Origin of the sequence: Amycolatopsis rifamycinica (genome assembly GCF_000695625.1) — a bacterium.
Classification (GTDB): Bacteria; Actinomycetota; Actinomycetes; order Mycobacteriales; family Pseudonocardiaceae; genus Amycolatopsis; species Amycolatopsis rifamycinica.
The window spans coordinates 1-54,424 of sequence record NZ_JMQI01000070.1; the positions used below are offsets into that span (position 1 = coordinate 1).

Sequence of the window (54,424 nt, forward strand, 5' to 3'; positions counted from 1 at the left end):
GGGAGCCGGGAGCCGGGAGCCGGGAGCCGGGAGCCGGGAGCCGGGAGCCGGGAGCCGGGAGCCGGGGAGCCGGGAGCCGGGAGCCGGGAGCCGGGAGCCGGGAGCCGGGGAGCCGGGGGCCGGGGGCCGGGCCAGGCGGGGCCGGGCCAGGCGGGGGCCGGGCTGGGGCCGGGGGACCAGGCCGCCCGCAGGGGCGGAGGCCGGGGGCTCGGGCGCGGCAGCCGCCGCCCCGGTCCGCGCGGTCGTGCCCCGGTCCGCGAGGCAGCCTGCCGATGAGCCCGGCTGTGCCCGGCATCGCTTCCGGCAAGCGCCCGTGTCCGCCCCAGCCCCTGGTGGCGGGCGGTCTACCGGTGACCCATCGCAGCAGGTGACCGGCGTCACAGCCCAGTCACCCGCCAGACCCGGGAACAAGAACCCGAACCGGCTCGTTAGGCTGGGTACAAAGGTTGAGCGCATCCGGCTCAAGTTCGGCTTGACGGAGTGCGCGAAGGCCGGATAGAACTTGCCAGAGCCCCGCTCAACATGGGGGCGAACGTGCAGGTCAAGAACCATAGCAGGCGAGCTGCTTACACAGGAGGAAAGCACCATGGCGCGAGCGGTCGGCATCGACCTCGGCACGACCAACTCGGTCGTCGCCGTCCTTGAGGGCGGCGAGCCGACGGTCATCGCCAACTCGGAAGGCTCCCGGACCACCCCTTCGATCGTCGCCTTCGCCAAGAACGGTGAAGTGCTGACCGGTCAGCCGGCGAAGAACCAGGCCGTCACGAACGTCGACCGGACGATCCGGTCCGTGAAGCGGCACATCGGCACCGACTGGAAGACCGAGATCGACGGGAAGAACTACACCTCCCAGGAAATCAGCGCCCGCGTGCTGATGAAGCTCAAGCGCGACGCCGAGGCGTACCTGGGCGAGACGATCACCGACGCGGTCATCACCGTCCCGGCGTACTTCGAGGACGCCCAGCGGCAGGCCACCAAGGAAGCCGGGCAGATCGCCGGCCTGAACGTGCTCCGCATCGTCAACGAGCCGACCGCCGCCGCGCTGGCGTACGGCCTGGACAAGGGCGAAAAAGAGCAGACCATCCTGGTCTTCGACCTCGGTGGTGGCACCTTCGACGTCTCGCTGCTGGAGATCGGCGAGGGCGTCGTCGAGGTCCGCGCCACCTCCGGTGACAACCACCTCGGTGGTGACGACTGGGACGAGCGCATCGTCAAGTGGCTGGTCGACAAGTTCAAGGCCACGAACGGCATCGACCTGACCAAGGACAAGATGGCGCTGCAGCGCATCCGCGAGGCGGCCGAAAAGGCGAAGATCGAGCTGTCGAGCTCGAACTCGGCCAGCATCAACCTGCCGTACATCACCGTCGACGCGGACAAGAACCCGCTGTTCCTCGACGAGACGCTGTCGCGCGCCGAGTTCCAGAAGATCACCGCGGACCTGCTCGAGCGCACCCGCAACCCGTTCAACAACGTGATCCGGGACGCGGGCATCGCCGTCGGCGACATCGACCACGTCGTGCTCGTCGGTGGTTCCACCCGCATGCCGGCCGTGTCTGACCTGGTCAAGGAGCTGACCGGCGGCCGCGAGCCGAACAAGGGCGTGAACCCGGACGAGGTCGTCGCGGTCGGCGCGGCGCTGCAGGCCGGTGTCCTCAAGGGCGAGGTCAAGGACGTCCTGCTGCTGGACGTCACGCCGCTGTCGCTCGGCATCGAGACCAAGGGTGGCGTCTTCACCAAGCTCATCGAGCGCAACACCACGATCCCGACCAAGCGTTCGGAGATCTTCTCCACCGCGGACGACAACCAGCCGTCGGTGCAGATCCAGGTGTTCCAGGGTGAGCGCGAGATCGCCGCGCACAACAAGAAGCTCGGCATGTTCGAGCTGACCGGTCTCCCGCCGGCCCCGCGTGGCGTGCCGCAGATCGAGGTCACTTTCGACATCGACGCCAACGGCATCGTGCACGTGACCGCGAAGGACCTGGGCACGAACAAGGAACAGTCGATGACGATCACCGGTGGCTCCGCGCTGCCGAAGGACGACATCGAGCGCATGGTCAAGGACGCCGAGGCCCACGCCGAGGAAGACAAGAAGCGCCGCGAGGAAGCGGAGACCCGCAACCAGGCGGAGACGCTGGTCTACCAGACCGAGAAGTTCGTCAAGGACAACGACGACAAGCTGCCCGAAGACCTCAAGGGCAAGGTCAAGTCCGCGATCGACGAGGCCAACGAGTCGCTGAAGGGCACGGACTCGACCAAGATCCGCGAGGCGATCGAGAAGCTGAACGCCGCTTCGCAGGAGCTGGGCACCGCCCTGTACGCCAACGCGAACGCCGACGCGGCGGCCGGTGCCGCCGGCGGTGCGGGTGCGGGTGCGGCCGGGGACGCCGGTGCGGCCGGCGGCCAGGCCAAGGCCGATGACGTGGTGGACGCCGAGATCGTCGAAGAGGACCCGAAGAAGTGACCCACAGCTACGACGAATCCGAGAACCAGGGCCGCGGCCCCGAGGAGCCGGTGGTCGTGCGGGACCGTCGTCGGGTGGACCCCCAGACCGGGCAGGTCCGCCCGCCCGGTCCGGCCCACGCCGCGCCGGAGCCGGAGGAGGCGCCCGTGGAGCACGCGGGCCCCTCGCTCGGCGAGACGATCATGGAGGACTCGGTGTCGGTCGTCTCCGACGTCGAGAAGGAGCTGGCCGAGCGCACCGCCGACCTCCAGCGCCTGCAGGCCGAGTACGCCAACTACCGCAAGCGGGTCGAGCGTGACCGCGAAGCGGTCGTGATCGGCGCGAAGGCGACCGTGGTGAACGACCTGCTGCCGCTGCTCGACGACCTCGAGCGGGCCGAGCAGCACGGCGACCTCACCGGCGCGTTCAAGGCCGTCGGCGACAAGCTGATCAGCGGCCTGCAGCGCGCGGGCCTCGAGTCGTTCGGCGCCGAGGGCGAGCCCTTCGACCCGAGCGTGCACGAGGCCGTGCAGCACAACACCTCGCCGGACGTGGCGGGCCCGACGGTCACCGTGGTCATGCGCCGCGGGTACCGCTTCGGGGACCGCGTACTGCGGGCGGCGCTGGTCGGCGTGACCGACCACGAGCCCGGTGCGGCCCCGGTGGACCCGTCCGTCGGTGGCGAGCTGCCACTCGGCGGCGGAGTCGATGAGCAACAGCAGTAGCGGAAACCAAGTGGGAGGAGGAGACGCCCGATGAGTGCACGGGAATGGATCGGTAAGGACTTCTACCGTGAGCTGGGCGTCTCCTCCGACGCCACCGCTGACGAGATCAAGAAGGCCTACCGGAAGCTGGCCAAGGAGAACCACCCGGACGCGAACGCCGGCAACGCGCAGGCGGAGCAGAAGTTCAAGGCGGTCTCCGAGGCCTACGGCGTGCTCTCCGACGCGAGCAAGCGCAAGGAGTACGACGAGGCGCGGCGGCTGTTCGGCGGCGGGGGCGGCTTCAACTTCCCCGGTGGCGGCGGCTCCGGCAGCTTCGACATGGGCGACATCTTCGGCCAGGCCGGCGCCGGCCAGCAGGGCGGTTTCGGCGGGCTCGGCGACATCCTCGGCGGGATCTTCGGCCGCGGCCGGTCGTCGGCGGGCGCGACGGCGAACCGGCCGCAGCGCGGTGCCGACGTCGAGACGGACGTCCGGATCGACTTCACCGAGGCGGTCAAGGGCGCGACCCTGCCGCTGCGGCTGTCGAGCCCGGCGACCTGTGCGACCTGCGGCGGCAACGGTGCCCGGCCGGGCACGTCGCCGCGGACCTGCCCGACCTGTTCCGGTGCGGGGCTGGTCAGCCGCAGCCAGGGCGCGTTCGCGTTCTCGGAGCCGTGCCGCGACTGCCGCGGCCGCGGGACGATCATCGACGACCCGTGCCCCGAGTGCGGCGGCGAAGGCATCAGCACGCGGACGCGGACGCTGACCGTCCGGATCCCGCCGGGCGTCGACGACGACCAGCGCATCCGGCTGGCCGGCCAGGGCGAGCCGGGCCGGGGCGGGGCGCAGGCCGGCGACCTGTACGTCCGGGTGCACGTGGCGCCGCACGCGCTGTTCGGGCGCAAGGCGCTCGACCTGACGATCACCGTGCCGGTGGACTTCACCGAACTGGCGCTCGGCACCACGATCACGGTGCCGACGCTGGACGGCAAGGTCTCGCTCAAGGTGCCGCCGGGCACCGCGAGCGGACGGGTGCTGCGGGTGCGCGGCAAGGGCATCGCCAAACGCGACGGCTCGCAAGGTGACCTGCTCGTCACCCTCCAGGCGGCGATTCCCGCCAAACTGGACGACAAGGCGCGCGAAGCACTGCAGGCGTACGCCGAGGCGATGGCCGGGCACGACCCCCGGCCCGAGATCACCGAGCTGCTGCAAGGTAGGTGAGAGTGGTGTTCGGCGGGATTCCCCAGGAAGGGGACGAGGAGACCCCGGTGTTCGTCATCTCGGTGGCGGCCCAGCTCGCCGGGATGCACGCGCAGACGTTGCGCACGTACGACCGGCAGGGCCTGGTGTCACCGGGCCGCACCCCCGGCGGCGGGCGGCGCTACTCGATGCGGGACATCGCGCTGCTGCGCGAGGTCCAGCGCCTGTCGCAGGAGGACGGCGTCAACCTGGCCGGCATCAAGCGCATCATCGAGCTGGAGAACCAGGTCGACGCGCTGCGGGCCCGGATCTCCGAGCTCACCGAGGAACTGACCGCGGCGTACGTGGCGGCGGAACAGGCGACGGCGGCGGCGCACGCGTCCTACCGCCGGGACCTGGTGCCGCTCAACCAGCAGACGGCGTTGGTGGTCTGGCGCCCCAAGCGCCGCTGACCACCGGATCACCGGACCACCGGACCACCGAAGGCCTCCCCGGGCGACCGGGGAGGCCTTCGTGCGCCGCGGGTCACGTCTTGGTGTTCAGCAGCTGCTTCACCTCGGCCGTCCGGGACTCGATCACCCGGCGAGCCAGGTCCCGGGCCTGGGCGTTGACTCCGCCGCCGGCGCCGTTCTCCGCCTGGGCCAGCTCGACCGCTCCTTGCTGCTGTCCCGTGAGGACGTCCAGGAAGCGGCGGGTGAACTCGCTGTCCGGCGCCGTCCGCAGCGCGCCCACCAGGTCCGGCGAGGCCGTCTTCATGCCGCCGTGGCCCGCGTGCGCCTGCGGGTTCGCGTCCATCGCCTCCGGCTGGTTCCACTCGCGCAGCCAGCGCCGCATGTCCTCGACCTCGGTCCGCTGCGTCGCCTCGATCGCCGCCGCCAGCTCCTTCAGCGATGCCGGGAGCGGGCGGCCCGAAGCCAGCCGGACGATCTCGATCCCCTGCTGGTTCTGGGGGATGAGCATCTGCAGGAACATCACGTCGGCCGCGTTGTGCGGTGAGGCGGCCGCCGTCGCGCAGCCGGTCAGCAGCAGCGCGACGACGGCCAGGACCACTCTCACTGGCGCTGCCAGAGGGCCGGGGTGTTCGGCGGCTCCCAGCCCGCGATCGCCGTGTGCGGCTGGATGCAGCGGTAGCTCGCGCCGCCGTAGGTCACGACGTCGCCGGCCTTGTACGCCGTGCCCGCCGCCCAGGTGCCACTCGTGGGCGGCGCGGTGGTCGTCGTGGTGGGCGGCGGGGTCGTGGTCGGGGGCGGCGTGGTCGTCGGCGGCGGGGTGCCGCCCCCGCCGACCTGCAGGTCGACGCAGCTGTAGAACGCGTTGGCCGTGTCCGAGATGTTCCAGATCGCCAGCACCTTGATCCGGCCTGAATAGCCGGCCAGGTTCACCGTGTGCGACAACGTCGACGGCGGCTGCTGGTTGTTGCCGTTGAACACCGCGACGCGGGTGCCGCCGACGTAGTACTCGTAGTTCGACGTCGCGTGCCGGGCGGTGAACACCCAGTTGAACGTCACCGTGCTGCCCACCGACTTGGCCGGCCACGGCTTCGACTCGTCGGTCAGCTCGGCGAACTGCGACAACCCGGCGTTGCAGCTGCGCAGGCCCTTCGGACCTTCGACGCTCTGCGGCTCGTAGACGATCTGGCCGCAGCCGGAGACCTTCCCGGCCGCGCAGTTGGCTTGTCGGCTGGGCGGATCGGACACGTAACCGTGGGCGCTCGCGGAGGTGGCGGGGAGGACGACGACCAGCACCGGCGCGAACAAGGCGCCGGCCGCGGCCGCGAAGAGCTTTCGTTTCCAGGTCATTTTCGGCTCCTCGAAGGGGAACAGCGTTGTTCCGGAGGGGAGGACGAACGAGCACATCCGGGGAAGATGTGGTCTAGACCATAAGGCGATTCGGGCACAACGGTCAACGAACTACCGCCGTTCGACGAATTCGCTGCGCCAGTCGGATCAGTTCGAAGGTCGGGACGGCTGCTGCAGGTGTTCGCCGAAGAAAGACGTCACTCGGCGCCACGCGTCTTCGGCCGCCTCGTGCTGGTAGGTGAAGCCGACGACCTTGAGCAGCAGGTTCACCGGTGCCGCGGCGTCGATCTTGTTGGCGAACCCGTGGCTCGCGCCCGGGTACTCCTTGACGTCGTGCGGGATGCCACGCTCGGTCAGTGCCGTCTCGAGCTTCGCCGCCGCGCCGCGCAACCCGAAGTCCTTCTTGCCGAAGCTGGCGACGACCGGACAGGCGTCGTCGAGCACCGAGAGGTTCTTCGGCAACTGCCCGTAGTACGGCGCGGACGCCTCGAACCCGCGTGACGCGGCGACGAGCGCGAAGCCGCCGCCCATGCAGAACCCGGCGATGCCGATCCGGCCCGAGCAGTCCGGCCGCGCGGCCAGGAGGGTGCGGGCCGCCTCGATGTCGTCGAACGAGCGCCCCTTGGTGGCGAACATGTCCGAAAACACCCGGCGCACGCAGCGGCGCATGCCCCCGCGCGAATACATGTCGGGGCTGAGCGCGAGATACCCCTCGCGGGCGAAGCGGTCGGTGATGTTCTTCGTGTCCTGGCTCAGTCCGAACGCGTCGTGGACGAGTACCACGCCCGGGTGGGGGCCCGGGCCGTCGGGCTCCGCCAGGTAGCCGCCGATGGTGCCGTCCGAAACCGGAATAGTCATCTCCATATCGGCGACGATAGCGAGAATCCTCAGTCCAGGGTGAAGTGGTCGTACGATATTCGCTCCAGGTCGATCCCCCTGGCCAGCAGCTGTGCCACGGTCGCCTGGATCATCGGCGGCGAGCCGGAAACGAGGACGTCGTGGTTCTGCCACGCGCCGCGCTGGGTGACGGCGTGGGCGAGCGTGCCGCGGTCGCCGCCGGCCAGGGCGCCCTCCTCGGTGACCGGGGTGACCGTCAGCCATTTCGACGTCGCGGCCAGCCGGCGCAGCTCCTCCAGCGCGTACAGGTCTTCCGGTCGCCGTCCGCCGAAGAACAGGTGCACGGGCGGGTTGCGCTTCCAGCGGGACTGGTCGTCGAGGATCGCCAGCAGCGGCGTGATCCCGGTGCCGCCGCCGATCATCAGCAGCGGCCGCTTCGTCGAGGTCGGGCGCACGTCCAGCGCGCCCATCGACGGCCCGAGCCGCCAGACGTCCCCCGGTCTGGTGTGGTTGACGATGCTCCCGCTGACCCAGCCGCCGGGCACCGCGCGCACGTGGAAGGTGAGCTGCCCGTCGCCGCGGGGTGCGTTCGCCGGCGAAAGGTAGCGCCAGAACCGCGGCCGCTGCGGCACCTCGACGCTGACGTACCCGCCGGCGCGGTACGGCAGGAGGCCTTCGGTGCGCACCTTCACCAGGGCGACGTCGCGGCTGAGCTTCCGGTGCTCGAGCACGGTCGCCGCCCAGGCCGCCGGCCCTGTCTCCGCCTGGGCGGCTTCGCGCATCGTTCTGGCGACGAGCCCGTACGCCGTGGTCCACGCCGATGCGACCTCGGTGGTCCACTTCTCCTTGAGGAACCGTTTCAGCGCCGCGATCAGTGCGATGCCCACGGCGTCGTAGTGCCGGGAGACGACGGAAAACTTCCGGTGGTCGCGGCCCAGTTGCCCCAGGAACGTGACCAGCTCGTCGGGCCGGTCGACCATCTGCACCACGTACACCAGCGCGCGCAGCAGCCTGCTCCGCTGCGTCGTCATGGTCACCGGGAACAGATCCCGGCAATCGGGGGCGACCACGAACAACGCGCCGTAGAAGTACTGCGCCAGTTCATCTGCTTCCGGTTCGACCTCCGCGAAACTCTCACGAATCAACCGGGCCAGCTCTCGACCTTCCACGGCCGAAACGGGAAGCGTCTCGGGCATGGTGGAGATCTTCACGGATTCAGCATTCATCGGGAACGGTAATCTCCAGTCGTGCCAATGCTTTTTGCGCCGTGCCTGCGGCGTCACTGTGGCGGTGCCGCCCCCGAGGGTTCCCGACTGTAGGCGAATTCCCGTGCAGATGCGCGTGATTCCGCGCGTTCCGCTCGAACGGAGCAATTCCGGTACGCCTCGTGAACCCCGTCTGCCTGAGCGTAAAAATGATCACGCCGCCGGATTAATCCGTTACCGGTTAGCGATTTCCGAAGCGTAACGAATTCATTCACGGACGGCGGACCGCCGCCCGCGCGGTGGTGACTAGTCGATGGTGAACGGGTCGTACTGGATCTGGTGCAGCGCGCTGCCCGCGACCAGCATGCGCGACACCGTCGCGCGGATCATCGCCGGCGAGCCGGACACGAGGATGTCGTGGCCCGGCCACGAGCCGTACCGCGTGACGGCCTCGGCCAGCGTCCCCTGCTCGTACCCCGGGACGTCGCCGCCGCGCTCGACGACCGGCGTGACGGTCAGCCAGGGGTTCGTGGCGGCGAGCGCGCGCAGCTCTTCGAGGTCGTAGAGGTCCTCGCGGGCCGGGCCGCCGTAGAACAGGTGGGTCTTCGGGTTCTCGCCCCACAGCGCGAGGTGGTCGAGGATCGCCCGCAGCGGCGTGATGCCCGTCCCGCCGGCGACCATCAGCACGCCTCGCGACGACTCCCGGTCGACCGTCATCCGGCCCAGCGGCGGGCCGAGCCGCCAGACGTCCCCGGGCTGGGTGTGGCTGACGATGGCGCGGGAGACCCAGCCGCCGTCGATCGCGCGGACGTGGAACTCGATGCCGCCGTCCTCGCGCGGCGCGTTCGCCGGCGAGAGGTACCGCCACAGCCGCGGTCGCTGCGGGACTTCGACGCTGACGTACTGGCCGGGGTGGTAGGGCACGGGCTGGTCGGGCACCAGCCGTACCAGGGCGAGGTCCCAGGTCAGCCGCCGGTGCTCGACCACGGTGGCCGACCACGACGGCGGGTTCGTGTCCGACGCGGCGGCGTCCTGCATGGCCCGCGCGGCGATGGTGAACGCCTCGGCCCACGCCCGCTCGACCTCGGGCGTCCACTGCGGGCCGAGGTGGTTCTTGAGCGAGGCCAGCAGCGCGGTGCCGACCGCTTCGTAGTGGCGGGGCACCACGCCGAACTTGCGGTGGTCGCGGCCCAGCTGGCGCAGGAACGGCGCGAGGTCGTCGGGCCGGTCGACCATCTGCACGATGTGCACCAGCGCGCGCACCAGCCTGCCGCGCTGGATCTCCATGTTGATCGGGAAGAAGTCGCGCGTGGTCGGGGCGAGGGTGAACAGCATCCCGTAGAAGAACTGCGAGATGTCCGCGATGTACGGCTCCGACTTGGCCCAGCTGTCCCGGATGAGCCGGACCATCGCGGTCACGGCCGCGGGGGCTTCACGCGGGGCCGAGGACCTGGGGAGCGGGCTGACGGAGTCCGCTGTCATGAGAGGTTGTTCACGGGTCGGGGCCCGCCTCCCGGGTCCATCGCCACTGCTCCCACCTCGTCACTCAACGTCACTGGAGTGCGCCGCGCGCAGCACCCGTCCGCAGGGTAGCCGCCGGGCGCCCTTTTGCCCGCATTGTTGCTCCGACCGGGTGTATCCGGCCCGGTCAGGGGTGGGCGACCTCACCGGCGCGATGGTTGTTCCGCGCAAGCGTCCGGCAATATACTTGTATGGCGCAACCAAGGAGGTGCCGATGGGCTTCGACAACACCGACGACGACGTCCGGGTCGAGCTCATGCGCGAGCTGAAGACCGCGTCCCAGCTCCAGCACGCCTGGATCATGCAAGCCTGGCAGCGCGAGCCCGGACTGCACCCGGCGGCCGCGATGCTGCTGTCCGACCTGGCGAAGAACGGCGAGACGCGGCCGTCCGAGCTGGCGAAACGCCGGTTCGTCGACCTTTCGGTGGTCAGCAGGCAGATCACCCAGCTGTCCGCGGCCGGGCTGATCGACCGCCGTCCCGCGCCCGAAGACGGCCGCGCGTCCCTGGTGAGCGTGTCCGAGAAGGGCCGGGCCGAGCTCGCCCGCTGGCGCGCCAACTACATCGAATTCATGGAGAAGGCGCTCGGCGACTGGGACGACGAGCGCGTCACCGACCTCACCGCGCGCCTGGCGGAGATGAACACCGATCTCCGCCGCGCCCTCGGCAGTGACGCCTGCCTGGCTGACACGACCAAGTGACACCAGGGCGGAAAGGCCCACCGCAAGTGTCCTTCGGTCCTGGGGAAAGTGTCCGTTCGGTCCTGACTTGACGGCGTTCGCCCGGGTTAACGTCGGTGGGGTGACGCGTGACCGGGTCGCGCTGCTGAGCGCGCTGGGGATCGACAACTTCGGCTCAGGTCTGTTCCTCCCGTTGGGGCTGGTCTACGTGACGCAGGTGGTCGGCGTGCCGCTGGCCGTGGCCGGCACCGCCGTCACCCTGGGTGCCGTCGGCGGGCTCGTGGTGCCGCCGCTCGCCGGCCGGCTCGTCGACCGCGTCGGGCCGCGGACCGTGGTGATCGGCGCCCAGCTGCTGCAGGCCGGGGGTATCGGGGCGTACCTCGTCGCCACCAGCGCGGGCCCGGTGGTGGTCGCCGCCGTCCTGCTGTCCGCCGGCCAGCAGCTCTTCTACAGCTCCCTGTTCGTGCTCATCGCCGACGTCGCGGGGGACGGCCCGAAGGACCGGCCGTTCGCCGAAGTGGGGATGGTGCGGGCCGCTTCCTTCGGCCTGGGCGGGCTCGCGGCGGCGGCGCTGCTGACGTGGCTCGGGAACGCCGGCTACGTCATCGCGCTCGCCGTGGACGCGCTGACGTTCTTCGCGGCCGCGTCGATCCTCGTCTTCTTCGTCCGGCTCGCCCGGCCGCACCGGCCGGTCCGCGAACGGTCGGTGCGCGTGCTGCGCGACCGGCCGTACCTCGCCCTCATCCTGTTCAGCGGGCTCTTCGGGCTTTCGCTGGACTTCTTCCTGATCGGCACCCCGGTGTTCGTGCTCGACCGGCTGCACGGCCCGGTCTGGCTGCCGGGGGCGATCCTCGCCCTGCTGACCGTGCTCACCAGTCTCGGCGGCACGCTCGCGCTGCGGCTCACCGCCCGGCTGACGCGGATCGCGGCGATGCGCGTCGGCTCGGCGCTGTTCTGCGCGTGGTGCCTGGTCAGCCTGGGCGTGCTGCTCGTGCCCGAGGACTGGCGGGTGGTGTACCTGCTGGTGTCGACGCTGGTGTTCGCCGCCGGCGACCTGGTCTTCGGGCCGAGGTCGGGGGCGCTCGCCGAGGCCGCGGCACCACCGGTCGCCCGCGGTCGTTATCTCGCTGCCTACCAGTACGCGTTCACTGTGGCGCAGGTGATTTCGCCGGCCGTGGTGGCCCTGTTCTCGGTCGCGGACTGGTTACCCTGGGTGCTGGTCGGGGCGTGCGCGGGCCTCGCCGTGGCCGGGCTCGGCATGCTCGGCTCGCGGTTGCCGGCGAACGCGGTCGCACCCGGACGAAGTTGAGCGGAACAGACTCAAGTTTCCGTGCGTTAGAGAGGGTGACGGGTCACGTTCAGGCCTGTCACCAGTACTTCGCAGTACCGAGCATGAGGTGAGGGATGGACGCTTTCAACCCGACCACGAAGACTCAGCAGGCGATCTCGTCGGCGGCGCAGGCGGCCACCATGGCCGGCAACCCGCACGTTTCGGCGCCGCACCTGCTGGGCGCCCTGCTGGCGCAGGGTGAGGGGCTCACCGCGCCGCTGCTGACCGCGGTCGGGGCCGACCCGGAGGTGGTGCACAAGGACCTCGAGCCGCTCATCGCGGCGCTGCCGTCCGCGACCGGCGCCACCGTGTCGAGCCCGCAGTTCGACACCTACGCGGTCAAGTCGCTGACGCGCGCCCAGAAGCTCGCCACCGAGCTGGGCGACGAGTACGTCTCGACCGAGCACCTGCTCGTCGGGCTCGCCACCGAGGGCGGTCAGGTCGCCGACCTGCTCAAGCGCCACGGGGCGACGCCGGACGCGCTGCAGGAGGCGTTCGCCAAGGTCCGCGGCTCGGCCCGGATCACCAGCGCGGACCCGGAGAGCACCTTCAAGGCACTCGAAAAGTACGGCGTCGACCTCACCCAGCGCGCCCGCGCCGGCGAGCTCGACCCGGTGATCGGGCGGGACACCGAGATCCGCCGCGTCGTGCAGGTGCTGTCGCGGCGCACGAAGAACAACCCGGTCCTGATCGGCGAGCCCGGTGTCGGCAAGACGGCCATCGTCGAAGGGCTGGCCCAGCGCATCGTCGCCGGTGACGTGCCGGAGTCGCTGCGCGGCAAGCGCGTCGTCGCCCTCGACCTCGGGTCGATGGTGGCCGGCGCGAAGTACCGCGGTGAGTTCGAAGAGCGGCTGAAGGCCGTGCTCAAGGAGATCACCGACTCCGCGGGCGAGGTCATCACCTTCATCGACGAGCTGCACACGATCGTCGGCGCCGGCGGCACCGGCGAGGGCGGCGCGATGGACGCGGGCAACATGATCAAGCCGATGCTCGCCCGCGGCGAGCTGCGGATGGTCGGCGCGACCACGCTCGACGAGTACCGCCAGCACATCGAGAAGGACGCCGCCCTGGAGCGGCGCTTCCAGCAGGTGCTGGTCGGCGAGCCGTCGCCGGAGGACACCATCGCGATCCTGCGCGGGTTGAAGGAGCGCTACGAGGTGCACCACGGTGTCCGCATCACGGACGCCGCGCTGGTCGCCGCCGCGACGCTGTCCGACCGCTACATCACCGCGCGCTTCCTCCCCGACAAGGCGATCGACCTGGTCGACGAGGCCGCGTCGAAGCTGCGCATGGAGATCGACTCGCGGCCGGTGGAGATCGACGAGGTCGAGCGCGCCGTGCGTCGCCTGGAGATCGAGGAGATGGCGCTCGCCAAGGAGAGCGACGCCGCTTCTCGCGATCGGCTGGCGGCGTTGCGGGCGGAGCTGGCGGAAAAGCGCGAGACGCTGACCGCGCTGACCGCGCGCTGGCAGAACGAGAAGGGCTCGATCGAGAAGGTCCGCGAGCTCAAGGAGCAGCTCGAGCAGCTGCGCGGCGAGTCGGAGCGCGCCGAGCGCGACGGCGACCTCGGCAAGGCCGCCGAGCTGCGTTACGGCCGGATCCCGGCGCTGGAGAAGGAGTTCGAGGCGGCCACCGCGGCGAGCGAGGCCAGCCAGCAGAACGTCATGCTCAAGGAGGAGGTCGGCGCGGACGACGTCGCGGACGTGGTCAGCGCGTGGACCGGCATCCCGGCGGGACGGCTGCTGGAGGGCGAGACCGGCAAGCTGCTCCGGATGGAGGAGGAGCTGACCCGGCGCGTCATCGGGCAGGCCGAGGCCGTGCAGGTCGTCGCGGACGCGGTCCGCCGCGCCCGTGCCGGCGTCGCCGACCCCGACCGGCCGACCGGTTCGTTCCTGTTCCTCGGCCCCACCGGCGTCGGCAAGACCGAGCTGGCCAAGGCGCTGGCCGAGTTCCTGTTCGACGACGAGCGCGCGATGCAGCGCATCGACATGAGCGAGTACGCCGAGAAGCACTCGGTGGCGCGCCTGGTCGGTGCCCCGCCGGGGTACGTCGGCTACGACCAGGGCGGCCAGCTGACCGAGGCCGTGCGGCGCCGCCCGTACTCGGTGGTGCTGCTCGACGAGGTGGAGAAGGCCCACCCGGACGTCTTCGACGTGCTGCTGCAGGTCCTCGACGACGGGCGGCTGACCGACGGCCAGGGCCGGACGGTGGACTTCCGGAACACCATCCTGATCCTGACCTCGAACCTCGGCTCGCAGGCCATCGCCGACCCGTCGCTCGACGAGCGGCAGCGGCGGGACGCGGTGCTCGAGGTGGTGCAGCGGCAGTTCAAGCCGGAGTTCCTCAACCGGCTCGACGACATCGTCGTGTTCCACTCGCTCGGCACCGAGCAGCTGACGTCCATTGTGGACATCCAGGTCGCCCGGCTCGCCAAGCGGCTGGCCCAGCGGCGGCTGAACCTGGAGGTCACCGACGGCGCCCGCGAGTGGCTCGCCCTCAACGGCTTCGACCCGATCTACGGCGCCCGCCCGCTGCGGCGGCTGGTCCAGTCGGCGATCGGCGACAAGCTGGCGAAGGAGCTGCTGTCGGGCGAGATCCGGGACGGCGACACCGTGCGCGTCGACGGCCCGGACCTGGAGGCCGGTGACGCGCTGACCGTCACCCGCGTCTGACTGTTCGTGAAGGCCACCTCGCTCGAGGTGGCCTTCACGGCTGTCCACAGTGGTTCGTGCCGATTTGTCGACCCGGAACCGCGGAAAATGCTCCGAATGGGCCCGGCGACACGGGGACCGGCGATCATCCCTCCGGCGTAACAGGCGATACCCTGGCCGTCGTGGGTATTCCGGCGTGGATCTGGTTCGTCATCGCGGCCGTCGCCCTGGTGGCGGGGCTGGGGTTGCTCGCGGCCGACCGGGCGAAGGAGGGCTCGCGCAACCGCGAGCGAATGCGGTGGGCGCAGTTGCGCGGCTGGCAGTTCGTCGAGGAGGACGAGCGCCTGCCGCAGCAGTGGTCGAACGGCGCCATCGGCTACTTCGGCGCGGACGCGGCCGTGAACGTCGTGGCGGGTTCGACTTTCACCTCCGACGGCCGCCGCCCGGTGTTCATCTTCGACATCGAGACCGAGGGCCAGATCCCCGCGGTCGTGGTCGCGGTGCGCTGCAACAAGAAGCACCGCATCCCGATCGAGATGTGGCTGTCCAGCGTCCCGTTCCAGCGCGCGGACATGCCCGAGATGCTCGGCCCGATCGGCGCCCGCTACGCCTTCGCGGACGACGCGGAGGGTGCCCGCGTGGTGATCACGCAGGAGCTCGTCGACGCGGCGGACCAGCTCGGCGGCGACGTCGGCGTGGCCTGGCTGGAGAACGAGTGGGTGCTGGCCAGCGTGGTCCCGACGGCGGGCCCGTCCCGCCTCGAGCGCCTGCTGCGCGACCTGGGCGAGATCGCGGACATCGTCGACCCGTTCGACGAGGACTACGAGGCGGGCCGCCACCAGGCGAGCGCCCCGGTCCCGTCCGAGGCGACGGCGCCGGCCGCCCCGGCCCCGGTTGCCCCGGCGGCGGGGACGCCGGTCCCGCCGCCGCCCGCGGACGTCGAGCCGAAGCCGAGCGAGAACTAGAAGCCGAGCAACCGCTGGTCGAGGACGCTGAGCGACCCCGACCGGTCGAGGGTGCCGCGCACCGACGTCGTGCCGCCTTCCGCGTGGACCACGTGGTCCACGCCGAGGTCGCCGCGGATCGAACCCGCCGGGCCGGCCGGGCCGAGGGACTGGCTCGTCTTCGCCAGGCCCCACGCCGGGCCCAGCTGGCCGCCTGCTTCGTGGCTCTGGCCCAGGTCCAGGACGCCGGTGAGCTGGCCGGTCGCGTGCTGTTCGGACGTCGCGCCGATCGCGCCGAGGCGGCCGATGTCGACCGCCTGGCCGGATGACCGGCGGGCCGACACCGCGCTCCGGAGGTCGCCGGCGAAGCTCCCTTGCAGGCCGGTGTCCAGCTGTTCCGCGTTCTGGCTCAGCACGTCGACGCCGTCGGCCGGCCAGATGCCGTGGGTCATGCCTTCGCCGGCGCCGATCCGGTGGCCGGCGCCGCCGCCGAGGGGCGAGAGCGACAGGTTCCGGGAGGCGCCTTGGCCGAGCTGCTGGTAGTTCGCGGAGACCGCGCGGACGCCGGCCCAGCCCACGGTGTGGCGGCCGGCGCGGGCGAACGACTCGGTTTCCTGCGAGGCGGCCCACGTGCCCGTCTGCCACTCGTTCCGGCGGGTGACCGCGGACTCGGCCAGGTCGTGCGTGAGCAGCGCGCCGGCGACCTCCTTCGCCAGGAAGTCGTGGCGGCTCGCGGTCAGCGTCTCGCGGATCACCGACGACCCGTCTTCACCCGACGTCGAGACGTCACGCCGGAACGTGCCGGCGTCGCGGTGGTCGAGGGGCAGCGTCAGCTCGGCCGGGGTCGCGAGCGCCGCGGCGGGGGCCGCGAAGAGCAGCGCGACGGGCGCCGCGCCCGCGGCGACCTTGGGCAGGTAGCCGCCTTTGCGCCTGCTGTGCTTACCCATGCGGCGGACGATACTTCCCCGCCCAATCGAACGCACGTCCACCCGTGACCAGCGAGTATGTTCACCCACATGACCACCACCGCTCTCATAACGGGCGCCACCGCGGGCATCGGCGCGCAGTTCGCGCGCACGCTCGCCGCCGAAAAGCACGACCTGGTGCTCGTCGCCCGCGACACCGCGCGACTGGAGGCCTACGCCGCTGAGCTGCGGGAAAAGCACGGCGTCGCCGTCGAGGTGCCCCCCGCCGATCTGTCCGAAGTGGACGGCCGGACGGCGGTCGAGGAGCGGCTCGCCGCCGGGCCCGTCGACCTCCTGGTGAATAACGCCGGCTTCGGGCTGAACGGCGACTTCTGGACCATTCCGCCGGACGCGCTGCAGCGCCAGCTCGACGTCAACGTCACCGCCGTCCTGCGGCTCACCCGGGCCGTGCTGCCCGGCATGATCGAGCGCGGTCACGGCGAAATCATCCAGGTCAGCAGCGTGGCGGGGTTCTTCAGCGGCCGCGGTTCGACGTACACGGCCAGCAAGAACTGGGTCACCTCCTTCACCGAAGGCATCGCCGCGTCGCTGCCCAAGGGCGTCCGGATGATGGCCCTGTGCCCCGGCTTCACGGCGACTGAGTTCCACGAACGGGCCGGCATCGGCAAATCCGGTCCGAAATTCGCCTGGTTGGGTGTCGAACAGGTGGTCAACGAGGCCCTCGCGGACCTGCGCCGCGGAAAGGTGATCTCCGTGCCGAGCCTGCAGTACAAGGCCGTCGTCGCGATCGGCGGCCTCCTGCCACGCGCGGTGCTGCGCCGGATCAGCGGCGGCTTCGGCGGCAAGGGCCGCACCTGAGCTTTCCCGGGAACACTCGGGAGTAGGGCTGTCCCTACCCGGAAGACGCACGTGCGCACCAGGGTGATCGGTGGGGTGGCTCAATAGCGTTTCGCCCATGACAACTGGGTGGCACGAGGCAGCCGACGCGGTCCGGCTGGAGGCCGTGCGCAAGGAGTACGGCAAGGGCGTGGTCGCGCTGGACGGCGTTTCGATCGCGTTCCCGCGCGGCGGGTTCACCGCGGTGATGGGCCCGTCCGGCTCCGGCAAGAGCACGTTCCTGCACTGCGCGGCCGGCCTCGACCGGCCCACGTCCGGCCGCGTCGTGCTCGACGGCCAGGACCTCGACGGCAAGAACGAGACCTACCTGACGAAGCTGCGGCGCGACCGCGTCGGCTTCGTCTTCCAGGCGTTCAACCTGCTCCCGGCGCTGACGGTCGAGCAGAACGTCGTGCTGCCGCTGCAGCTGGCCGGCAAGCGCCCCGACAAGCGGCTCGTGGCGCGGATCCTCACCCACGTCGGGCTCGACGGGCGCCGCAAGCACCTGCCCGGGCAGCTCTCCGGCGGTCAGCAGCAGCGCGTCGCCATCGCCCGCGCCCTGATCACCAGTCCCGCCGTGCTGTTCGCCGACGAGCCGACCGGCGCCCTCGACACCCGCACCGCCGCGGAGGTGCTCGGCCTGCTGCGCGACTCCGTCCGGTCGTCGGGCCAGACGGTGATCATGGTGACGCACGACCCGGTCGCCGCCTCCTTCGCCGACGACGTCGTGTTCCTGGCCGACGGCCGGATCGCCGGGCGGCTCGCGCGGCCGACCGCCGAAGCCGTCGCCGAGCGGTTGACCCACCTGGGGGCATGGGGCCGGGTGGCGGCCTGATGTTCAAGCTGGCACTGCGGACCCTCCGCCTGCGCAAGGGCGGCTTCCTGGCGACGTTCGTCGCCGTGTTCTTCGGCGCGCTGGTGGTCTCGGCGTGCGGCGGCCTGATGGAGACCGGCATCCGGTCGGAGACGCCGGTGCAGCGGCTCGCCACGGCTCCGATCGTGGTCGGCGGGCAGCAGACGCTCGAGCTGCCGAAGGAGGACCCGGCGTCCCTCGACGCCGACGACAAGCACAAGTTCGAGAACGCGACCCTGCCCGAGCGGGTCCGGCTCGACGCGGGCCTGGCCGATCGGCTGCGCGCGGTCCCGGGCGTCACGAAGGTGGTCGGCGAGGTCAGCTTCCCGGCGCGGATCGGGGCCGCGAGCGCGCTGGGGCACGCCTGGGATTCCGCCGTTCTGACGCCGTACGCGCTGGAGGGCACCGCCCCGAAGCCCGGCGAAGTCGTCGTCGACGCCGGGCTCGGGCTCGCCGTCGGGGACACGCTGCCGGTCGCCGCGCACGGCAGCGTCAGCCCGTTCCGGATCTCCGGGATCGCCCAGGCGCCGCAGGCCATGCGGGACTCGGCCGTGTTCTTCGCTCCTTCGGACGCCGAACGGCTGTCCGGGCACCCGGGCCGCTTCGACACCATCGGCGTCTTCGGCGGTGACGTCGCCGCCGTGATCGCGGCCGTCGGGGACGCCGGGGTCGTGGCGACCGGCGTCGACCGCGGCGCCTTCGAGTTCCCCGAGACGGGCAAGGGCGGCGAAAACCTGATCGTGCTGGCCGCCGTGTCGGGCGGCCTCTCGGCGATGGTCATGGTGTTCGTCGTGGCGGGCACGCTGACGCTGTCGACGCAGCAGCGCCAACGCGAACTCGCCCTGCTGCGCGCGATCGGCACCACCCCGCGCCAGCTGCGGCGGATGGTGCTCGGCGAGGCGCTCGTCGTCGGGCTGCTCGCGGTCGGCGCCGCCGTGGTGCTCGGCCCGGTGCTCGGTGAGTGGCTGTTCGGCCGGCTCGCGGAGCACCAGGTCGTCCCGGACGTGCTGCGGTACGAGCAGGGCTGGGTGCCGGCGGTGGTCGCCGCGGGCGCGTCGCTGCTGGCCGTCGTGGGTGCTTCCTTCGTGGCGGGACGGCGTGCTTCGCGGATCCGCCCGACCGAGGCGCTCGCCGAAGCCGCCGTGGAGCGGCGCTGGCTGACGCCGATCCGGCTGGTCACCGCGATCCTGTGCTTCGCGGGCGGGACGGCGCTGGGCATCGTCACGGTCGCGGTGATGACCGGCCCGGTCGCGGCCAGCACGGCCGGTCCGGCGGTGATGCTGTGGGCGTTCGGGCTGGCGGCGATCAGCCCCGGCGTGACGAAGCTGGTGGCCTCCCTGCTGACCTGGCCGGTGCACGCGCTCACCGGCGTCAACGGCCGGGTCGCGCTGCGCAACACACGCGTCGGCGCGGTCCGGGCGGCCGGGGCGGTCACCCCGATCATGCTCGCGGTCGGCATCGCGACCGCCAACATCTACCTGCAGACCACCCAGGAAGCCGTCTCGAACCAGGCCTACACCGAGGACCTGCGCGCGGACGCGGTCGTCGGCTCGGCCGGCGGGCTCGACCCGGCGGTGCTGGGCCGGGTCAGGGCGCTGCCGGAGGTCGCGGGCGCGTCCGAGTACGTCACGAGCACGGTGTTCGTCGAGAAGCCGTTCGACTCGGGCCAGAACGACGACGGCCGGCCCGCGCTCGGCGTCAGCGAGCTGACCGGGAACGCCGTCGAGGTGCCGTCGACGCTCGGCCACCACGTCGGCGACACGCTGTCGCTGCGGCTCGGCGACGGCACGCCGGTGGACGTGCGGGTCACCGCCGTCGTCGATCAGCGTCCCGGGTTCGAAAAGCTGGTCCTGCCCGCCGGACTGCTGGCCCCGCACACGACGCTCGGGCTCGCCCCGCAGTTGCTGGTCAACGCCGCTCCCGGCGTCGACGCGGCGACGCTGACTTCGCGCCTTCGCGCGGCGACCGCCGGGCTGCCGGTGTTCGTCGGCGACCGCGGCACGCTGATCGCGGCGCACGCGAAGGGCAACGAGGTCGGCGCCTGGGTCAACTACCTGCTCGTCGGGATGATCATCGCGTACACGGTGATCTCCGTGGTGAACACGCTGGTGACGGCCACCGCGCGGCGCCGGCGCGAGTTCGGGGTGCAGCGGCTGAGCGGCTTCACCCGCGGGCAGGTGCTGCGCATGGCCGGCGTCGAAGGCGGCCTGATCGCGGCCATCGCGGTGCTGCTCGGGACGCTCGTCGCGGCGGGGGCGATCGTGCCGTTCTGCCTTGTGGTGACCGGGACGCCGCTGCCGTCGGGTCCGGTGACGATCTACCTGGCCGTGCTCGCGATCGCCGTGGTGCTCTCGCTCTCGGCGATCCTGGTGCCGGCGTGGGCCGCCACGCGCGGGCGTGCGGTCGATGCCACATCCGTCGGTGAATGAACCCGGCCGTGTGTAAGACTCTCGGCCGTGGCGAACCCCGGGTTGGATCAAGCGGCGAAACTCGAACTGGCCAGGCTGGTCACCGATCTTTCCGTGGTGCACGGAAAAGTGACCCTGGCGTCCGGCAAGGAAGCCGACTACTACATCGACCTCCGGCGGGCGACCCTGCACCACGCGGCCGCGCCGCTGATCGGCAAGCTCCTGCGCCAGCTCACGGCGGACTGGGACTACGTGGCGGCCGGCGGCCTGACGCTCGGCGCCGACCCGGTGGCGCTGGCGATGCTGCACTCCGCGGCGAACGACGGGGTCGTGCTGGACGCGTTCGTGGTCCGCAAGGCGGTCAAGGAGCACGGCATGCAGCGGCGCATCGAGGGCATGGAGGTCCGCGGCCAGCGCGTGCTGGCGGTCGAGGACACGTCCACGACCGGCGGCAGCGTCCTGACGGCGGTCGAGGCCCTGCGCGAAGCGGGCGCGAACGTCATCGGCGTCGCGACGGTCGTCGACCGTGACACCGGCGCGCGTGAGGCGATCGAGAAGGAAGGCCTCGAGTACCGGTACGTCCTCGGCAAGGACGACCTCGGCCTCGACTGAGCACCACCGGGGCGGATCCGCGGATTCGCCCCGGTGACCACCGTCACCGACAATCACCGCGTGACGTTCTCCCCGCCCCGGTGTCCTCCCCGTGAGGAGGTGCCGTGACGACGACCACGCCGCTCGACGACGTCACGCTCGTCGGCCGGGCGCGGGACGGCGACGTCCGGGCGTACGAACAGCTCGTGCTGCGCTACCAGGGCCCGATGTTCCGGCTCGCCGTCAGGCTGCTCGCCCACCGCGGCGACGCCGAGGACGTCGTGCAGGAGGTGTTCCTCAACGCCTGGCGCAAGCTCGGCCAGCTCACCGAGGACGCCGCGTTCGTCGGCTGGCTCTACCGGGCCACCACGAACCGCTGCCTCAACGCGATCCGCGCGCGCAGGCCCCGGGCCGACGTCGACCTCGACACCGCGGAGTCGCCGCGGGCCGACCTCCAGCCGGAACGGGCCGCCCAGGTGAGCGGTCAGCTCGCGGCGTTGAACGCGGCACTGGCGCAGCTGACTCCCGAGCAGCGGGCGTGCTGGCTGCTGCGGGAAGTGCACGGCCGGTCCTACGACGAGATCGGCGAAATCGTCGGCGCCAACGCGACGGCCGTCCGCGGCCGGATCGCGCGCGCCCGGGCCCAGCTGGCGGAGGTGATGAAGCCGTGGCGATGACGGACTACGAACTGCCCTGCGAACGCGATGTCGAGCAGGTGTGGGAGCGGCTCGACGCGGTCGGCGCCGGGCTGGCCGACGAACACGAGCTGACCTGCCCGCACTGCGGTGCCGCGCGCGAGAGCCTGCTGGCTCTGCGCGAGGCGACGGCCGAGCTGACGGCCGAGGAGGACGCGCCGTCGCCGGACCTGTTCACGCGGATCATGTCCGCCGTGCGCGCCGAGGTGCGGCGTGGCTCGATGGTGCGGCTGCCGACCCCGGAACCGGGGTTCGTCGAGGTCAGCGAGCAGGCGGTGGCCGCGGTGCTGCGGTACGCGGCCGACACCGTCGACGGCGTCCGGGCCCGGCGCTGCCGGGTGCGCACGGTCGCCGAGGGCGGCGTCGAAGTCGAGCTCACCCTGGCGGTGAGCCTGCGGAACGCCACGGGCGGGGCGGCGTTGGCGCGGGTGCGGGAGCGGGTGACCGCGGCGGCCGCGGCCCGGGTGGGCCTGACGCTGGCGAAGCTCGACCTGCACGTGGACGACGTGTTCGAGGAAGACGTCTTCGCGGAAGACCCGGCCGGGGAGCCGGCGGAATGAGCGTCGAGCACGTCGTCGCCGACCCGGTGATCGCCAGCGTGGCCGCGCGGGCCGCGATCACCACGCCGGGAGTGGTGCGGCTCGAACCGGGCCTGCGCGGCCTGGTGACGGCGTGGACGCGCGCGGCCCGGCAGCGGTGGAAGGGACTCGACCCGGCGCCGGCCGACGGTGTCCGGGTGCGGACCGCCGACGGCCGGGTGACCATCCAGATCGACCTGGTCACGGCGGGGGCCGACCAGGCCGCGGCGGTGGGCCGGGCGGTCCAGCGTTCGGTGACCCGGTTCGTGGCCGAGCAGACCGGCCTGGTCGTCGACGAGGTGACGGTGTCCATCATGGACATCGAGCCGGCGGTCCGATGACCGCGGACGAAACCGTCGAGCGGATCCTCGGCGCCCTCGCCACGGTGGACGGCCTTCGCCCGGCGACCCCGGAAGCCCCGTGGTCGACGGCGAGCGCCGCGGTCGGCCTGTCGGCGGAACGCGTCGAGATCCGGCTGATCGCCACGCGGCTGCCGATTCCGCCGCGGCTGGACCGGGTGGCCGAGGCCGTGCGTCCGGTGCTGGCGGGCACGGAGTGGGCGGCCGCCCGGCTGCGGCTGGTCGTCACCGACCTCGACGGTGCCGCCTTCGCGAGACCCGCGTCACAGTGACGACCTCCCGCCCCGGCTGTCCTTGGTGACGAAAGCGCTGGGGCACAGGACATCCAGGGAGGAACCATGACCGGGACCGCGCTCGTCACCCAGCAGGGCACCACCACGATCGCCGACACCGTGGTGCAGCAGATCGCCGGTCTCGCGGCGCGCGAGGTCCACGGGGTGCACGACCTCGGCGGCGGCGCGGCCCGGGCGTTCGGCGCCCTCCGCGACCGCATCCCGGGTGCGTCGGCCAGCGTGGGCCAGGGCGTGTCGGCCGAGGTCGGCGAGCAGCAGGCGGCGGTGGACCTGCAGGTGCTCGTCGAGTACGGCATCGCCATCGCGGAGCTGGCCCGCTCGGTGCGCCGCAACGTCGTGACGGCCATCGAGCGGATGACGGGGCTGGAGGTCGTCGAGGTGAACATCACCGTCACCGACATCCACATCCCGGCCGACGAGCCGGTGGCGGGCGATCGCGTCGAGTGAAATCCGGCTGCCCGGCACGCCGGCCGGGCGTACCGTCGGGATATGGAGGAGCCGCCGGAACCGCAGCGCCCAGCCGACCCGAACCGGAAGAAACCGGACGGGGCGCCGGACCAGTACCCGCACGAGGAGCCGACGCGGTACCCCGCGAAGCGGCCGCCGGAATTCCCACCGGGTGTGACTCCGCCGTCACCGCCGAGGTGAACGGCTTGCTCCGCAGGGTTGAACATCACAGCACTGGGCATTCTTAAGGGCGGACGGAACCGGCCGGCGGAGTAAAGTCGCTGGTAGGGGGATCGGTGGAGGGGGTGCGATGGCGAAGTTCCTGGCCGACGTGACCGTCGTGGTGCACATCCTGGCCTTGCTGCTCATCGGTTTCGGCGGCTTCGTGGCCTGGCGCTGGCCGAAACTGATCTTCATCCACCTGCTCGGGCTGGCCTGGGGCATCCTGGTCAACGTGGCGCCGGTGCCGTGCCCGTTCACCGCGCTGGAGAACTACTTCCGGCACCAGCAGGGCCTCGGCGACCTACCCGGCGGGTTCAACGCCTACTACCTGTACGGGACCGTGTTCCCGCAGTCGTGGCTGCCGGCGATCGGCATCGGCGCGATCGCGGTGGTCGCCTACTCCTACGTCGGCGTCTACCACCGCTGGCGCCACCGCCACGATGACGCCGAAGAAACCCACGTGCGTCCCGTCCACCTCGGCTAGGCGACAATCGCCGGGTGAACACCGTGCCCGGACCCACCGAATGGGTCAGCCGCGAAGAGGTCGGCGTCGGCCCGTGGCCGGGTGAGTGGCCCGCGGACGAGCGGTACGACCCCGAGCTGCTGCGCGACGGCGACCGCCGCAACGTCGTCGACGCCTACCGCTACTGGCGCCGCGAAGCCATTGTGTCCGATGTGGACAGCCGGCGGCACCCGTTCCACGTCGCGATCGAGAACTTCCAGCACGACCACAACATCGGCACGGTGGTGCGGACGGCCAACGCGTTCGCCGCGGCCGAGGTGCACATCGTCGGCCGCCGCCGCTGGAACCGGCGCGGCGCCATGGTGACCGACCGCTACCAGCACCTCCGCCACCACGACGACGTCGAGGGCCTGATCGCCTTCGCGGCCGAGCGCGGCCTCGCCGTCGTCGCGGTGGACAACACGCCGGGATCCCAGCCGGTCGAGACGGCCGAGATCCCCCGCGAGTGCGTCCTGCTCTTCGGCCAGGAGGGGCCAGGGCTCTCCCCGCAGGCGCAGGAAGCGGCGTCGCTGGTGGTGTCGATCGCCCAGTTCGGCACGACCCGCTCGATCAACGCCGGGGTGGCGGCCGGGATCGTCATGCACGCCTGGATCCGGCAGCACGCCGATCTCGGCCGCGCCTGGTGAGCTACAGGCCCCAGCCCCAGCGCAGCTGCGTGACCCCCGTGGCGTTGTTGGTCTCCAGGCCGCTGCCGCTCTGCCGCGTGATCGAGTACGTGTCCCCGGAACGCAGGCCGGGCCAGTAGACGACACCCATCTGCCGCGACCGGGCCAAGTCCGTGGTCGCGGCGAAGTACGCCGTGAAGTTGTTGCCGTCCTGGTGGCCGGCCGAGTAGTCCAGGCCGGTCGTCATCGGGGCGCCGGCCTCGTCGATGATCGTGCGCGACGAGTACGACCCGAGCCGGTTGCTCAGGTTCGCCGTCCACGCCGAGCGGGTCGTGTCCGAGGCCCAGAAGCCGTAGAAGTGCAGCGACAGCAGCGTGCCGGTCAACGCGCTCGCCGCGCCGACCCCGGTGACGTTGTCGTTGTAGCCGGTGCCGCTGATCAGCACCCGGCCGCGCGGGATGGCCGAGTGCCGGGACAGCCAGGTCGAGCAGAGCGAAACCCAGGCGTTCAGGCTGTAGCCGAACGGCTCGTTCATCGGCTCGAAGTACACGTTGCCGTTGCCGCCGTAGTCGGCGGTGACCTTGTCCCACATGGTGTTCCAGGCGCCTCCGTCGTCGACGAAGCCGTCCTTGTTCGCTTCCCAGTAGCCGAAGATGACCTTCATGCCGTGGGACAGGGCCGAGTCGGCGGCGCCCTTGTACCGCCCCCACCAGTCCGAGTTGACGCTCTGCGGGTTGATCGGCAGCCGCACGGTGTTCGCGCCGAGCTTGGTCTGGAAGCCGGTGATGATGCCGTCGGCCTTGCCGCGGACGCTGTCGTAGCTGTCCCCGGCGGTGAGGCCGGTCGGGATCACCCAGCCGTCCACGTAGTTGTCGCGGGCGTCCGCCCAGTTGACGCCGCGGAAGGAGCTGGTCGCGGCGGCAGCGCTTTCCGGAACGGCGAAGAGGGGGACGAGCAGCAGGACGAGCAGGCAGCGACGAAGACGGGCCATGCGAACTCCGATGTTCACGTAAACATGCCGCGTCGAGAATCCTCGACGGCCCGCGGGACGTCAAGGGTTCAGACGGGTGCGACCTCGACCGGGATGCCGTTCAACACCGACGTTCCGGACGGAACGTCCAGCAGCGTCTCGTCGGCGACCAGGTTCGAGTTGACCCCGGGGTTCGCCCGCGCCACCCGCGTCCGCGAGCCGTCGACGTCGTGGCCCCAGCCGTGCGGGATGCTGACGACGCCCGGCCGCACCTCGTCGGTCACCTCGACCGGGACCTGCAGTTTTCCGGCCCGGGACGTCACCGAGGCGAGGCCGCCGTCGGTCAGGCCCAGGCGCGTCGCGTCGGCCGGGTGGACCTGCACCGTGCACCGGTTGCCGCCGCGGATCAGCGGTTCCAGGTTGTGCATCCACGAGTTGTTCGAGCTCAGGTGCCGCCGCCCGATCAGCACCAGGCCGTCTTCCGCGGTTTTCGCGAGCTCTTCCCGCAACCGCGGAACGTCGGCGACGACCGGCTCGGGCGCGAGTTCGATCCGGCCGGACGCCGTGCACAGCACCTCGGGAATCCGCGGCTGGAGCGGCCCGAAGTCCATCCCGTGCGGCGCGGCCTCGAGGTCGGCCAGCGTGACGTCGTAGGGCCCGGCGCGCAGCAGGAGGTCGACCAGACGCGCGGGGCCGGTGCGGTCGCCGGCGTCGGCGACGTCGAGCCCGTTGCGGCGGGCGGTCTCCGCGGCGACGAAGTCGTCCAGCGCCGCGACGTCGGCCTCGGGCCCCTGACCGGCGACGATGCCGGTGAGCCGCAGCATGGTCTCCCACTCCTGCGGCAGCGCCGACGGCAGGGTCGCGGGCGTCCAGTTGGCGATGTTGCGGATCGAAAGCTGGTAGAAGGCCAGGTCGAAGTGCGGACGCTCGAGCGGCGACGGCCCGGGCAGGATGACGTCGGCGTGGCGGGACGTCTCGTTGAGGTAGACGTCGACGGAGATCATGAAGTCGAGGTCCTCGAGGGCCGCGGCGAGCCGCCCGGCGTTCGGCGTGCTCAGGCACGGGTTGCCGCTGACCGTGATCAGCGCGCGGACCTGGCCTTCGCCCGGGGTCTCGATCTCGTCGGCGAGCGTCGCGACCGGCAGCTCACCGACGACCTCGGGGAGGCCGCGCACGCGGCTGCGCCAGCGCCCGACGGCGAACGGCCGCCGGTTCCCGGTCGGCTGGCACGCGGCCAGCGGGAACATCGCGCCGCCCGGTGAGTCGAGGTGGCCGGTGAGCACGTTGAGGACGTCGACCAGCCAGCTCGCGATGGTGCCGAAGGCCTGCGTCGTGGTGCCGATCCGGCCGTAGACCACGGCGTTGTCGGAGGCGAGCTCCCGGGCCATCCGGCGGATGTCGGCCGCGTCGATGCCGGTGCGCGGGGCGACGGCTTCCGGGGTGAACGGCTGGGCCAGTTCGCGGACGTCGCCGAGGCCGTTGAGGTGGTCCGCGAGCCGTCCCGGCGCGACGAGGTTCTCCGCGAACAGGACGTTGACCAGCGCGAACAGCAGCAGCGCGTCGGTGCCGGGCCGGATGGCGTGGTGCTCGTCGGCGAACTGGGCGGTGCGCGTGCGGCGCGGGTCGACGACGACGATCTTGCCGCCGCGCTCGCGGATGCCGCGCAGCCGGCCGCGGATGTCCGGCGCGGTCATCAGGCTGCCGTTGGAGACGAGCGGGTTGGCGCCGAGGATGAGCAGGTGCCGCGTCCGGTCGAGGTCGGGCACCGGGATGGCGAGCGGGTCGCCGAACATCGTGCCGGCGGAGTAGTGCTTCGGCAGCTGGTCGACCGACGTCGCGCTGTAGAAGTTCTTGGTACCCAAGGCTTTGTAGAGCACGCGGCCGTAGAGCGTCAGCGCGATGTTGTGCACGCCGGGGTTGCCCGCGTACACGGCGACGGCGTCCCGGCCGTGCTGCTCGAGGATCGGCGGCAGGCGGCGGGCGATCTCGTCGTAGGCCTCCTGCCAGCTGACCTCGACGAACTCGCCGTCGCGCTTGAGCAGCGGGGTGGTCAGCCGATCGGGGTCGTGGTGGAGCGCGCCGAGCGAAGCGCCCTTGGGGCAGATGTACCCCCGCGAGAAGACGTCCCGCTCGTCACCTTGGACGCGAGTGACCTGCTGGTTCGCGTCGAGCGTCACTTCCAGGCCGCAGGTGGCTTCGCACAGCGGGCAGGTGACGTGGGCCGTCGTCATGAAGACCGAACATACCGAGCGGTATGTCGATGGGCAAGGCACGATTGCGACATGGACGTCTCGGCCGCGGAACGCGCGGTGACCGCACGGCACCTGCGCCGGGTGTGGGCGCTGCCCGGCACGGTACTGGGCCGCAGCCGCTGGCCGGCGGCGCTCGACCAGCGGGTGCACTGGCACTGGAACTACTGGTGGCAGGCCCACCTGCTGGACACGCTGGTCGACGCCCAACTGCGGGCGCCTTCACCGGCGCGCCTGGCGTTGATCCGCGCGTTCGTGCGTTCGGTGCGGCTGCGCAACTTCGGCCGCTGGACCAACGACTACTACGACGACATCGCGTGGCTCGGCCTTGCGCTGCAACGAGTTGCGGCGCTGGGCATCGACGTCGGCCCGGCCTTGGCGGCCATCGACGCGCAGCTCCTCTCGGGCTGGACGGCGGCCACGGGCGGCGGCATCTGGTGGCGCCGCGGCGACGACTTCAAGAACGCCCCGGCCAACGGCCCGGCGGCGATCTTCCACGCCCGGTCCGGGAACCTCGCCCGCGCCCGGGCGATGACCTCGTGGCTGACGTCCACTTTGGTCGATCCCGGCTCCGGCTTGGTCTGGGACGGCATCAGGGCGGACACCGGCGAGCTGGTGAAGCACATTTTCACGTACTGCCAAGGGGTCTACCTGGGCGCGTGCCTGGAGGTGTCCTTAGTGGACGACGCCGCGCGAACCGTGCGGGCGGTCGCGGAGCACCTGGCGCCGGGAGGCGTCATCCGCGGCCAAGGAGGCGGCGACGGCGGCCTGTTCGCGGCGATCCTGGCCCGGTACCTGGCCTTGGCGGCTCGCTCCCTGCCCGGCCCGGAAGCCTCGGTGGCCCGGTCACTGGTACTGACGTCGGCGGAGGCGTGCTGGTCGGGCGCGGCTGACACACCGGAGGGTCCGGTGTTCAGCGCGCACTGGGACCGCCCGGCGCCGTGGCCGTTGCCGGAGGACGCCCCGGAACGCGACCTGTCGGTCCAGGTGGGCGGCTGGATGCTCCTCGAAGCCGCCGCAACCCTGAAGCCGGCATAACTCCACGATCCGGAGCCGCGACCTCCACGTCACTTTCACGTGAAAGTGACATGGAGGAGCCACCTCCGGGTCACTTTCACGTGAAAGCTCCGCTTCGGTCAGCAGCCGCAGGAGGCGCCGTGCAGGAATTTCGGGGTCAGGGAGACCGATTCCGGGGGCCGGTCCGGGTCCGCCATGCGGGACATCAGCAGCTGCACCGCCCGGCGGCCCAGGTCCGCGACCGGCTGGACCAGCGTCGTCACCGCCGGGCTCACGCGGCGGGCCCAGTCCATGTCGCCGTAGCCGACCACCGCCAGCTCCGAGCCGATCCGGATGCCGCGGCGGTGGGCCTCGTACTGGACGCCCACCAGCATCGACTCGTCCGCCACCACCAGGGCCGTCGGGGAGGGCCAGCCGTCCAAGAGCTTGGCCGTCGCGCGGGTGGCGCCGCCCGGGTTCGAGAACCCGGACTCCACCAGCTCGCGGTTGAAGCGCAGGCCCGCCTGCTCCAGCCCCAGCCGGTAGCCGCGGACGCGCTCGCGGCTGATCTCCAGGCCCTCGTCGCCCGAGACCAGGCCGATCTTGCGGTGCCGCCGGTCGGTCAGGTGGCGGACCAGCGACGCCACCGCGTGCACGTTCTCCGTGCCGACCTGGTCGACGTCGTTGCGCGCGGCCACGCGGTCGACCAGCACCGTCGGCACGCCCATCCGCACCAGGCCGTTGATCACCGCTTCGTCGCCGGCCGAGGGAACCAGCAGCACGCCGTCCACCAGGTCCGCGCGCAGCGCGCGCACCACCTCGGCCTCTTCGCCCACGGTGTCCTCGGTGTCCGCCAGCACGACGTCGCACCCCGCCTGCGCGGCGGCCGCCCTGATGGCGCGCAGCAGTTCGCCGGAGTACGGGTGCGCGTGCACCCCCATCGCGACGCCGATCCGGTAGGTGACCGGGGGGTCCCACAACCGGAGGTCCGGCGAAAGTGCGGTCATAAGCCCTCGCAGACGCTCAGGCGAAAGGTATCGGCTGAACGCCCGGGCCGAGGTATCAGGAACCCAGATTCACTGAAGTGAGTGAACCGGGGGACAGCCGCACGACTCACGGTGACGCAGGGTGGGTGCCAGCCGGACCGTTTCGGCCTTGCGGCCCGGGTCGTTGATCCGGGCCAGCAGCAGCCGCACCGCCTGCCGGCCGATCTCCTCGATGGGCTGCGCCATCGTCGTCAGCGGCGGGTCGACCAGGTCCGCCCACTCGACGTCGTCGTAGACCACCACCGGCAGGTCGCGCCCGATCCGCAGGCCGCGCCGCCGCGCCTCGTGCAGCACGCCGACCATCATGCTGTCGTTCCCGACCACCAGCGCCGTCGGCGGCTCGGGCAGCGCGAGCAGCGTGCTCAAGGCGAGCGCACCGCCTTCGCGCGAGGAGTTTCCGCAGGCCACGAGGTCGGACGACCACGTGAGCCCGGACCGGCCGAGGCCCAGCCGGTAGCCGAGCACGCGCTCCTCGCTCGTCGACAGCCCGGGTACGCCGCTGATCATCCCGATCCGCCGGTGCCCGAGCGTCGCCAGGTGCGCGGTCAGCGCCGACATCGCCTGGATGTTTTCCGAGCCGACCTGGTCGACGTCGGTGCGGGTGGACAGCCGGTCGATCAGCACGGTCGGCACGTCGAGGGACACCAGCTCGCCGATCACCGGGCCGTCGCCGGGCGCCGGGGTGATGAGCAGGCCGTCGACGCGACGGGAGCGCAGCGCCCGCACGGTGTCACGTTCGGTGTCCGCCGCGTCGTGCGTGTCGGCCAGCAGGACGGTGTACCCGTGCGCCGACGCCTCCCGCTCGATCGCCTGCATCAGCGTCGCGAAGTACGGGTTGGCCATCAGGGAGATCGCCATCCCGATCGACCGGGTCCCGCCCGTGACCAGCGAGCGCGCGATGGCGTCGCCGGTGTAGCCGGTCGCCTCGATCGCCCGCAGCACCGCCGCTTTGGTGTCCTCGGCGACCGCCCGCGTCCCGTTCACCACGTGCGAGACGGTCGTGATCGACACGCCCGCGAGCTCGGCGATGTCCCGCTGGGTCGGCCGCGAAGACTTCGACTGGGGCATACCCATCCTTTCCGGCAAGCGTTTGCGCAAACGCTTGCGCGCCAGGAGCAGTCTGTCTACCTTCCCGACCATCGGCAAGCCTCGAGTGGAAAAGGCGGGGAATCCATGAGACAGCGAAGTCTCACCGCGCTCACGCTGGCCGCCGTCCTCGCCGCGACGACCGGGTGCACGGTCGAACGCCACTGGGGCGGCAACACCAACACCGGCGGGAGCGGCAAGGCCAAGGTCGGCCTGGTCACCAAGACCGACACCAACCCCTACTTCGTGGAGCTGCGCAACGCCGCGAGAGCGGCCGCGCAGGCCAACGGCGCCGACTTCAGCGCCCTCGCCGGCCAGTTCGACGGCGACAACGACGGCCAGGTCCGCGCCATCGAAAACCTCCGCCAGCAGGGCGCGAACACCATCCTCATCACGCCGAGCTCGTCCACCGGCGTGCTCAAGGCGATCAAGGACGCCCGCGACGCGGGGGTCCTGGTCATCGCCCTCGACACGGCGACCGAACCGGCCGACGCCGTCGACGCCACCTTCGCCACCGACAACTTCGCGGCCGGCGAGCAGCAGGGCGCCTACGTCAAGGCCGCGCTGGCCGGCACCCCGCCCAAGCTGCTCATGGTCGACGGGACCGCGGGCAGCACGGTCGACACCCAGCGCCACGGCGGGTTCCTCAAGGGCATCGGGCTGACCGACGGCTCGCCGGAGATCAAGGGGCACACCGCGGCCAACGGCGACCAGAGCCTCGCCCAGCAGGGCATGGAGAACCTGCTCCAGCGCAGCACCGACATCAACGCCGTCTACTCGATGAACGAGCCGATGGGCCGCGGTTCGTACGCGGCGCTGAAGGCGCGTGGGCTCACCGGGCGGATCGTCATGGGCTCGATCGACGGCGGCTGCGAAGGCGTCCAGAACGTCAAGGACGGCCAGTTCGCCGCCACCGTCATGCAGTTTCCGGCGAAGATGGCCGAGCAAGGGGTGCTCGCCGCCGTCGAGTACGCCAAGACCGGCAAGAAGCCGTCGGGGTTCGTCAACACCGGGTCCGCGGTGATCACCGACAAGCCCGTGCCCGGCGTCGAGAGCCACGACACCGCGTGGGGCCTGCAGAACTGCTGGGGAGGCAAGAAATGACGACGGCCACCGCTACACCCGCACGGGAACGTGAATCGCTCGGCGACTTCCTCCTCCGCGCCCCCGCGGTCGGCCCGGCGCTCGCGCTGGTCGTCGCGATCGTGGTGTTCTCACTGGCCACGGACACGTTCTTCGACCTCGACAACCTGTCCACAGTGGTCCAGCAGTCGCTCGTCGTCGGGACGCTCGCGCTGGGCCAGACGCTCGTCATCCTCATCGCGGGCATCGACCTGTCCAACGCCGCTTCGATGGTCGTCGCGACGCTGATCATGGCGAAACTCGCGGCGGCCGGGACCAACGGTTTCGTCGCGCTGCTCGCCGGCGTCGTCCTGACGATCATCGTCGGCATCTTCATCGGCGGGCTGGCGACCCGGATCAAGCTGCCGGCGTTCATCATCACGCTCGGCACGTTCACCATGCTGACCGCGGTGTCGAAGCTGATCGCGGGCGGGCAGGCCGTCCCGGTGACCGACGGGCTGCTGCAGTGGCTCGGCACCAAGCGCTACCTCTTCGGCGGGATCCCGATCACCTACGGCATGACGCTGGCGCTGCTCATGTACCTCGGCGTCTGGTACGCGCTCACGAAAACCGCGTGGGGCAAGCACGTCTACGCGGTCGGCAACGCGCCGGAGTCCGCGCGGCTGTCCGGCATCAAGGTCAACCGCACGGTGCTGTCGGTCTACATCGTCGCCGGGCTGACCTTCGGCATCGCGGCCTGGCAGGCGCTCGGCCGGACGCCGAACGCCGACCCGAACCAGTTCCAGCTCGGCAACCTCGACTCGATCACCGCCGTCGTCCTCGGCGGCACGAGCCTTTTCGGCGGCCGCGGCTCGGTGCTCGGGACGCTGATGGGCGCCCTGGTCGTGGCGGTGCTGCGGTCGGGCCTGACGCAGATGAACGTCGACGGCAACTACCAGGACCTCGCCACCGGCGCCCTGCTCATCGCCGCCGTCGTGGTGGACCGGATCGCGAGGAGGCAGCAGCAGTCATGACCGAACCGATCCTCCAGGCCCGCGGCCTGGTCAAGCGCTACGGCCGGGTGACCGCCATCGACGGCGCCGACTTCGACCTGCTGCCCGGCGAGGTGCTCGCCGTCGTCGGCGACAACGGTGCCGGGAAGTCGTCGCTCATCAAAACCCTGTCCGGCGCGGTGATCCCCGACGAAGGGGAGATCAAAGTGGACGGCAAGACCGTCCACTTCAAGTCCCCTTTGGACGCTCGGCACTACGGGATCGAGACGGTGTACCAGGACCTCGCCGTCGCGCCCGCGCTCGACATCGCGTCGAACATGTTCCTGGGCCGGGAAAAGCGGCTCAAGGGGCCGCTCGGGCTGTTCCGCAAGCTCGACACCGCGACCATGCGGTCCGAGGCGCAGCGGATCCTCGACGAGCTGGGCATCAACATCAAGTCGATCAGCCAGCCCGTCGAGACGCTGTCCGGTGGCCAGCGGCAAGGCGTCGCCGTCGCGCGTGCCGCGGCGTTCGGCACCAAGGCGGTGATCATGGACGAGCCCACCGCCGCGCTCGGCGTCGCCGAGTCCGGCAAGGTGCTCGACCTGATCGGCCGGATCCGCGACCGCGGCCTGCCGGTGGTGCTGATCAGCCACAACATGCCGCACGTGTTCGACATCGCCGACCGCATCCACGTGCACCGCCTCGGCAAGCGGGTCGCGCTCGTCTCGCCGAAGACGCACTCGATGAACCAGGTCGTCGGCCTGCTCACCGGGGCGTTGCGGCTCAACGACAACGGCGAAGTCGAAGAAGCGGCCGCCGCGACGCACGTGGCCGGTTTGAGTTGAGGGTGCTGCTGGCGGGCTTGTGCACCGTGGACGTCGTCCAGCGGGTCGAGGAGCTTCCGGCGCCGGGCGAGAAGGTGCAGTCGCTGCGGGTGGACGTCGCCGCGGGTGGGCCCGCGACGAACGCCGCGGTGACGGCGGCCGCGCTCGGCGCCGAGGCGACCCTGCTGACCGTCCTCGGGGCACACCCGCTGGCGGCGCTCGCCCGCGCCGACCTCGAGCCGCACGGCGTCCGGCTGATCGACCTGGCCCCCGGCCTGACCGACCCGCCCCCGGTCAGCGCCGTCGCCGTCCGCGACCGCGACGGCGAGCGCACCGTCGTCTCCCGCAACGCCGGAGGGCGGCACTTTCACGTGAAAGTGCCGCTTTTGGCAGCTGATGTCATTTTGCTTGACGGGCATTATCCTGAGCTTGCGTTGGGGGTGGCGCGGGAAAAGAAGGCGCCGGTGGTGCTGGATGCCGGGAGCTGGAAGCCCGTGCTGGACGAGCTGCTGCCCCTGGTCGACATCGCCGCGTGCTCCGCGCACTTCAGCGCGCCCGGCCCCGGCCTGCACGAGCGCGGTGTCCCGACCGTGATCACCACCGCGGGCCCGCGTCCGGTGCGGTGGTCCACTGCGGACGGCGGCTCGGGTGAGGTGCCTGTCGCGAACGTGGAAGCGCGGGACACACTAGGGGCGGGCGACGTCTGGCACGGCGCGCTCGCCGTGGCCGTGACGCGCGAACGGACGGTGACGGACCGGATCCGCTTCGCCAACGAGGTGGCCGCCGAACGGGTGCGGCATGTGGGACCGCGGTCGTGGACGACCGCGATCGCAGGAAGGAACAGGACATGACGGCGTTCGACGACCTGCTGGCCAGGGCCGAGGGGCTGACCGTGCGCGGGCAGCGCAACGTGCTCGGCATCGTGGGCGCGCCCGCGTCCGGCAAGACCACCCTCGCCTGGGCGCTGGCCAACGCGCTCGGCTCGCGCGCGGCGGTGGTCGGCATGGACGGCTTCCACCTCGCGCAGGTCGAGCTGCGCCGGCTCGGCCGCACCGAGCGCAAGGGCGCTCCTGACACGTTCGACGCCGCCGGCTACTACCACCTCATCCGCCGCCTGGCCGAAGGCCGCGAGACGGTGTACGCGCCGGAGTTCCGCCGCGAGATCGAGGAGCCGATCGCCGGGGCCGTCGCGGTGCCGCCGGAGGTCCAGCTCGTCATCACCGAGGGCAACTACCTGCTGCTGCCGGACGACCCGTGGAGCGCGATCCGGCCGCTGCTCACCGAGGCCTGGTTCCTAGCACCGGACGAGCCCGAGCGCATCGAGCGGCTCGTGTCGCGCCACCGCCGCTACGGCCGTTCGCTGGTCGAGGCCCGGCAGCGCGCGCTCGGCTCGGACCAGCGCAACGCCGACCTCATTTCGCAGACGCGGGACCGCGCGGACCTGGTTCTGGAGAACCTGCCGCTGGCCAACTTCGCGATTTGACCCTCATCGTCACGGGCGGCAGCCGCGGGATCGGCGCGGCGATCTGCGAGCTGGCCGCCTCGCGCGGATACGACGTCGTCGTGAACTACTCCGGCGACCCCGCACCCGCCGAAGCCGTCGCCGCGCGGGTGCGTGCTTCGGGACGGCAGGCGCGGGCGGTTCGCGCGGACGTCTCCCGCGAGGACGACGTCCGCGAGCTGTTCGACGCGGCGGCCGAGCTGGGCCCGGTCACCGCACTGGTCAACAACGCGGCGATCGTCGGCAACACCCCCGGCCGGCTGGAGGACTACGACGTCGAGGTGGTCCGGCGCACGCTCGACGTGAACGTGACGGGCGTGTTCCTGTGCTGCCGCGAGGCGGTCCGCCGGATGTCGGCCCGCCACGGCGGCGACGGCGGCGCGATCGTCAACATCTCCTCGACGGCGGCCCGCACCGGCTCGGCCGGCGAGTGGGTGCACTACGCGGCGTCGAAGGCGGCGGTGGACACGCTGACGTTCGGGCTGGCGCAGGAAGTCGCGGCGGACGGGATCCGCGTCAACGCCGTCCGGCCCGGCATGATCCACACGGGCCTGCACGCGGCCGCCGGCCTGCCGGACCGGATGGCGAAGTACGCACCGCAGATCCCGATGGGCCGCGCCGGGCAGCCGTCGGAGATCGCCGAAGCGGTGCTGTTCCTGCTGTCCAACGCGTCATCGTTCACCACTGGCGCGGTTCTGGAGGTCGGTGGCGGCCGGTGACCGACCGGGCACGCTCTGATAATTCGGAATGACCTTCGGTCACCGGCGTCCGCTTGCTGAGACGACCGGAGACGGCGAGATCACGATCGGACCGGGAACTTGGTCACCCTGGTTTCGGCGGTCGAACGCTGTGCAACTCTGGGGAGCCGCCACGAGAAAGGACGGCTTCGGAAGCCATGGCCAAACTGATGTCCGTGCACCACCTCGCGCTCACCGTGACCGACGTGGACCGCAGCGTGCCGTGGTACGTGCGTGTCCTCGACCTCGAGGAGGTCACCCGGCGCGAAGAGCCGGACACGGGACTGCGCAAGGTTGTGCTCCGCTCCGCCGGGGACGAGTTCTCGGTGGTCCTGGTGCAGCACGCGGACACCGGACGGCGCGGCTTCGACGAACGCCGGACCGGCCTCGACCACGTCGCCTTCCGGGTGCGTTCGGCGGCCGAACTGGCGGAGTGGGAATGCCGGCTGCAGGAGTTCGGCGTCCACTACCAGGACGCGGCGCCCTCGCGCACCTTCGAAGGCTCGCGGGTCGTCGTGTTCCGCGATCCGGACGGCATCCAGCTGGAGATCTGGGCCGACCCGGAGCTCTGAGGTCAGGCCCGCGCGTCGTCCGGCTCGTCGACCGGCCGGCGCATTTCCTGGCGGTAGCGCAGCACGCCGTACCCGGTGCCGACCACGAAGAAGGCGATGCTGGCCCACAGGGCCACCGTCTTCACCCACGGCAGTGAGTCCAGCAGGCCCGCGCCGTAGTACCCCAGCAGGACCAGCGTCGGCACCCACAGCAGCCCGCCCAGCGTCGTCGCCGCCAGGAACCGGCGCGGGTCCATGCGGGCCGCGCCCGCGATCAGCGGGGCCAGCGTGCGGATCCACGGGATCCAGCGGGCCGCCACGATCGCGAAGAAGCCCTTGCGGTCGAGGAACCGCTGCGCGCGTTCCAGTGACTGCCGGTTCAGCACCTTGCCGTCGCGCCTCGCGATCAGCTTCGTGCCGCTGGTGCGGCCGATGTAGTAGCCGATCTGGTTGCCCAGGACCGCGACGATCAGCGCGGCCCCCGACAGGAACCACGCGTTGGCGTCCGAACCGTGCTGGGCCAGCACCACCCCCGCCCCGAACAGGAGCGAGTCACCGGGCAGGAACAGCCCGATGATCAGCGCGCACTCGATCAGCACGAAGCTCAGCACGATCACCCAGACGAGCAGCGGTCCGGCGGTGTCCAGCCAGCTCACGCCGACGCCGGCGGCCTCGATGCTCACGACGTTCACCCCGCGAGCCTACGTGGCCCGGGTGAACGGGCCGCGGCTAACGGTCAAATCGAGCTGTCCGGGATATTCAGGTGCTACGAACGGTGAAGGCCCTCTCACCCAGTGGTGAGAGGGCCTCCGTCCGGCCACTCAGAACTGCGGCAGCGTCTCGCCCTGCACCGCTTCGACGTCCAGCTCGATCTTCACCGTCGTGCCGACGGCCGCGACGCCCGCCCGGACCATCGCGCTGTAGTTGATCGCGAAGTCGTTCCGGTGCAGCGTCGTCTCGGCGTGGAACGCGACGCGCACGCCGCCCCACGGGTCCGGGCCCCAGCCGCCGTAGGTCAGCTCGAGCTCGACCTCGCGGCGCTCGCCGTGCAGCGTCAGCTCGCCCAGCAGCGTCCACGAGTCCGCGCCGCGCTGGCGCAGCCCGGTGCTGGTGAACGTGATGACCGGGTGCACGTCGACGTCGAGGAAGTCCGGCGACCGCAGGTGGTCGTCGCGCATCCGGATGCCGGTGTCGATGCTCGCCGCCTTGATCTCGGCGTGCACGGACGACCGCTCGGCCGGCCGGCCGATCTCGATCCGGCCGGAGACGTCCGGGAACCGCGCCTTGATGCTCGCGATGCCCAGGTGCCGCGCGGTCGCGACCACCGACGAGTGCATCGGGTCGATCACCCACGGCCCGGCGGGCGGCAGCTCGATCGCCTCGGCGACCGGGGCCAGCACGACGTCGCCGAGCGAGCCGCTGCCGTCCGAGGCGATCTGCGCCGTCCGCGCGACCGGGGCGTACCCGGCCGCGGTGACGACGGCCGTGTACGCGCCCGGCGCGAGCGCGTCGGTGACGACCTCGCCGCGGACGTTGGCCGCCTGCCGGGCGACCTGCCGCCCGGCCGGGTCGGTGACGGTGAGCACCGCGTGCTCCACCGCCCAGCCCTCGGCCGTGCGGAAGGTCGCGCGCAGGCCGGTCATGACCGGTCGACCAGCTCGTCGAGGGCCTGGTCGTAGCTCAGCCGGACGTCGTGGCCCGCCTCGCCGCCGGTCAGCTCCACCTGGCTGGTCGCCGGCGGGTAGCCGCTCGCGACCACGGTGTACGCGCCCGCGGGCAGGTCGCTGACCACGTACCGGCCTTCGCCGTCGGTCCGCGCGACCGCGGCCACGTTGCCTTCGGCGTCGAGCACGGTGATCCGCGCGTCCGGCACCACCCGGTCGCCCTCGGTCCGCGCGGTGCCGGTGAGCAGCACCGAGCTGGCGAGCTCGACGTCGTGGCGCAGCACGCCGCTGTCCGGCACGGTCAGCGTCACCGCGAAGGGCCGGTAGCCCGCGCCGCTGGCGACCAGGGTGTACGCCCCGGCGCCGACCCCGACGAAGGCGTAGGTGCCGTCCGCGGTCGTGATGAACGCGCCGTTCACCTCGCCGCGGCCGTCGGTGAGCGTCACCGTCACGTTCGGCAGCGGCTGCCCCGTGGCGGCCGCCCGCACGGTGCCGGTCAGCTCGCCGGAGCCGGTGAGCGTGACGTCGACCGTCGCCGGTCCGTTGCTGATCACGACGCTGGAAGCCTGCGGCTGGTGGCCGTGTGCCGACACGATGAGCACGTACGCGCCCGGGCCCTGGCTGGGCACCGAGTAGCTGCCGTCGGCGGCCCCGGTGGCCCGCGCGACCTGGCGGCCGCGCTGGTCGATCAGGGTCAGCGCGGCGCCCGGCACGTGGCTGCCGTCCTGGCGCCGGATATGGCCGATCACCGGCACGCCACCCGCGTTCACGGGCGTGTCGAGCTCGGACTGGCCGACGGAGTTCGTGATCGGCAGCGCGCCCGAAACGGCCTGGTAGTCACCGTGCCCGTTGGTGCTCAGCGCGTGCTTCCCGCCGCCCACGAGGGCGGGTTCACGGTCGACCGGACGCACCGGCTCGACGATCTCGGTGGGCTCGTCGGCGTGGTCGTCGGCCTCGAGCAGCGCCTCGCCACCTTCCATCGCCGCCGCGGCCGGGGCCGCGTTGGTCAGCGGGATCTCCTTCATGAACAGGAGGACCACCGTGGCCAGCAGGGCCACCGCACCCGCGATGTAGAACACCGTGGTGATCGAGTCGGTGAAGCCGATCAGGATCGGCGTCTTGATCGACTCCGGCAGGGTCTGGATCACGCTGGTGTTCTCGGACAGGTTGCCGACGCTCGAGCCGGCGCCGGCCGGCAGCTGCCCGCCGAACGCCTTCGTGATGTTCGGCATCAGCGTGTTGAACAGGACCGTCAGGAAGATCGCGACACCGGCGGTACCACCGATCTGGCGGAAGAACGTCGCCGACGCGGTCGAGACGCCCATGTCACTGCGCGGGCCCGCGTTCTGCACCGCGATGATCAGCGTCTGCATGCACTGACCGAGGCCGAGGCCGATGATGGCCGCCGCGACCAGCGGGTGCCACACCGGCGAGTCGTATTCGACCTGCGCGAAGAAGAACGCACCGGCGGCGATCATGAGGGTGCCCACGATCGGGAAGACCTTGTAGCGACCGGTCTTGCCGGTGATCCGCCCGGAGACGATCGAGCTGATCATGATGCCCGCCATCAGTGGCAGCATCAGCAGCCCGGATTCGGTCGGCGTGTAGCCCTGCACGACCTGCATGAACTGCGGGATCATGGTGATCGCGCCGAACATCGCGACACCGACGATGACACCGCCGATGATCGCCACGGTGAACGTCGAGTTCTTGAACAGCCGCAGCGGGATCAGCGCGGCGTCCTTCATCCACCGTTCGACCGCGATGAACGCGATCACGCCGACGCCGCCGACGACGTAGCAGAGGATCGACTTGCCGTCGCCCCAGCCCCACTTCTGGCCCTGCTCGGCGACGATCAGGAACGGCACGACCGCGACGACCAGAGCGAGGGCGCCCCACCAGTCGATCTTGTGCTTCTGCGGGATGTGCGGCACGTTCAGCACCCGGGCGACGACGAACAGCGCGAGGATGCCGATCGGGACGTTGATCAGGAAGACCCAGCGCCAGCCGTGGATGTCGTAGCCGAAGATGCTGCCGGCGTGCTCGATGCCGGCGAAGAAGCCGCCCAGCACCGGGCCCAGCACGGTGGACAGGCCGAACACCGCGAGGATGTAGCCCTGGTACTTGGCCCGTTCCCGTGGCGGCACGATGTCGCCGAGGATGGTCATGGCCAGCGACATCAGACCGCCGGCGCCGAGGCCCTGCACCGCGCGGAACGCGGCCAGCTGGTACATCGACTGCGCGAAGGCCGAGGCCAGCGAACCGACGACGAAGATCGTGATCGCGGCCAGGTAGAACGGCTTGCGCCCGTAGATGTCGGACAGCTTGCCGTAGATCGGCGTGACGATCGTCGAGGTGATCAGGTACGCCGTGGTCGCCCAGGCCTGCAGGTCGAAGCCGTGCAGGTCGTTGGCGATCTTGACGATCGAGGTACCCACGATCGTCTGGTCGAGCGCGGCGAGGAACATGCCGCACATCAGGCCGCTCAGGATCGTGACGATCTGGCGGTGGCTCAGCCGTGGTGGTTCCTTCGCCACGGGTTGTTCGACGGTGGTGGTGCTCATGCGTTGGCCCCCTTGGCCGGTGCAGCGGCGGACACGTGCGCGTCGGCCAGCTGTGGAGAGTGGTTCTCGATACCTGTGTTGAGCCGGCCGAACAGGCGGTTCAGGGTCTGGATCTCCCCGTCGGTCCAGTCCCCGAGGACTTCGGCCAGCCACTGGTTGCGCTGCTTGCGGTTCTCTTCGAACACCCGCATGCCCTCGGGCGTCGGCGCGAGCAGGCAGGCACGCCCGTCTTCCGGGTCGGCCTGGCGCTCGACCAGTCCGTGCTGGACGAGGGAGCTCGACTGCCTGCTGATCGTGGAGATCTCGGAGTGGAGCGACTCGGCCAGCTTGCTCGTGCGCTGCGGGCCCTCGTGGATGAGGGTGAAGAGGATCGCGTACGCCGCTCGCTCGATGCCGTCCGGACCCTGTTTGGAGACCTGCGACTTCGCCTTGTTGACCAGCCGGACCAGGCGGACGAGTTCGTGCCCGAGCTGGTCGGCGAGGTCCAGCTCGGCCGTGGGCCGGGTGGCGGAGTTGTTCGGTGCCATGGGTGTTCCTTCACGGCGTTGGTTGGCGGCTGCAACTAGTTGCCTCAGGCAAGGATGTGCCTTCACTAGCGGTTATGCAAGCGGAGTACCTCGCGATGTGGCAGAACACACTTTAGTTGCCGTATGCAAGCAAGATTCCTTCGGGCTGCGGCCGGAACAACGGCGTCCGCCGCCGGTTGACAAGGGTATGACCGACGACACAGCCCTGAAGGACTTCCTCGCCGCCCGTCACCACGGCGTCCTCGCCACGATCCGCCGCGACGGCCGGCCGCAGCTGTCCACGATCACCTACCTCTACGACCCCGCCTCCGCGACGTTCATCGCGTCGATCACCGAGACGCGGGCGAAGACGAAGAACATGCGCCGCGACCCGCGGGTGACGTTCCACGTGAGCAGCGAGGACGGCTGGAGCTACGTCGTCGCCGAGGGGCGCGCCTCGCTCACGGCGCCGGCCGCGGCCCCCGACGACGACACGGTCGAAGCGCTCGTCGACTACTACCGGCGGGCATCGGGCGAGCACCCGGACTGGGCCGAGTACCGCCAGGCCATGGTCACCGACCAGCGGGTGCTGCTGACCGTGCACGTCGAGAAGCTGCTGGGGCTGGTCCGCTGACTGCTCCGTTGAGGCTGGTTTCGAAAGAAGATTTCCGCACTGCGGACTCTGCGGGCTTACGATGAGGCCATGAGCAACGAAGCTTTGGTCACCCGGCTCCGCGACCTGCTCGGCAAGGGCGCCGTGCTCACCGACTCCGACGTCACCGCCTCCTACGCCCGCGACATGATGCCGCTGGCGCCGTCGGGCACCCCGCTCGCCGTCGTGCTGCCGTCCGACGTCGAGCAGGTGCAGGCCGTGGTCAAGGCGTGCGCCGAGGCGAAGGTGCCGATCGTGCCGCGCGGGGCGGGCAGCGGCCTGTCCGGAGCGGCGAACGCGATCGACGGCTGCGTCACGCTGTCGCTGACCAAGCTGAACGAGATCGTCGAGATCGACCCGGGCAACCGGCTGGCGGTGGTGCAGCCGGGCGTGGTCAACCTGGACTTCCGCAACGCGGTGGAGAAGCACGGGCTGTTCTACCCGCCGGACCCGTCGAGCTACGACTGGTGCACGATCGGCGGCAACCTGTCGACCAACGCGGGCGGCCTCTGCTGCGTGAAGTACGGCGTGACGACGGACTCGGTGCTCGGCCTGGAGGTCGTCCTGGCCGACGGCTCGCTGCTGAAGACCGGACGCCGCACGGTGAAGGGCGTCGCCGGCTACGACCTGGCCCGGCTGTTCGTGGGCAGCGAGGGCACGCTCGGGGTGATCACGCAGGCGACGGTCCAGCTCAAGCCGTTGCCCCAGGCTCCGGCCACGCTGGTGGCGGGCTTCAGCACGACTGAAGCCGCGGGGGAGGCCGTCGCGCGCGTTGTCCGAGAAGGGCTCGTGCCGTCACTGCTGGAGATCATGGACGCGTCCTCGATCAAGGCGTCGGAGGCGTACCTGAAGACGGACCTCGGCGCGGGTTCGGACTGCCAGGCACTGCTCCTCGGCCAGTCGGACGCGGGCGGCGAGGTGGCCCGCCGGGAGCTGGCGGCACTGGAGCGGATCTGCGTGGACTGCGGCGCGGACCTGGCGTACACGACGGAGGACCTCGAGGAGGGCCGGATGCTCCTCCAGGCCCGCCGGGTGGTGCTGACGGCCCTGGAGACGTACGGGCTGTGGCTGACGGACGACGTGTGCGTGCCGCGGACGCGCATCGCGGAGCTGATCCGCGGGTGCGAGAAGATCAGCGCGGAGGTCGGCCTCCGGATCGCGGTGGTCGGCCACGCCGGCGACGGCAACATGCACCCGACGATCGTGTACCAGCCGGACGACCCGGACGAGTTCGAGCGGGCCCAGCGCGCGTTCGACGAGATCCTCGAGGTGGGGCTGTCCCTGGGCGGGACGGTGACGGGGGAGCACGGGGTCGGGAAGATCAAGCGCGAGTGGCTGGCCCGGGAGATCGGGCCGGTGGGGCTGCGGGTACACCAGCAGATCAAGCGGGCGCTGGACCCGGAGAACCTGTTCAACCCGGGGTCGATGTTCTCGATGACCTGAGCCGCGCCTGCAGGGGTCCCCGCCCGGGGGACCCCTGTTTTCACGTTACCGCGAGGGTCCGACAGTTTTCGGCTGCGCGAGCTGAGTTGCTGGGGCCGGGCTGAGCGGGGCCCGGGCGGGCTGAGCGGATCGGGGTCGAGCCGAGCGGGTGGGCAGGGCCGGGCGGAGGTCGAGCCGAGCGGGCGGGTCGGGCCGAGCGGGCCGGGCCGACTGAGGCGGATCGAGGCCGAGCCGAGCGGGCGGGGCGGGCGGGGCCGAGTCGAGCGGGCCAGACCGAGCGGGCCGGGGCGGGCCAAGCCGAGCGGGTCGGGCGGGGCCGAGGTCGAGCGGGCCGGGCCGACGGAGGCGGGCGGGGCCGAGCCGAGCCGAGCGCCGGGGCCGACCGCGCCCGCAGGGGTCCCCGCCCGGGGACCCCCTGATTTCACGTTACCGCGCAGGTACGACAGTTTCGGCGGCCACGCGTGCGCCGAACCCGGCCAAGGGCCGGCGCGAAGGTCTCGAATGAGTCATTCAGGACCTCGCCGTGGTGCGTGCCCGCGGGCCGAAAGTGTCAGTCCCGGACGCGGGGAATCCGCTGGGTGACCTCGGGGTCGGTCTCCGCGACGGCCTTCTTCTCGCGGCGCGACTTCAGGTACTCGAGCCCGATCGGCACCACCGACACGAGCACGATCAGCACGAAGATCGCGTCGACGTTGTCCCGGATGAACCCGATGTTGCCGAGCAGCGAACCCAGGATCGTGATGCCCGCGGCCCACAGGATGCCGCCGATCACCGTGTACGTGAAGTAGCGCTTCGGGTCCATGCGGCCGATGCCCGCGATCCACGTGATGAACGTGCGGACGAACGGGACGAACCGGGCCAGGACGACCGCCTTCGGGCCGTGCTTCTCCAGGAACTCGTGCGTCTTGTCGACGTACTCCTTCTTGAAGAACTTCGAGTCCGGGCGGTTGAACAGCTTCGGCCCGGCGAAGTAGCCGATGTAGTAACCGACCAGGTTGCCGAGCAGGGCCGCCGCCGTCACCAGGACGCAGACCAGCCACAACGGGGCGTTCAGCGTGCCGTTCGCGATGAACAGCCCCGCCGTGAACAGCAGCGAGTCACCCGGGAGGACCGGGAAGACGCTGCTCTCGATGAAGATGATCAGGCACAGCACCGCGATGACCGGAGTCGTCAGGCCGCTCAGCAGGTGCTGCGGGTCGAGCCATGACGGCAGCAGCGACATCGTGTGGACCGTGCTCTGGGCGAGAATCACCCCAAAAACGGTACAGGGTCACCCTGAGTCGTGACTGAGACCCGGTCAGACCAGCGTCAGCAGGCCGACCACGGACCCCGCGGCGAGGCCCAGCAGCACCGCCAGCAGCAAGATCCAATACGCCGGGAGCTGCGCGGACGTGCGCACGGGCGCCGGCGGACGCGGGGCGAACGTCGTCGGCGCCTCCGCGTCCAGGGCCGCGCGCTCGCGCTCCAGCGAGTCCGCGCTCGCGCCCGACAGCAACCCGTACGCCGACGGCAGCTCGTTGATCGCGCTGGTCGGGACCGCCTCGGTCGCCGAAGCCGAAGCCGAAGCCGACGACGCCGTAGAAGATGAAGCCGCCGCGGAAGACGAAGCCGGCGGCGGCGACACCTGTGGCGCGAAGACGGCTTGCGCGCGAAGGGCGTCCGCCAGCAGCTGCTCGGGGTCCTTCGGCTCGCTCATCTCCGCCCGTCCGCTCGACGCAAAACCTACGTGCTCAAGGTAGCCGTTCCCACCTCGGCCACCCATTCTCCCCGGCGCAGCACCTTCGCGGGCCGCAGGTCCTGGTCGAGGACGACGATGTCGGCCTGGTACCCGGAGCACAGCATCCCGGTGCGGTCCGCGATGCCGAGCAGCTCCGCGGGCCGCTGCGACGTCGCGTGCACCGCGTCGAGGATGCCGAGTTTCGCACCCCCGACCAGATTGCGGAAGGCGGTGTCCATCGTCAGGGTGCTGCCGGCCAGCGAGCCGTTGTCGGCGAGGGTGGCGACGCCGTCGTGGACGTCGACCTCGAGGCGGCCCAGCGTGTAGCGGCCGTCCGCCGCGTCGGTGGCCGACATCGCGTCGGTGATGAGCACCGTCCGGTTGCGGCCCGCGTGCTTCGCCGCCAGCCGGACGACGGTCGGGTGCAGGTGGACCAGGTCGCAGATGAGCTCGATGGTGATGCGCTCGTCGTCCAGCAGCGCGCCGATCGGGCCGGGCTCGCGGTGGTGCAGCGGCCGCATGCCGTTGAACAGGTGGGTCGCGACCGTCGCGCCCGCGTCGATCGCCGGGAGCAGCTGCTCCTCGACGCCGTCGGTGTGCCCGATCGCGGCGATCACGCCGGACTCGGCCAGCTGGCGGACGGCCTTCACGCCGCCGTGCAGCTCGGGAGCGATGGTGACCATCCGGATCGCGCCCTGACCGGCCCGCAGCAGCTTCTCGACCGTGCCGGTGTCCGGTTCGAGCAGGGTCTCCGGGTCGTGCGCGCCGCAGCGGGCCTTCGAGATGAACGGGCCCTCCAGGTGGATGCCCGCGACCTCGCCGTCCTGGACGAGCTCGCGCAGCGCGGCGACCTGCTCACGCAGGATGTCCACCGGGTCGGAGACCAGGCTGGCCAGCATGGTCGTGGTGCCGTGACGGCGGTGCGCCCGCACCGCCGTCAGGAGTTCCTCGGGATCGAGGGAGGTGAACGAAGCACCTCCCCCGCCGTGGCAGTGGGTGTCGATGAACCCGGGCACGACGAGTGCCCCACCGACGTCGACGTGTTCGCCCGACGGCGGGGTCCCGGAACCCACGCCGGCGATCCGCCCATCGGTGACGGCCACCCAGCCGTCGTCGAGTACACGGTCCGGGGTTGCCACCCGGCCGCCCATGATCACGAAATCTCCGGCGCCTCTCACGCACCCCAGCATATATTGGTCTGGACCAAGCATGGTGATACGACTCAGTGACTGGAATGGTCCACCCGGGTCACTGCGGGGTCTGCATGGCCTTCTGGAGTGCCTCGAGCGCCCGGCTGGCGGTCGACTTAACGGTACCCTTGGAGATACCTGCGGCCTCAGAGATCTCCGCTTCGCTCAGCCCGCCGTAGTACCGGAGCACCAGCACTTCACGCTGGCGGGGCGGCAGCTTGGACAGCGCGCTGACCACGGCCTGGTGCTCGCTGGAGAGCATCGCGAGGCTCTCCGCGGAGCGCGCGTTCACCGCGTGCGGCGGCACGTACTCACGGGCCGTCTTCCGGCGGCGCAGCACGCTGCGTGACCCGTTGACCACCGCGGTGCGCAGGTAGCCGACCGCGGCCGCGGCGTCGCGGAGCCTGCCCCAGTTGCGGTGCAGGCCGGTGAAGGCCTCCTGGACCACGTCTTCCGCCGTCGCGGGCTCGTCGACCAGCAGAATCGCCAGCCGGACCAGCCGCATGCGGTGCTGGCGGTAGAGGTCTTCGAGGGTCAGTGGCGCGGCGGTCTGCGCCGGGGCCGGACCGTCCATGACCCGCAGGTGGCCGAGGGTCGCCTCGACGCTGCGTTCCGCATTGCCCTCGAGCATGAACCCCTGCCTGTTCTCGACCCCGGTTTGCACGGTGTGCCGCGTCAGCAGGTTCACGGTATTCACAGCGCTCACACAGGTACTGACGCACGCCCAGCCTATCGGGTTGAGATGGCGGTGCCACAGATCGGATGCTGGTACAGAACCGTGACACGGGTAGCGTCGGCGGTGTCCGCACCCGCCCGACCCCGGAGATCCACATGGCCTGGTTCCTCGTCGAAATCACCTACGTCCAGGAGAAGATGCCGGACGTCCGGCCGCGGCACCGCGAGTTCCTGAGCAAGCTGGCCGAGGAGGGCCGGGTCGCGGTCGCCGGGCCGCTCGGTGACGGCACCGGCGGCGTCACCCTGTACCAGGCCGACGACGAGGCGCACCTCAAGGAGACGATCGACCAGGACCCGTACTTCCTGGAAGGGGTCATCGCCGAGCGGACCGTCCGCGAATTCAAGCCGGTGATCGGCGCCTGGCTGCCGTCGTAGGCTTCGCGCCGGACCTTTCGCCGTGCGGCGAAAGGTCCGGGCCGCCGGTCACGCCCGGCCGGTCAGCTCGTAGTCGGCCGGGTCGACCTTGCGCGTCTCCAGCCAGTAGCGCCAGGTGAAGCCCGGCCAGATGGTCCGGTTCACGCCCTGCGCGTCGAGGTACCAGCTCTTGCAGCCGCCCTGCGTCCAGACGCCCTTGACCAGTTTGTCCTGGATCTCCCGCTGGAACTCGTCCTGCACGCCCGGCCGGACGTCGAGCGCCGCGGCGCCGCGGGAGTCGGCGAGCTTGATGGCGTCGACGACGTACCGCGACTGCGACTCGATCATGAACACCACGGAGTTGTGGCCGAGCGCGGTGTTCGGGCCGAGCAGGAAGAACAGGTTCGGGAAACCGGACACGGTGATGCCCTTGTGCGTCCGCATGCCCTCGGTGGCCCACTCCTTGGCGAGGTTGCGGCCGTCGACGCCGGTGATGTCGAGGTACTCCAGCGCGTCGGTCACCTTGAAGCCGGTGCCGTAGATGATCGCGTCGACCTCGTGCTCCACGCCCGCGGAGTCGACGATCGAGTGCGCCTTGACCTCCTTCACGCCGTCGGTGACGACGTCGACGTTCGGCCGGGCCAGCGCCGGGTAGTAGTCGTTGGAGATCAGGACGCGCTTGCAGCCCATCGTGTAGTCCGGCGTGACCTTCCGGCGCAGCGTGGGGTCCTTGATGCCCTTCGCGATGTTCCGCTTCGCGATCAGCTCGCCGGCCTTCATGATCGCCGGGTGGCCGTTGAAGCCGATGGCCCGCGCCTCGAGCAGCCAGTACAGCGCGTTGCGGTAGGCCCGCTGGGTGCCCGGGACGCGCTTGAACAGCGTCCGCGCCCACGACGGCATCGCGTGGTCGGGCTTGGGCATGATCCACGGCGGCGTCCGCTGGAAGAGCGTCAGCTCGGCGACGTCGGGGGCGATCTTCGGGACGAACTGGACGGCGCTGGCGCCGGTGCCGACCACGGCGACCCGCTTGCCGCGCAGGTCGTACTCGTGGTTCCACCGCGCCGAGTGCCAAGTCTGGCCCCGGAAGTTCGCGATCCCGGGCAGCTCGGGGATCTGCGGGATGTGCAGGCCGCCGACGCCGGAGACGAGGAACTGCGCGACGAACTCGCGGCCGTCCTTGGTCGTCGCCGTCCAGCGGCGCTCCCGCTCGTCCCAGTGGGCGCCGGTCAGCTCGACGCCGAACCGGATCTTCTCGCGCAGCCGGTACTTGTCCGCGACACCCTTGAGGTAGTCGAAGATCTCCGGCTGCGGCGAGAACGACCGCGACCAGTCCGGGTTCTGCTCGTACGAGAACGAGTACATGTGCGACTGCACGTCGCACGCGCACCCGGGGTAGGAGTTGTCGCGCCAGGTGCCGCCCACCTCGTCGGCCTTCTCCAGGATCACGTAGTCCCGGATGCCGGCCTTTTCGAGCTGGATCGCCTGGCCGAGCCCGGAGAACCCGGTGCCCACGATCACGACCTTGAACCGCTCGGTCATCTGTCGGCCTCCGCTGCTTCGGGGATCTGCCCAGATAACGTTACCTCAGGTAACAGTTACTTGGAAGTACTCCCTACCGATCAGTACGTCCCGCCGAGCTTGCCGTGGTCCCAGCTGACGACCTTGGTCGGGCGGAAGACCAGCCCGACGCGTTTGGCCGCCTGACCAGCGATGAAGGCCTTCAGCTCGGCCGTCGCGGGGTCACCCGGGTTGGCGCCGGAGTAGCGCTGCATGAGCGCGGTCCCCATCCGGGTGACCTCCTCGACGTCCTCGACGATCTCGACGCCGGCCTCGAACGAGACGCCGCGGAGCTTTTCGTAGCTGTCGCCGTCCTCGACGAGCACGGTCGCCTCCGGCAGGCGGCGGAAGTTCTTCGCCTTCTGCGATGTCCCGTACGTCCAAGTCGCGACGCCGTCTTCGTGCGGGAAGTACCAGAGCGGCGCGAGGTGCGGGCGCCCGTTCGGGCCGATGCTGGCGACGTTGATGACCTTCTGGACGGCGAGGTACTCGCGCACCTCGTCCTCGGTCATCCTGATCTGGTCGCGACGGGACATCTTCACCCCTTGGTGGCGGCCCGGCCGCCGTGGCCGGTGACCGCCGACTCGAACGCGCCGCGCGCCTCGATGTCGGCCAGCGCGGCCTTGTCCGCCGAAGGTACCCGGCTGCGGGAGCCGATTTCGACGATCGGCGGCAGGAAGGCGCGGAACAGCTTGAGCCCGCCGACCCAGCGCGGCACGTGGATGGTCCGGGCGCGCTTGAGGATGCCCGCCTCCAGGTCGTCCAGGGCCACGTCCAGCGGGTACGTCTTGCCGATCAGGCCGGGCATCGACGCGCGGAGCTTGCCGAACACCGGGTGCGCGTCGGCGCTCTCGACCAGGTCGGTGCGGATCCACGTCGGATGCGCGACGCCGACCTTGACACCCAGGTGCGCGACTTCGGCGCGGAGGCTGTTCGAGAAGGCTTCGACGCCGGCCTTCGCGGCGGAGTAGTTGGCCATGCCCGGCGCGTGCGTGATCGCGGCGAGGCTGGAGATGGCCAGCAGGTAGCCCTTGCGCTCGATGACGTGGGGAAGCGTCACGCGGAACGTCCGCCAGACGCCGAGCAGGTCGACCTCGATCACCTTCTCGAACGCGGCGCGGTCGACCGAGCGGACGAAGCCCGCGGTCGCGATGCCGGCGTTCGCGATGACGATGTCGATCCCGCCGAAGTGGTCGACGACGCTCTTCGTCGCGCTCTCGAGCGCGTCCCAGCTGGTGACGTCGGCTTCCCAGGACTTCGCGTTCGCGCCGATCCGGTCGGCGACCTTCTGCTGCTCCTCGGCTTCGAGGCCGACGAGGGCCACCTTGGCGCCGCGCGCGGCCAGCCGCTCGGCGAGCCCGGCGCCGATGCCGCGGGCCGCGCCGGTGATCAGCACGACCTTGCCGTCGACCTTCTTGGTGCCGCTCAGCAGCGAAAACGGGTTGGCCACGGTGCCCTCCTAGACATCACTTGAGGGCACCGTACCTCAACTTACCCGCGGTAAGCTACCCAAGAGTAGCGTCACTTTCACGTGAAAGTGACGCTACTTCGTCTGGAGTCAGGTCGAGGGAAACCGAGGCGATCAGGTCGGTGAGCTGCTCCGGGGTGCGGGCGCTGGCGATCGGGGCGGCGACCGTCGGTTGCTGCCGCAGCCACGCGAGCGACACCGTGGCGACCGAAACGCCGTGCGCCCGCGCGACCTCGTCCAGCGCGGCGAGCACGCGCTCCCCACCCGCGTCCAAATAGGACACGGCGCGGGCGGCGCGCGGGCTGTCGCCGAGTTCCTCCTTCGTGCGGTACTTGCCGGTGAGGAAGCCCTTCGCGAGGGCGAAGTACGGCAGCGTCGCGAGGCCTTCACGTGCGACGAGCGGGGCGAGGTCGCGCTCGTAGTCCCGCTCGACGAGGTTGTAGTGCGGCTGCAGCACGGCGTACCGCGCGAGACCGCCTGTGTCCGAAATGGACAGTGCTTCGGCGAGCCGCTCGGCGCTGTAGTTGGACGCCCCGAGGTAGCGGACCTTGCCCGCGCGCACCAGCGCGTCGAACGCCTCGAGGGTCTCTTCGAGCGGGGTCTCCGGGTCGTCGACGTGGGCGTAGTAGAGGTCGATGTGGTCGGTCCGCAGGCGCCGCAGCGAGTCCTCCGCCGCGGCTCGGACGTTCTTCGCCGACAGGCCCGGCCGGCCCTCCCACATGCCGACCTTGGTGGCGACGACGACGTCGTCCCGCCGGCCGCGCGCGGCCAGCCAGTTGCCGATGATCGTCTCGGAGCCACCGCCGCCCCCGTAGAGGTCGGCGCTGTCCAGGAAGTTGCCGCCGGCCGCGGTGTAGGCGTCGAGGACGGCGAAGGACTGCGGCTCGCCGGCCGTCCAGCCGAAGACGTTGCACCCGAGGTTGAGCCCGTAGACGTCGAGGTCGGTGTTGCCCAGCTTGGTCATGCTTCCGACGTTAATACTTCCCACGATCCGGGAAGCCGGGACGAAAACCACGGCCTCGTGTGTTGGAGTGTTCCATGGCAATCGAACTCGGCAAGCTCGGTATCTGGCGGCACTACTCGGGCGTCGACGCGCGGTTCGCGGCGGAGGCGGAGAAGCTCGGCTACGGCGCGATCTGGCTGGGGGCGTCCCCGAGCGGCGACCTGTCCTACGTCGACGACCTCCTCGCGGCGACGGATTCGCTGGTCATCGCGACCGGCATCGTGAACATCTGGCAGGACGAGCCTGCGGACATCGCCCGCGTGTACGAGCGGATCGCGGGCAAGTACCCGGACCGCTTCCTGCTCGGGGTCGGCGCGGGCCACCCCGAGGCGTCCAAGGAGTACAAGAAGCCGTACGCGGCCCTGGTCGACTACCTCGACGGCCTGGACGCGGCGGGGGTCCCGGTGGCCGGCCGCGCCTTGGCGGCGCTCGGCCCCCAGGTCCTCAAGCTGGCCGGTGACCGGACGGCGGGCGCGCACCCGTACCTGACCACGCCGGAGCACACGCGGAGTGCTCGCGAGGTGCTGGGCGCGGGCAAGCTGCTGGCCCCGGAGCAGAAGGTGGTCCTCGGCACCGACGCCGCCGAGGCCCGCGCGATCGGCCGCAAGACCGTGAAGTTCTACCTCGGGCTATCGAACTACGTCGCCAACCTGCGGAAACTCGGCTTCACGGACGAGGACCTCGAAGGCGAGGGCAGCGACCGCCTGATCGACGCGCTGGCCCTGCACGGCGACGCGGAGACGATCGCGAGGGGCGTCCGCGCGCACTGGGAGGCGGGCGCCGACCACGTCAACATCCAGGTGCTGAACGAGGACCCGTGGCCCGCCTACCGGGCGCTGGCTGCCGAACTGCTGTGATCCCCGTCCGGCTGCCGGTTCACCCGGCGGCCGGACCCCTCCTTCTGAACCGATTCCACGTGCGGGAAAGTTTCTGCGCGGGGACCGGTGTGCGGCGGCGGCGGACCTCGTACGATGCGGTCGGGACCCACCCTGTGCCAAGGAGGAGTAACGATGCCCATCGCCACCCCCGAGGTCTACGCGGAGATGCTCGACCGGGCCAAGGCGAACGAGTTCGCCTACCCGGCCATCAACGTGACCTCGTCCGAAACCGTGAACGCCGCCATCCGCGGCTTCGCCGAGGCGGAGAGCGACGGCATCATCCAGTTCTCCACCGGTGGTGCGGAGTTCGCGTCCGGCCAGAAGGTCAAGGACATGGTGACCGGCGCGACCGCGCTGGCGGAGTTCGCCAATGTTGTTGCCGCAAAATACGACGTGAACGTCGCGCTGCACACCGACCACTGCCCGAAGGACAAGCTGGACGGCTTCGTCCGCCCGCTGATCGAGATCTCGGCCGAGCGCGTGAAGAACGGCCAGAACCCGCTGTTCCAGTCCCACATGTGGGACGGCTCGGCGATCGACCTCGACGAGAACCTCGAGATCGCCGCGGAACTGCTCGCCAAGACGGCGGCCGCGAAGATCATCCTCGAGGTCGAGATCGGCGTCGTCGGCGGCGAGGAAGACGGCGTCGAGGCGGAGATCAACGAGAAGCTGTACACGGCCGAAGGCGACTTCCTGAAGACGATCGACGCGCTGGGAGCGGGCGAAAAGGGCCGCTACCTGCTGGCGGCGACGTTCGGCAACGTCCACGGCGTGTACAAGCCGGGCAACGTGAAGCTCCGCCCGGACGTCCTGAAGGGCGGCCAGGAAGCGGCGGCGAAGAAGCTCGGCCTGGACGCGGGTTCGAAGCCGTTCGAGCTGGTCTTCCACGGCGGCTCGGGCTCCCTCCCGGAGGAGATCCGCGAGGCGGTGTCGTACGGCGTGGTGAAGATGAACGTCGACACGGACACGCAGTACGCGTTCACCCGCCCGATCGTCGACCACTTCTTCAAGAACTACGACGGAGTCCTGAAGATCGACGGCGAGGTCGGCAACAAGAAGGTCTACGACCCCCGCTCGTACCTGAAGGCGGCGGAGGCCGGCATGGCTCAGCGCGTGGTCGAGGCTTGCGAGGCCCTCGGCTCGGCGGGGACGAAGCTCAAGTAAGTCACGCTCGAAGGGGCGGCACTTTCACGTGAAAGTGCCGCCCCTTCGTCGTGTTCAGCTCGACGGATCGTGGAGCCAGGCGATTTCGCCGGTCTCGGGCAGCCGCCCGAGGGCCAGAGTTTCGGCCTCGATCCGGCGGAGGTGCTCGTCCTTCTCGCCGGGCCAAGGCCGGAAGCCCGGCTCCTGCTCGACGAGGTCGCCGGGCACCGCCCCACGATCGTGCAGATCACCGAGCACGGCCAGCATCGCCGAGGTCAGCTGCTCGAGCGTCGCACCCTGGCCCGCCATTGCGCCGGCCACCGCGCCCACCGGGGACAGACCGCCCCAGTCTTCGCGCGCGTAGTCCAGCAGGTAGTCGAGGTCGTCCTGGTAAGAGCTGTCCGCCCCACCCATCACTGGCCTCCGTCTTTGACATGGAAGCGCTTGACCGTGTCCAGGCCGTCCACCTTGTTGATGTCGATCGTGGGGCCTCCGGACTTGCTGAAGGTTCGATAAGTCACTGTGGATGGCGGGTCCCCACCGATTTGCCAGGTTTCGACCTTACCCTTGGGGGTGTCGATCACCTGGTCCGGTTCGCCCAGCTTCGAGCGGACGTTGTCGACCAAACCGTCGAGGTCCTGCCGGGACCATCCTCACGCCCTTGCTGTCCTCGACACCGGGGATGTTCCCGTCCTTGCCGGAAACGGCTTCCTGGACCGCCTTCGCGCGATCGGCGGGCGCCTTGGGGTGTCCCTCGTCCGGTACGTGGTCGCCGCCGGCGTGCTTGCCTTTGCTCAGCAAGCCCTTGGCGACCTTGCCCGCGCCGAAGAGCAGCAAGCCGCCGGTG

57 protein-coding genes (1 of these 57 cut by a window edge) are annotated in these 54,424 nt (G+C 70.9%); 32 read left to right on the forward strand and 25 right to left on the reverse strand.

Translation table 11 applies throughout. The features are described from left to right. Positions 1-586: 586 nt before the first annotated feature. From dnaK to DV20_RS34030, 4 genes are read left to right on the forward strand one after another with little or no spacing between them, the layout of a single operon-like run. Positions 587-2,461, forward strand: a complete 1,875-nt coding sequence (dnaK, locus tag DV20_RS34015; RefSeq protein WP_043787299.1) for a molecular chaperone DnaK — start codon at positions 587-589, stop codon at positions 2,459-2,461. Next, positions 2,458-3,165: a nucleotide exchange factor GrpE gene (grpE, locus tag DV20_RS34020; RefSeq protein WP_043787301.1), complete on the forward strand. Its 708-nt coding sequence runs from the start codon at positions 2,458-2,460 to the stop codon at positions 3,163-3,165. Before dnaK ends, grpE begins: the two co-directional genes overlap by 4 nt. A gap of 30 nt (positions 3,166-3,195) precedes the next feature. After that, on the forward strand, positions 3,196-4,365 hold the full coding sequence (gene dnaJ, locus DV20_RS34025) for a molecular chaperone DnaJ (protein WP_043787303.1): 1,170 nt from the start codon (positions 3,196-3,198) through the stop codon (positions 4,363-4,365). Between the two features lie 5 nt (positions 4,366-4,370). After that, positions 4,371-4,796, forward strand: a complete 426-nt coding sequence (locus tag DV20_RS34030; RefSeq protein WP_200876559.1) for a heat shock protein transcriptional repressor HspR — start codon at positions 4,371-4,373, stop codon at positions 4,794-4,796. A gap of 73 nt (positions 4,797-4,869) precedes the next feature. On the opposite strand, the gene DV20_RS34035 is transcribed toward DV20_RS34030, so the two are convergent. The 5 genes from DV20_RS34035 to DV20_RS34055 form a co-directional block, all read right to left on the reverse strand. Further along, the gene (locus DV20_RS34035) at positions 4,870-5,400 is read right to left on the reverse strand and encodes a DUF305 domain-containing protein (protein WP_235191058.1); all 531 of its coding nucleotides are present in this window, start codon (positions 5,398-5,400) and stop codon (positions 4,870-4,872) included. Next, positions 5,397-6,143 carry a lytic polysaccharide monooxygenase gene (locus DV20_RS34040; protein WP_043787307.1) on the reverse strand — a complete coding sequence of 249 codons (747 nt, stop codon included), beginning with the start codon at positions 6,141-6,143 and terminating at the stop codon, positions 5,397-5,399. The genes DV20_RS34035 and DV20_RS34040 overlap by 4 nt, the downstream gene beginning before the upstream one ends. Positions 6,144-6,290: 147 nt before the next feature. Continuing rightward, on the reverse strand, positions 6,291-7,007 hold the full coding sequence (locus DV20_RS34045) for a dienelactone hydrolase family protein (RefSeq protein WP_043787309.1): 717 nt from the start codon (positions 7,005-7,007) through the stop codon (positions 6,291-6,293). 23 nt (positions 7,008-7,030) lie between these two features. Beyond that, positions 7,031-8,176 carry a globin domain-containing protein gene (locus DV20_RS34050; protein WP_235191059.1) on the reverse strand — a complete coding sequence of 382 codons (1,146 nt, stop codon included), beginning with the start codon at positions 8,174-8,176 and terminating at the stop codon, positions 7,031-7,033. A gap of 315 nt (positions 8,177-8,491) precedes the next feature. Beyond that, complete coding sequence (locus tag DV20_RS34055) at positions 8,492-9,667, reverse strand: globin domain-containing protein (protein ID WP_200876557.1); 1,176 nt, start codon at positions 9,665-9,667, stop codon at positions 8,492-8,494. Positions 9,668-9,920: 253 nt separating this feature from the next. Here DV20_RS34055 and DV20_RS34060 point away from each other — a divergent pair, with 253 nt between their 5' ends. The 4 genes from DV20_RS34060 to DV20_RS34075 all read left to right on the forward strand — a co-directional run bounded on the left by DV20_RS34060 (position 9,921) and on the right by DV20_RS34075 (position 15,331). Continuing rightward, positions 9,921-10,406: a MarR family winged helix-turn-helix transcriptional regulator gene (locus DV20_RS34060; RefSeq protein WP_043787310.1), complete on the forward strand. Its 486-nt coding sequence runs from the start codon at positions 9,921-9,923 to the stop codon at positions 10,404-10,406. Between the two features lie 100 nt (positions 10,407-10,506). Then, positions 10,507-11,694, forward strand: a complete 1,188-nt coding sequence (locus DV20_RS34065; RefSeq protein ID WP_043787311.1) for an MFS transporter — start codon at positions 10,507-10,509, stop codon at positions 11,692-11,694. Between the two features lie 95 nt (positions 11,695-11,789). Then, positions 11,790-14,387, forward strand: a complete 2,598-nt coding sequence (gene clpB / locus DV20_RS34070) for an ATP-dependent chaperone ClpB (protein ID WP_043787313.1) — start codon at positions 11,790-11,792, stop codon at positions 14,385-14,387. A gap of 161 nt (positions 14,388-14,548) precedes the next feature. Next, positions 14,549-15,331 (forward strand): type III secretion system chaperone family protein, encoded by a 783-nt coding sequence (locus tag DV20_RS34075; RefSeq protein WP_043787314.1) that lies wholly within the window; start codon positions 14,549-14,551, stop codon positions 15,329-15,331. Here the strand turns inward: DV20_RS34075 and DV20_RS34080 are convergent. Continuing rightward, positions 15,328-16,257: a hypothetical protein gene (locus tag DV20_RS34080; RefSeq protein ID WP_043787315.1), complete on the reverse strand. Its 930-nt coding sequence runs from the start codon at positions 16,255-16,257 to the stop codon at positions 15,328-15,330. The two genes, DV20_RS34075 and DV20_RS34080, sit on opposite strands and share 4 nt — an antisense overlap. Positions 16,258-16,326: 69 nt before the next feature. On the opposite strand from DV20_RS34080, the gene DV20_RS34085 reads away from it, so the two are divergent. The 11 genes from DV20_RS34085 (at position 16,327) to DV20_RS34135 (ending at position 24,707) form a co-directional block, all read left to right on the forward strand. Then, entirely contained in the window at positions 16,327-17,094 is a 768-nt protein-coding gene (locus DV20_RS34085; protein ID WP_043787387.1) for an SDR family NAD(P)-dependent oxidoreductase, read from the forward strand. A gap of 97 nt (positions 17,095-17,191) precedes the next feature. Then, entirely contained in the window at positions 17,192-17,947 is a 756-nt protein-coding gene (locus DV20_RS34090; RefSeq protein ID WP_043787316.1) for an ABC transporter ATP-binding protein, read from the forward strand. Then, positions 17,947-20,394, forward strand: a complete 2,448-nt coding sequence (locus tag DV20_RS34095; protein ID WP_043787388.1) for an ABC transporter permease — start codon at positions 17,947-17,949, stop codon at positions 20,392-20,394. The genes DV20_RS34090 and DV20_RS34095 overlap by 1 nt, the downstream gene beginning before the upstream one ends. 27 nt (positions 20,395-20,421) lie before the next feature. Further along, positions 20,422-20,985, forward strand: a complete 564-nt coding sequence (gene pyrE / locus DV20_RS34100) for an orotate phosphoribosyltransferase (RefSeq protein ID WP_043787317.1) — start codon at positions 20,422-20,424, stop codon at positions 20,983-20,985. Between the two features lie 104 nt (positions 20,986-21,089). Next, the gene (locus tag DV20_RS34105; RefSeq protein ID WP_043787318.1) at positions 21,090-21,641 is read left to right on the forward strand and encodes an RNA polymerase sigma factor; all 552 of its coding nucleotides are present in this window, start codon (positions 21,090-21,092) and stop codon (positions 21,639-21,641) included. Beyond that, on the forward strand, positions 21,632-22,219 hold the full coding sequence (locus DV20_RS34110; RefSeq protein WP_043787320.1) for a hypothetical protein: 588 nt from the start codon (positions 21,632-21,634) through the stop codon (positions 22,217-22,219). The genes DV20_RS34105 and DV20_RS34110 overlap by 10 nt, the downstream gene beginning before the upstream one ends. Then, on the forward strand, positions 22,216-22,578 hold the full coding sequence (locus DV20_RS34115) for an Asp23/Gls24 family envelope stress response protein (RefSeq protein ID WP_043787321.1): 363 nt from the start codon (positions 22,216-22,218) through the stop codon (positions 22,576-22,578). Before DV20_RS34110 ends, DV20_RS34115 begins: the two co-directional genes overlap by 4 nt. Further along, complete coding sequence (locus DV20_RS34120; protein WP_043787322.1) at positions 22,575-22,868, forward strand: hypothetical protein; 294 nt, start codon at positions 22,575-22,577, stop codon at positions 22,866-22,868. Before DV20_RS34115 ends, DV20_RS34120 begins: the two co-directional genes overlap by 4 nt. A 66-nt stretch (positions 22,869-22,934) precedes the next feature. Further along, positions 22,935-23,336: an Asp23/Gls24 family envelope stress response protein gene (locus DV20_RS34125; protein ID WP_051736241.1), complete on the forward strand. Its 402-nt coding sequence runs from the start codon at positions 22,935-22,937 to the stop codon at positions 23,334-23,336. Between the two features lie 310 nt (positions 23,337-23,646). Beyond that, a complete protein-coding gene (locus DV20_RS34130; protein WP_043787324.1) occupies positions 23,647-24,042 on the forward strand; it encodes a DUF2784 domain-containing protein in 396 nt (131 codons plus the stop codon). A 14-nt stretch (positions 24,043-24,056) separates the two neighbouring features. Next, on the forward strand, positions 24,057-24,707 hold the full coding sequence (locus tag DV20_RS34135) for a TrmH family RNA methyltransferase (protein ID WP_043787325.1): 651 nt from the start codon (positions 24,057-24,059) through the stop codon (positions 24,705-24,707). A gap of 1 nt (position 24,708) precedes the next feature. Here DV20_RS34135 and DV20_RS34140 read toward each other — a convergent pair whose 3' ends face one another. Both DV20_RS34140 and DV20_RS34145 read right to left on the reverse strand, forming a co-directional pair. Continuing rightward, positions 24,709-25,677, reverse strand: coding sequence for a cellulase family glycosylhydrolase (locus DV20_RS34140; protein ID WP_043787326.1), 969 nt, complete (start codon positions 25,675-25,677; stop codon positions 24,709-24,711). Between the two features lie 68 nt (positions 25,678-25,745). Then, positions 25,746-27,887, reverse strand: a complete 2,142-nt coding sequence (locus tag DV20_RS34145; RefSeq protein ID WP_043787327.1) for a molybdopterin-dependent oxidoreductase — start codon at positions 27,885-27,887, stop codon at positions 25,746-25,748. A 51-nt stretch (positions 27,888-27,938) separates the two neighbouring features. Between DV20_RS34145 and DV20_RS34150 the strand changes: the two genes are divergently transcribed. Next, complete coding sequence (locus DV20_RS34150) at positions 27,939-28,943, forward strand: glycoside hydrolase family 76 protein (protein ID WP_043787329.1); 1,005 nt, start codon at positions 27,939-27,941, stop codon at positions 28,941-28,943. 98 nt (positions 28,944-29,041) lie between these two features. On the opposite strand, the gene DV20_RS34155 is transcribed toward DV20_RS34150, so the two are convergent. Together DV20_RS34155 and DV20_RS34160 are read right to left on the reverse strand one after the other, a co-directional pair. Beyond that, positions 29,042-29,908, reverse strand: coding sequence for a LacI family DNA-binding transcriptional regulator (locus tag DV20_RS34155; RefSeq protein WP_043787330.1), 867 nt, complete (start codon positions 29,906-29,908; stop codon positions 29,042-29,044). Between the two features lie 69 nt (positions 29,909-29,977). Then, the gene (locus DV20_RS34160) at positions 29,978-31,015 is read right to left on the reverse strand and encodes a LacI family DNA-binding transcriptional regulator (protein ID WP_043787331.1); all 1,038 of its coding nucleotides are present in this window, start codon (positions 31,013-31,015) and stop codon (positions 29,978-29,980) included. A gap of 105 nt (positions 31,016-31,120) precedes the next feature. Here DV20_RS34160 and DV20_RS34165 point away from each other — a divergent pair, with 105 nt between their 5' ends. From DV20_RS34165 to DV20_RS34195, 7 genes are all read left to right on the forward strand, one after another. Beyond that, positions 31,121-32,137, forward strand: coding sequence for a substrate-binding domain-containing protein (locus DV20_RS34165; RefSeq protein ID WP_043787333.1), 1,017 nt, complete (start codon positions 31,121-31,123; stop codon positions 32,135-32,137). Beyond that, positions 32,134-33,129: an ABC transporter permease gene (locus tag DV20_RS34170; RefSeq protein WP_043787334.1), complete on the forward strand. Its 996-nt coding sequence runs from the start codon at positions 32,134-32,136 to the stop codon at positions 33,127-33,129. Before DV20_RS34165 ends, DV20_RS34170 begins: the two co-directional genes overlap by 4 nt. Then, on the forward strand, positions 33,126-33,935 hold the full coding sequence (locus DV20_RS34175; protein WP_043787336.1) for an ATP-binding cassette domain-containing protein: 810 nt from the start codon (positions 33,126-33,128) through the stop codon (positions 33,933-33,935). Before DV20_RS34170 ends, DV20_RS34175 begins: the two co-directional genes overlap by 4 nt. A gap of 2 nt (positions 33,936-33,937) precedes the next feature. Beyond that, positions 33,938-34,765 (forward strand): PfkB family carbohydrate kinase, encoded by an 828-nt coding sequence (locus tag DV20_RS34180; RefSeq protein ID WP_084093806.1) that lies wholly within the window; start codon positions 33,938-33,940, stop codon positions 34,763-34,765. Next, positions 34,762-35,397, forward strand: coding sequence for a nucleoside/nucleotide kinase family protein (locus DV20_RS34185; protein ID WP_043787338.1), 636 nt, complete (start codon positions 34,762-34,764; stop codon positions 35,395-35,397). The genes DV20_RS34180 and DV20_RS34185 overlap by 4 nt, the downstream gene beginning before the upstream one ends. Next, positions 35,394-36,134 carry an SDR family oxidoreductase gene (locus DV20_RS34190; protein WP_043787339.1) on the forward strand — a complete coding sequence of 247 codons (741 nt, stop codon included), beginning with the start codon at positions 35,394-35,396 and terminating at the stop codon, positions 36,132-36,134. Before DV20_RS34185 ends, DV20_RS34190 begins: the two co-directional genes overlap by 4 nt. 176 nt (positions 36,135-36,310) lie before the next feature. After that, a complete protein-coding gene (locus DV20_RS34195) occupies positions 36,311-36,724 on the forward strand; it encodes a VOC family protein (protein ID WP_043787340.1) in 414 nt (137 codons plus the stop codon). 2 nt (positions 36,725-36,726) lie between these two features. Here DV20_RS34195 and DV20_RS34200 read toward each other — a convergent pair whose 3' ends face one another. The 4 genes from DV20_RS34200 to DV20_RS34215 all read right to left on the reverse strand — a co-directional run bounded on the left by DV20_RS34200 (position 36,727) and on the right by DV20_RS34215 (position 41,458). After that, positions 36,727-37,395, reverse strand: coding sequence for a DedA family protein (locus DV20_RS34200; protein WP_043787341.1), 669 nt, complete (start codon positions 37,393-37,395; stop codon positions 36,727-36,729). A gap of 129 nt (positions 37,396-37,524) precedes the next feature. After that, on the reverse strand, positions 37,525-38,346 hold the full coding sequence (locus DV20_RS34205) for a YceI family protein (RefSeq protein WP_043787342.1): 822 nt from the start codon (positions 38,344-38,346) through the stop codon (positions 37,525-37,527). Then, entirely contained in the window at positions 38,343-40,931 is a 2,589-nt protein-coding gene (locus DV20_RS34210) for an MFS transporter (RefSeq protein ID WP_043787343.1), read from the reverse strand. The genes DV20_RS34205 and DV20_RS34210 overlap by 4 nt, the downstream gene beginning before the upstream one ends. After that, positions 40,928-41,458, reverse strand: a complete 531-nt coding sequence (locus DV20_RS34215) for a MarR family winged helix-turn-helix transcriptional regulator (protein ID WP_043787345.1) — start codon at positions 41,456-41,458, stop codon at positions 40,928-40,930. The genes DV20_RS34210 and DV20_RS34215 overlap by 4 nt, the downstream gene beginning before the upstream one ends. A 187-nt stretch (positions 41,459-41,645) precedes the next feature. On the opposite strand from DV20_RS34215, the gene DV20_RS34220 reads away from it, so the two are divergent. Then, the gene (locus DV20_RS34220; protein ID WP_043787347.1) at positions 41,646-42,071 is read left to right on the forward strand and encodes a PPOX class F420-dependent oxidoreductase; all 426 of its coding nucleotides are present in this window, start codon (positions 41,646-41,648) and stop codon (positions 42,069-42,071) included. 69 nt (positions 42,072-42,140) lie between these two features. Further along, complete coding sequence (locus DV20_RS34225) at positions 42,141-43,532, forward strand: FAD-binding oxidoreductase (protein ID WP_043787348.1); 1,392 nt, start codon at positions 42,141-42,143, stop codon at positions 43,530-43,532. Positions 43,533-44,082: 550 nt separating this feature from the next. Here the strand turns inward: DV20_RS34225 and DV20_RS34230 are convergent. The 4 genes from DV20_RS34230 to DV20_RS34245 all read right to left on the reverse strand — a co-directional run bounded on the left by DV20_RS34230 (position 44,083) and on the right by DV20_RS34245 (position 47,070). Continuing rightward, positions 44,083-44,784 (reverse strand): DedA family protein, encoded by a 702-nt coding sequence (locus DV20_RS34230; protein ID WP_043787349.1) that lies wholly within the window; start codon positions 44,782-44,784, stop codon positions 44,083-44,085. Positions 44,785-44,829: 45 nt separating this feature from the next. Then, positions 44,830-45,228, reverse strand: a complete 399-nt coding sequence (locus tag DV20_RS34235) for a hypothetical protein (RefSeq protein ID WP_043787350.1) — start codon at positions 45,226-45,228, stop codon at positions 44,830-44,832. Between the two features lie 26 nt (positions 45,229-45,254). Continuing rightward, a complete protein-coding gene (gene nagA, locus DV20_RS34240) occupies positions 45,255-46,406 on the reverse strand; it encodes an N-acetylglucosamine-6-phosphate deacetylase (protein WP_043787352.1) in 1,152 nt (383 codons plus the stop codon). Positions 46,407-46,497: 91 nt separating this feature from the next. Then, a complete protein-coding gene (locus DV20_RS34245) occupies positions 46,498-47,070 on the reverse strand; it encodes a SigE family RNA polymerase sigma factor (protein WP_033262965.1) in 573 nt (190 codons plus the stop codon). A gap of 200 nt (positions 47,071-47,270) precedes the next feature. Here DV20_RS34245 and DV20_RS34250 point away from each other — a divergent pair, with 200 nt between their 5' ends. Then, complete coding sequence (locus DV20_RS34250; RefSeq protein ID WP_043787353.1) at positions 47,271-47,549, forward strand: YciI family protein; 279 nt, start codon at positions 47,271-47,273, stop codon at positions 47,547-47,549. Positions 47,550-47,597: 48 nt separating this feature from the next. On the opposite strand, the gene DV20_RS34255 is transcribed toward DV20_RS34250, so the two are convergent. The 4 genes from DV20_RS34255 to DV20_RS34270 all read right to left on the reverse strand — a co-directional run bounded on the left by DV20_RS34255 (position 47,598) and on the right by DV20_RS34270 (position 51,517). Continuing rightward, positions 47,598-49,067, reverse strand: a complete 1,470-nt coding sequence (locus tag DV20_RS34255) for a flavin-containing monooxygenase (RefSeq protein ID WP_043787354.1) — start codon at positions 49,065-49,067, stop codon at positions 47,598-47,600. Positions 49,068-49,147: 80 nt separating this feature from the next. Beyond that, positions 49,148-49,621, reverse strand: a complete 474-nt coding sequence (locus DV20_RS34260) for a pyridoxamine 5'-phosphate oxidase family protein (RefSeq protein ID WP_043787355.1) — start codon at positions 49,619-49,621, stop codon at positions 49,148-49,150. A 2-nt stretch (positions 49,622-49,623) separates the two neighbouring features. After that, positions 49,624-50,535 (reverse strand): SDR family oxidoreductase, encoded by a 912-nt coding sequence (locus DV20_RS34265; protein WP_043787357.1) that lies wholly within the window; start codon positions 50,533-50,535, stop codon positions 49,624-49,626. A 55-nt stretch (positions 50,536-50,590) separates the two neighbouring features. Next, positions 50,591-51,517: an aldo/keto reductase gene (locus tag DV20_RS34270; RefSeq protein ID WP_043787358.1), complete on the reverse strand. Its 927-nt coding sequence runs from the start codon at positions 51,515-51,517 to the stop codon at positions 50,591-50,593. A gap of 74 nt (positions 51,518-51,591) precedes the next feature. Here DV20_RS34270 and DV20_RS34275 point away from each other — a divergent pair, with 74 nt between their 5' ends. Further along, positions 51,592-52,413, forward strand: a complete 822-nt coding sequence (locus DV20_RS34275; protein ID WP_043787359.1) for an LLM class F420-dependent oxidoreductase — start codon at positions 51,592-51,594, stop codon at positions 52,411-52,413. A 153-nt stretch (positions 52,414-52,566) separates the two neighbouring features. Further along, a complete protein-coding gene (gene fbaA / locus DV20_RS34280; protein ID WP_043787360.1) occupies positions 52,567-53,598 on the forward strand; it encodes a class II fructose-bisphosphate aldolase in 1,032 nt (343 codons plus the stop codon). 54 nt (positions 53,599-53,652) lie between these two features. Here fbaA and DV20_RS34285 read toward each other — a convergent pair whose 3' ends face one another. The 3 genes in view from DV20_RS34285 to DV20_RS46800 are tightly spaced (each overlapping or abutting the next) and all read right to left on the reverse strand, a layout consistent with a single transcriptional unit that may run on beyond the window. Beyond that, a complete protein-coding gene (locus tag DV20_RS34285; protein WP_043787361.1) occupies positions 53,653-53,991 on the reverse strand; it encodes a hypothetical protein in 339 nt (112 codons plus the stop codon). Further along, on the reverse strand, positions 53,991-54,203 hold the full coding sequence (locus DV20_RS47225; protein ID WP_043787363.1) for a hypothetical protein: 213 nt from the start codon (positions 54,201-54,203) through the stop codon (positions 53,991-53,993). Before DV20_RS47225 ends, DV20_RS34285 begins: the two co-directional genes overlap by 1 nt. Continuing rightward, positions 54,139-54,424, reverse strand: partial view of a hypothetical protein gene (locus tag DV20_RS46800; RefSeq protein WP_235191060.1) — the 3' portion only. It continues 98 nt past the right edge of the window; 286 of the gene's 384 nt are visible here — the last part of the coding sequence; its start codon lies off the right edge, out of view; the stop codon is at positions 54,139-54,141. The genes DV20_RS47225 and DV20_RS46800 overlap by 65 nt, the downstream gene beginning before the upstream one ends.

What these genes read in the sequence shown, in the direction of transcription:
- dnaK (WP_043787299.1), top strand. Translation starts at nt 587, where the DNA reads ATGGCGCGAGCGGTCGGCATCGACCTCGGCACGACCAACTCGGTCGTC.
- dnaJ (WP_043787303.1), top strand. Translation starts at nt 3,196, where the DNA reads ATGAGTGCACGGGAATGGATCGGTAAGGACTTCTACCGTGAGCTGGGC.
- DV20_RS34040 (WP_043787307.1), bottom strand. Translation starts at nt 6,143, where the DNA reads ATGACCTGGAAACGAAAGCTCTTCGCGGCCGCGGCCGGCGCCTTGTTC.
- DV20_RS34045 (WP_043787309.1), bottom strand. Translation starts at nt 7,007, where the DNA reads ATGGAGATGACTATTCCGGTTTCGGACGGCACCATCGGCGGCTACCTG.
- DV20_RS34050 (WP_235191059.1), bottom strand. Translation starts at nt 8,176, where the DNA reads ATGCCCGAGACGCTTCCCGTTTCGGCCGTGGAAGGTCGAGAGCTGGCC.
- DV20_RS34055 (WP_200876557.1), bottom strand. Translation starts at nt 9,667, where the DNA reads ATGACAGCGGACTCCGTCAGCCCGCTCCCCAGGTCCTCGGCCCCGCGT.
- DV20_RS34060 (WP_043787310.1), top strand. Translation starts at nt 9,921, where the DNA reads ATGGGCTTCGACAACACCGACGACGACGTCCGGGTCGAGCTCATGCGC.
- clpB (WP_043787313.1), top strand. Translation starts at nt 11,790, where the DNA reads ATGGACGCTTTCAACCCGACCACGAAGACTCAGCAGGCGATCTCGTCG.
- DV20_RS34080 (WP_043787315.1), bottom strand. Translation starts at nt 16,257, where the DNA reads ATGGGTAAGCACAGCAGGCGCAAAGGCGGCTACCTGCCCAAGGTCGCC.
- DV20_RS34085 (WP_043787387.1), top strand. Translation starts at nt 16,327, where the DNA reads ATGACCACCACCGCTCTCATAACGGGCGCCACCGCGGGCATCGGCGCG.
- DV20_RS34090 (WP_043787316.1), top strand. Translation starts at nt 17,192, where the DNA reads ATGACAACTGGGTGGCACGAGGCAGCCGACGCGGTCCGGCTGGAGGCC.
- DV20_RS34095 (WP_043787388.1), top strand. Translation starts at nt 17,947, where the DNA reads ATGTTCAAGCTGGCACTGCGGACCCTCCGCCTGCGCAAGGGCGGCTTC.
- DV20_RS34115 (WP_043787321.1), top strand. Translation starts at nt 22,216, where the DNA reads ATGAGCGTCGAGCACGTCGTCGCCGACCCGGTGATCGCCAGCGTGGCC.
- DV20_RS34120 (WP_043787322.1), top strand. Translation starts at nt 22,575, where the DNA reads ATGACCGCGGACGAAACCGTCGAGCGGATCCTCGGCGCCCTCGCCACG.
- DV20_RS34125 (WP_051736241.1), top strand. Translation starts at nt 22,935, where the DNA reads ATGACCGGGACCGCGCTCGTCACCCAGCAGGGCACCACCACGATCGCC.
- DV20_RS34130 (WP_043787324.1), top strand. Translation starts at nt 23,647, where the DNA reads ATGGCGAAGTTCCTGGCCGACGTGACCGTCGTGGTGCACATCCTGGCC.
- DV20_RS34140 (WP_043787326.1), bottom strand. Translation starts at nt 25,677, where the DNA reads ATGGCCCGTCTTCGTCGCTGCCTGCTCGTCCTGCTGCTCGTCCCCCTC.
- DV20_RS34145 (WP_043787327.1), bottom strand. Translation starts at nt 27,887, where the DNA reads ATGACGACGGCCCACGTCACCTGCCCGCTGTGCGAAGCCACCTGCGGC.
- DV20_RS34150 (WP_043787329.1), top strand. Translation starts at nt 27,939, where the DNA reads ATGGACGTCTCGGCCGCGGAACGCGCGGTGACCGCACGGCACCTGCGC.
- DV20_RS34155 (WP_043787330.1), bottom strand. Translation starts at nt 29,908, where the DNA reads ATGACCGCACTTTCGCCGGACCTCCGGTTGTGGGACCCCCCGGTCACC.
- DV20_RS34160 (WP_043787331.1), bottom strand. Translation starts at nt 31,015, where the DNA reads ATGCCCCAGTCGAAGTCTTCGCGGCCGACCCAGCGGGACATCGCCGAG.
- DV20_RS34165 (WP_043787333.1), top strand. Translation starts at nt 31,121, where the DNA reads ATGAGACAGCGAAGTCTCACCGCGCTCACGCTGGCCGCCGTCCTCGCC.
- DV20_RS34170 (WP_043787334.1), top strand. Translation starts at nt 32,134, where the DNA reads ATGACGACGGCCACCGCTACACCCGCACGGGAACGTGAATCGCTCGGC.
- DV20_RS34175 (WP_043787336.1), top strand. Translation starts at nt 33,126, where the DNA reads ATGACCGAACCGATCCTCCAGGCCCGCGGCCTGGTCAAGCGCTACGGC.
- DV20_RS34185 (WP_043787338.1), top strand. Translation starts at nt 34,762, where the DNA reads ATGACGGCGTTCGACGACCTGCTGGCCAGGGCCGAGGGGCTGACCGTG.
- DV20_RS34195 (WP_043787340.1), top strand. Translation starts at nt 36,311, where the DNA reads ATGGCCAAACTGATGTCCGTGCACCACCTCGCGCTCACCGTGACCGAC.
- DV20_RS34205 (WP_043787342.1), bottom strand. Translation starts at nt 38,346, where the DNA reads ATGACCGGCCTGCGCGCGACCTTCCGCACGGCCGAGGGCTGGGCGGTG.
- DV20_RS34210 (WP_043787343.1), bottom strand. Translation starts at nt 40,931, where the DNA reads ATGAGCACCACCACCGTCGAACAACCCGTGGCGAAGGAACCACCACGG.
- DV20_RS34215 (WP_043787345.1), bottom strand. Translation starts at nt 41,458, where the DNA reads ATGGCACCGAACAACTCCGCCACCCGGCCCACGGCCGAGCTGGACCTC.
- DV20_RS34220 (WP_043787347.1), top strand. Translation starts at nt 41,646, where the DNA reads ATGACCGACGACACAGCCCTGAAGGACTTCCTCGCCGCCCGTCACCAC.
- DV20_RS34225 (WP_043787348.1), top strand. Translation starts at nt 42,141, where the DNA reads ATGAGCAACGAAGCTTTGGTCACCCGGCTCCGCGACCTGCTCGGCAAG.
- DV20_RS34235 (WP_043787350.1), bottom strand. Translation starts at nt 45,228, where the DNA reads ATGAGCGAGCCGAAGGACCCCGAGCAGCTGCTGGCGGACGCCCTTCGC.
- DV20_RS34245 (WP_033262965.1), bottom strand. Translation starts at nt 47,070, where the DNA reads ATGCTCGAGGGCAATGCGGAACGCAGCGTCGAGGCGACCCTCGGCCAC.
- DV20_RS34250 (WP_043787353.1), top strand. Translation starts at nt 47,271, where the DNA reads ATGGCCTGGTTCCTCGTCGAAATCACCTACGTCCAGGAGAAGATGCCG.
- DV20_RS34255 (WP_043787354.1), bottom strand. Translation starts at nt 49,067, where the DNA reads ATGACCGAGCGGTTCAAGGTCGTGATCGTGGGCACCGGGTTCTCCGGG.
- DV20_RS34260 (WP_043787355.1), bottom strand. Translation starts at nt 49,621, where the DNA reads ATGTCCCGTCGCGACCAGATCAGGATGACCGAGGACGAGGTGCGCGAG.
- DV20_RS34270 (WP_043787358.1), bottom strand. Translation starts at nt 51,517, where the DNA reads ATGACCAAGCTGGGCAACACCGACCTCGACGTCTACGGGCTCAACCTC.
- DV20_RS34275 (WP_043787359.1), top strand. Translation starts at nt 51,592, where the DNA reads ATGGCAATCGAACTCGGCAAGCTCGGTATCTGGCGGCACTACTCGGGC.
- fbaA (WP_043787360.1), top strand. Translation starts at nt 52,567, where the DNA reads ATGCCCATCGCCACCCCCGAGGTCTACGCGGAGATGCTCGACCGGGCC.
- DV20_RS34285 (WP_043787361.1), bottom strand. Translation starts at nt 53,991, where the DNA reads ATGGGTGGGGCGGACAGCTCTTACCAGGACGACCTCGACTACCTGCTG.